Origin of the sequence: Acinetobacter sp. YH16042, from assembly GCF_013417245.1 — a bacterium.
Classification (GTDB): domain Bacteria; phylum Pseudomonadota; class Gammaproteobacteria; order Pseudomonadales; family Moraxellaceae; genus Acinetobacter; species Acinetobacter amyesii.
This window is the reverse complement of sequence record NZ_VPEJ01000005.1, coordinates 172,769-215,262: the sequence shown is the minus strand read 5'-3', so window position 1 is coordinate 215,262 and position 42,494 is coordinate 172,769. Positions and strand designations below refer to the sequence as shown.

Sequence of the window (42,494 nt, the reverse complement as noted above, 5' to 3'; positions counted from 1 at the left end):
AACACTTTTACCTTCGGAAAGCCAGAGAATAGTTTGGGCACGTTGTCTTTCACGCCAATGTTTTGCATGTTTGGCCAGAAAAATGAGTCGTTCTCGCTGTTCTAAACTAAGTGGTACAGAAACAATCCGAGGCATGTGTGAACATCTGTTAACTAAAAAAACCTTTTCGCATGATTAGTTATTTTTGTCAACTTACTAGAAAAAAAGAAAAACTTATTGGGGCGACCTTTAGTTATATCGAAGATCAAAATTTGGCTATCCAAAGTATTCTAGATGAAATTTCGGAATCAGATTTAAAAACTCTTCTCAACTCAGAAATTGAATTGATTAAGCAAACTTTTAACCAAGTAGGTTATAAAAATTTACGGTCTTTTAAACAAGCAATTTTTGATTTTGAAAGATTTTATAAAAAAGAATATTTTGATTTTAAAGACAGTTTTGATTCAGAACTTTTTCAAAAAATTTTAAAAGCTTTTTTAATTCTTGCATTAGAGAATAAAATAGGAAGATTTGACAAAAAAATATTATCAATGATTCTCTAATAAATGATGAGCTATATCAGAGTTATTTTCGTTTAAAAGAAGAGCCGCCTATTTGGTTAAAACTTTGGCACTATTTGGACTTGGAGCAAAAAGAATTTGAAGAACTAGTCAAAGAAGCAAAATTAACTATAGAACATCAAAGTTTAACTAATGTAACAGATATTCTTCATACTGTTAGTATGTTGGTATATTTCAAAGAAAAAAGTCTCATTTTCTTTTCAATTGAAAGTCTATTAGTGTTAGCAATTAGCCAATACAAAAAAATTGTAAATTTACAGGAAAATATTAAAAAATTTGGTTACTTTGATATTAGTGATGAGTCTGGTGGATATGGATTGTATGCTAGAGAACTTCCAATTTTTCAGAAATTTCTAAAAGATATTGCTCAAGCATATGAAGATAAATATATTGAAAAAAATGAAGAAAGAGGAAAACTATTATTAACATTAATGGAAAATGATAGTTATGAGTTTTACCAACAAATTACGAATAAATTTTACGATTATCCGATCTTAAATGCATTAGAACCTAAAGATTTTATAAATCAACTTTGTAAAATTAACTATAGATGTGCTATGTCTGCGATAGATGGATTAAAATCACGCTATACAGCACATTCCCAAGCTAAAATTTATTTACAGGAAGAAAAATGGTTTGAACGAGTTATTGAAGTAACAAATGAAAAACTAGCTCAGCCTATAACTATTTTGGAAAAACATAAGTTACAAGATAAATTTTTGCCTAACTTAACGGAAATTAAGAATACCGCATACAAAGGTTAAATCGTTCTTGCATGGAAAAATTAATAAATTAAAAGCCACAAAAAAGCCTCTACTTTGTAGAGGCTTCTATCATCTTAACTTCTTAAAATTAAGACACTTTATCACCAGCTTTAGCACCAGTTTCAGGTGAAATTACCCAAACACCTTCGCCATTACCCGCAGCTAAAACCATACCGTTAGAAATACCAAAACGCATCTTACGTGGAGCAAGGTTAGCTACCATGACCACCAATTTGCCTTTTAAGTCTTCAGGTTGGTAGAACTCACGGATACCGCTAAATACGTTACGCGGTTCAGCTTCACCAACATTTAAAGTCAATTGAAGCAGTTTGTCAGAACCTTCAACGTGAGCTGCTTCTAAAACTTCAGCCACACGTAGGTCAACTTTCATAAAGTCTTCAATGCCAATAATTTCAGCTTCACCGACTTTAGGTTCAGGCTTTTTCTCAGCAGCTTTCTTCTCTTTTTTCTTTTCAGCTTTTGGTGCTTCAGCAGGAGCAGCTAAAGAATCTTTAGACGCATCGACCATTGCAGCAACCGCTTTCGAGTCTACACGTTGCATCAATGGTTGGAATTGAGCAATTTCATGGTCCACCAAAATGGTTTTGCCTGAAGCAAAGTCGAAAGAGTCTAATTTTAAGAAGCTTTGAACTTCAGCTGCCAATGTAGGAAGTACTGGTGCAAGGTACACAGCCAATTGACGGAACAAGTTAATACCGACAGAACATACGTCATGAACTTGTTGTTCTTCGCCTTCAATTTTCGCAAGTGCCCAAGGCTTTTTCTCGTCGATATATTGATTGGCTTTGTCTGCAAGCGCCATGATTTCACGGATGGCTGCAGAGAATTCACGTGCTTCATATTGAGCAGCGATTGATGCACCTGCATCAATAAAGCTTTGTACCAATTCAGGCTCTGCACACGTTGCAGAAAGTTTGTTATCAAACTTGGTGTTGATGAATTTCGCACAACGGCTAGCGATGTTGACCACTTTACCAACAAGGTCTGAATTCACTTTCTGAACGAAATCATCAAGGTTCAAGTCAGAATCTTCAACTTTGTCAGAAAGCTTAGATGCAAAGTAGTAACGTAAATATTCAGGGTTCAAATGCTCAAGATACGTTTCCGCTTTAATGAACGTACCGCGAGATTTAGACATCTTCTGACCGTTTACAGTCAAGAAACCATTGACGAATAAGCTTGTAGGGGTACGGTAGTTTGCACCTTCAAGCATTGCAGGCCAGAACAACGCATGGAAGTAAACGATGTCTTTGCCAATGAAGTGATAGACTTCATTTTGAGAGTCTTTTTTCCAGTAATCATCAAAGCTTAGGTCAGGACGTTTGGTCTTGATGTAGTTTTCAAAGCTCGACATATAGCCGATCGGTGCATCTACCCAAACGTAGAAGTATTTGTTTGGCGCATCTGGAATTTCAAAACCGAAGTAAGGGGCATCACGTGAGATGTCCCAGTCAGATAAACCTGCTTCAAACCATTCATCCAATTTGTTGGCAATCGACACAGGTAGACGACCTTCATCACGTGTCCATTTTTGTAGGTATTCACCAAAGTTCGGCAGTTTAAAAAAGTAGTGATCTGAAGATTTCTCTACAGGAGTCGCACCACTTAAAGTCGATTTCGGATTCAACAATTCAGTTGCGTTATAGGTTGTACCGCACACTTCACAAGAGTCGCCGTATTGGTCTTCTGCTTTACATTTTGGGCATGTGCCTTTAATGAAACGGTCAGACAAGAACATCGCTTTTTCAGGGTCAAACAATTGCGTAACAGGGCGTACAGCAATGTTGCCTGCTTCACGGTTCTTAATATAAATCTCAGAAGCGCGTGCTTGGTTTTCAGGGCTGTTGGTTGAGTCGTAATGGTCAAAGTCAACTTTAAAGCCAGCAAAGTCACGCTCATGTTCTTTTTGAACATTGGCAATTTGCTGTTCAGGCGAAATACCATTGGCTTCCGCACGGAGCATGATCGCTGTGCCGTGAGCATCATCCGCACATACATAAGTCACGTTATGACCCATTGCACGCATGGCACGAACCCAAATATCAGCTTGGATATAACCGAGTAAATGACCCATATGAATTGGGCCATTCGCGTATGGAAGGGCGTTAGTAACTAAAATATTACGCACGGATATGACTCTCTCATTCGTATTTATGCAATGGGCTGTAATTTTACATGAGATAGCCAGTACTTGCACAAGGGAATAGGTGAAATCTTTGCAAAAGTAAAAAAATCTATATTGCTGACACAATTACAGTGATAATAGGGCATAACTGTGATGCCTAAGAGTAACAAGCCCATGTATGAAGATGACTATGAAGACGATCAGCCAATCACTCGTATTCCTCAAAATGAACAGCGTCATAAATTGGGGCATCACATTATTAAAGATGCGCAGCAATATTTAGAACAGATTTCTGCAGATGAGCATGCCTTACTGATTCAAACCCTGCGTCATTTGGCACAAGATGAGCCTTATTTCGATATTTTGGCCGATGAACTAGATCAGCCTATAGAAATGAAAGTAGCGAATGATGCTTTAAATTTATTGTATTTTTGGCAACTGCTTCATCAACATGAAAATGATGCAGACTTTGATTTTCTGAATGTCATTAATAGCGAGTTTTTCCAAACTGAAATGTTGAAAGCCTTTGATGCTTTGAATATTGGTGAACATAAAGCACAGCGCCGTCAGGTACTTCTAGATGCGTTTAAACTGTATAAATTAGACATCCATGCCGGTTGTATCCCTGTGTTATATGCACAGCTTGAAGGCATCTTGACAGACGTGCTGATTCAAACCGGTTTCTTAAATCAAAACGGCACTAAATTTGTCGATGTCTATAAAATTGTACCGGGGCTTAAAGGCAGTGAAATTAAAAGTCTGTGGCACAAATCTAAAATTGCCAATGAGTTGAATCCGTATTTTGCCGAATTGGCAGCCTACCAAATGGATAGCAGCTCTGCCGTAGCGATGACCCGTCATAATATTTTGCATGGCACCGATGTCACGCATTTTAATCAGGGACGGAGTTTTATTCTGTTTATTTGGCTGTTTTCCGCAGTGAGCTTTATGAGTACGGTCAGCAAATAAGTTTCATTTCAAGAGATCAATGCATCAGAATGGTGTTGGTCTCTTTGCATTACATCACCCTTTAAAATTAAAAGCTTAGAGTAAAATCGACCATGCATATTTGCATCAAACCATTGTAAAAATAGGCAATCACATGGCGTTTTCCTGTGGTTGATTTGTTTCTAAATGCGTCTATTTCAGGTATCTGCTTCAAATCGCGTTATAACTATTGTTAGACAATAACTGAGAACAGGGTGAGCGATATGACAACAGAAAGCACATTAAATGATTTAAAAAATAAAGCATCAGAACTCGGTGATGATTTACAACTCAAAGCCAAAGAGGCGCAACTTGAAGGCGAAAAAGCACTCGATGGTGCAAAGCATAAAGTTGAAGAACTCAAGCTTGAGGGTGAAAAAGCCTTAAATGAGGCCAAACATGAACATGCAGAACAGCATGCAGAACAGCATGCAGAAACCAAAGACCGTCTAGAGCAGTTAAAAGCTGAAGCCAGTCACAAATTAGATGAAGCCAAAGTCAAAGCCTCCGAACTTAAACATGAGGCTGTCGAAAAATTTGATGAACTCAAAGTGCAGGCGACAGAGAAATTTGACGAGTTAAAAAAGAAAGCCACTGACACACTGCATAAGTTTAAAAAAGATGATCAAGCTTAATTGGGGCTGATCAAAAAAGCCGTTCTATCAAGAGCGGCTTTTTTAGGATTCATTGTTTTAATCCATCTAAATTTTCAGTCTTAATATTTTTGACTTGATCATCGACTACGGTAATCACGTAGCGCATATTGGCAATTTCATAGGTGTAATCTACTGCTAGTTTCGCAGGCAGATTTTTCTCTTGCAGCGGATAGGACAGCATTTTCATCGGAGAAGCTTGCATACGCGAGCGCATGAGATCGAGGCTATCACCAATTGCTACAGTTTGTCGGTCAGGTGTTTGAATGGCTTCAGTCGCAATTTCTGCATAGGCTGCTGAAGTCAGGAGCATCAAGGCGCATAAAGTCGTTTTATACACAGACTTCTTATACATAGTCTTCCCCATTTTTAAAATTAAAAGTACAAAATGTGCCTTTAGATTGCACATCCATCGCTATGATTATTCTGTTGAAACGACTGAAATATAAACTGAAATTACGCTGAAAATGTATGGTTGATATGTAATCAATTCAAATTTAAAGGCTTTGGTTTAGCCGCAAAATCAGTTGCAGGTGCATTTTTAAGTGTCACACGTTAGAAAAATTGTTTGAAAGCTGACTAAATTACTCAACTTTATAAGCTTATAGGGATAAGTCATTCATCTCCCTCTTACTCTGGGGCAGATGAACAGGTAAACTATCGCTATTATCTTTTGATGTTCCTGTTTGGAGACAACATAATGTCGTGGCTTTCTTCTCTAAAATCTGTGTTTTCACCCTCCCAAGAGGTGAAAGAAGAGGAAATCCAACAGGTTTTACAAAACTACGTACTTCCCAATTCAAATAATGCTTTAAAAGACCGTATTACACAGGTAAATGTGCAAGGTCAGATCTTGCAGATCACGATTAATACCTTTCCTTCAGAAGCCGATGACTTACAAAAAATCCATGATGATTTGGCCGATGCATTGGAAAAATGTGGCATCACAGAATTAAATATGCACGTGATTCAGCAAAAGACTGGACATACATCGGGTGGTTGCGGTCATCACCATGCAGAAGGTGAAAGCTGTTCAACACAGCCTAAAGCTAATGAACAAACTGAGCAAAAGTCTACTACGAGTAATCTGCCACCTGTTGTGGATGCATCTGCTACTCAAGCCAAGGCTGAAGAAGATCCAAACAATCCACCAATTCAAAAAGCGGCACCTCTGCAACGTGATGTGCCGAAACATCCACGCATTCAAAATGTCATTTTGGTGTCATCTGGTAAAGGTGGTGTGGGTAAATCGACCACCACTGTGAATTTGGCGCTCGCATTACAACAGCTGGGTTTAAAGGTTGGGGTATTAGATGCAGACATCTATGGTCCAAGTATTCCAACGATGCTCGGCAATGCAGGCCGCACGCCGATGATTGAAGCTGAGCAATTTGTTCCTATTGAAGCATATGGTATGGCTGTGCTTTCAATTGGTCACTTAACTGGGGATAACAATACGCCAGTGGCTTGGCGTGGGCCGAAAGCGACAGGGGCGTTAATGCAGCTCTTTAACCAAACTTTATGGCCTGATCTGGATGTATTGGTCATTGATATGCCACCAGGCACAGGTGATATTCAGTTGACGCTTGCACAGCGTATACCGGTGACAGGTGCTGTGATTGTGACGACACCACAAAATGTTGCATTAATGGATGCGACCAAAGGCATTGAGTTGTTTAATCGTGTACATATTCCCGTGATGGGCGTGGTTGAAAATATGTCGACTCACATCTGTTCGAACTGTGGGCATGAAGAGCAAATCTTTGGTACAGGTGGTGGCGACCAACTTTCAGCCCAATACGACATTCCGCTCTTAGGTCGTTTACCGCTGAATGTACAAATTCGTGAAAATGCCGATGCAGGGAAACCATCTGTGATAGCAGGTGATGATGCTGCTGAAAGCTACATGGCGATTGCACAAAAAGTTGCAGATGCATTACCTCAGGCTGAAAAAGATAAAAACCGTATTTTCTAAGGGTGAACTGAAATTTAAGTTGATCGTATTAAAATCTGGCCTCGTGCCAGATTTTTTATAACGTGGTATTGGGAGTGTTTGAAAATTATGAGTACTGAACTTTAGACATTCAACGATGTCTATGAATTACACATCTAAAAAACGATTTGCACAATTTCTTATTTTTCCTGCGATTATAAGCCGTCTGCCAAGGATAAAATTCTTGAGGCATATCAAAGGATGTCGCGTTTGTACTTAGTTTTTACAAAATAGCTTTCACGATATTTCTATTATTTTGGCTAGGATCAATTCTTTGAACGGCAGTAACTGTACAAACGCATTGTGTCTTAGATTTTTTGCCAAATGTCCTCTGTTACAAGGGGCTTAGCATTGAAAAAATATAGAGGAACAAATAATTTTAAATATTATTTGAAGTCATTAAAACCCACCCATCAAATGAGGGTACGCCTTAGTCTAAGAAATTAAAAAGCCCGGTAATTACCGGGCTTTTTAATTGGTTTTTTAGGAGGAAAGAGACGGGTTTGCTTTACGTTTAGCAGTGATAATATTCACCGTAATTGCGATGATGACCATGATAATGCCTACAATATCTGTAATGGTTTCTGGAATAATCATACACAGCGCACCCACACCTAAAAAAATACGCCAGAACCAGTTGAGATAAGTCTTGAAATAACCTTCAACTGCGGAGCCTAAAGCGAGAATTCCTATCACTGAAGTGACAGTAATACTCACTATAGTTGTCCATGCAGGAAAGGCAAATTCTCGAGCATTGACTGCAACATTGGTGGTATCAATCATCAGCATGGCAGGGTTATAAACGAATAAAAATGGAACAATAAAACCAGCAAGAGATAGTTTTAAGGCCTGAAACCCAGTGCGCATTGGATCACCGCCTGCAATTCCTGCGCCCGCAAAGGCGGCAAGGGCAACTGGTGGGGTGATGTTTGCAAATAAACCAAAATAGAACACAAACATATGCGCGACTAATACAGGGATATCAAAGTTTGCGAGTGCTGGTGCTGCCATGGTGGCAGTAATGATATAGGCCGGAATAGATGGAAGCCCCATGCCTAAAATCATCGATGCAATCATGGTTAAAAATAAAGTGAGAAAGAGACTACCTGCACCTAAACTCATAATTGAAGAAGTCATTACTGAACCAAAACTTGTCAGACTTACTACGCCGATAATAATACCAACGACAGCACAAGCAGCCATCACAGATAATGATTGTTTGGCTCCATCAACGAGCGCATCTAAAATATCTTTTACACCCATTCGTGTTGATTTTCTTAAAGCTGCTACAAAGATGGTCAGGACGATGGTGTAGACAGCAGCATAGCTCACAGGAATATTTTGAAATAAGAAAAAGACCAGTGCCAAAATTGGAATAAGTAAATGTCCACGCTCTTTTAGAACTTCTTTTACTTTAGGTAAATCAGCTTTAGGTACGCCTTTCAGATCATCTTTACCCGCACGGAAATGAACTTGAGCCATGACGCCAAGGTAATACAATAAGGCAGGTAATAATGCGGCTAGTGCAATCGTGCCATAACTCACGCCAGTTGTTTCGGCCATAATGAAGGCACTCGCACCCATGACTGGCGGCAAAATTTGTCCACCGACGGATGCACTGGCTTCAACGGCACCAGCAAAATTCTTGTGATAACCAATTTTTTTCATCAATGGAATGGTAAATGAGCCTGTGCCAACAACATTGGCAACAGCAGTTCCATTAATACTGCCCATAAATCCACTTGAAATTACAGCAACTTTGGCAGGACCACCTTGTTTATGACCCGCCAATGCCATGGCAAGATCATTGAACAATTTCCCCATACCTGATTTTGCAAGAAAAGCACCAAAAAGGATAAATAAGAAAATAAAAGTGACGGATGCACCAATTGCCGAAGAATATAAGCCTTCGGTTTTTAAATACATATGTCCGAAAATGTCGCTGATGGTATAAGGGCGAGTAATTAATCGATCTGGCAACCAATCAAAGTGACTGATAAATGTATAGGTCAGGAAAATTAAACTTAAAATGGGCAGCATCCACCCCATGACCCGGCGAGTTGCTTCTATGACTAATACCACACTCATAATTGCAAACGCGATATCTAAGGTATTTGGAATACCACCTCGAGTGGTCATAATAGATTGATATTCTTTCCATAAATATAAAAAACTGAAGATGGAAAGCAAAGCCAAGAACCAATCGAGAAGTGAAATATGCTGTCGGGAGCTTGTTTGACGAGCTGGATAGAGTAAAAAAATGAGTGCTAGGCCAATAGCGACATGGGCTGCACGCTGTATTAACTCAGGTAAAGGATTAAACGTAATAAATAAATGAAATAATGAATAAAAGATCGCTACAAATGCAACAAAGTAGGTAACAGATTTGCTCATATTGATTCGAGTAACAGATTCCCGATCAAATTTTTCTAATATGGCTTGTTGTTGTTTCTCATCGAGTTGTTCTAATACAACTTTATCTTCTTTGGAATTCATAGGCATTCTCCAATCCACCAAGACTTCCATTTGGGTTGATATTGAACCGAGATGTTGACCAAACTATAGTCTGGGTAACTTTGAAAAATAGACCAAATTTTTTGGTCAGCGAGGATCGTGCCTTGCATATTTCTAGAAATCACCCAGTTGATTTCATCTATATTTTGATTGACCCGCATTCTAATCACACCATTTTTTTGAAACTCAATGGGATAATTTGAGGGTGTACCTGCACCAAATGAAATCAAATCGGTGTGGCGCAGTAAAAACTTATTCTTTTGACGCTGATATTGTTCAGACCAAGCCGTCTTTTCTACTGAATGCTTCCACTGTAAATCAAATTGATCAGTTGAAATTTTGCATATATCAGTTTCAACTCTAACCTGCGTATACAGTGTTGGATAGCTAGCATAGATTAAGAAGAACAATATAAAAAATGCAGTATAAACTGCATTTTTTTGAAGCTTATTATTTTTTAGCCACTTCATCATAGTAGCGTTTCGCGCCTGGATGTAGAGGCGCTACAAGGCCTTGTTGAGCACCTTCAAGCGTGATTTCTGTTGCTGCTTGGTGTGAAGTTGCCAATTGAGGCAAACTGTCAAAGAAAGTTTTTGTTAGTTTGTAGACATCATCATCCGATATATCAGTGCGAACAACTAATGCATTTTTAATTGCGGCAGTTTGAATGTCCGCAGTATTGCCATATGTGCCTTTTGGAATAATCATCGGTAAGAAATAACTTTGATCTTTAGCTATTTCTTTGACTTTATCTGCATTGATTGAAACTAACTGTAGATCAAAGCTTTGTTGAAGTTCCATGAGTGATGAGTTTGGAATGCCACTGGTCAGGAATGCTGCATCAAGCTTGCCACCTTTTAAAGCATCAGCGGCTTCAGCATAGCCCAAATAATCAACTTTAATATCTTTATAGGTGATTCCAAAACCATTCAACAGTGTACGTGCATTTACTTCTACACCTGAATTTTGTGCACCTACAGCGATACGTTTACCTTTCAAATCTTCGATATTTTTGATCCCTGATTTTTTAGAGGTTACGATTTGTACGTAGTTGGGATAAAGCGCTGCGACTTGGCTGACATTCTCAACTTTACCATTTGCGAAACTTCCTGTTCTGTTCAGTGCTTCTGTTAAGCTGTCACTCATAACAAATGCCATTTCAACTTTATTCTGTTTGAGAAGGTTTAAGTTTTCGACTGATGCACCTGTAGTCTGAGTCTTAGAATTTACACCAAAAGTTTTGTTATAAATTTCTGCAAGACTCGTCCCAATCACATTGTAAGGTCCTGATGCTCCGCCAGTTGCAATGGTTACGAACTTAGTTTGAAGTTGGTTAGATGTAGCTGTTTCTGTGCTTTTTCCTTCCGTGGTATTTTTTGAAGTAGATTGATCATTTGAGCAAGCAGTAATACATGCCAAAGTGACCGAGAGTAACGTGAGTTTTGTCCATTGGTTCATAGAAACGTCCTTTTACACATAAATTTTGAATATTGATTTGATGAATTTTAGTTTTAATTTCCACTACTCAATTGAACATAACTTAATCAATTATTTTTGAAAAGTATTTTTTTTGATTTTTAGTCTCCAATAAATAATGGCTATGCGTAAGAATGGCATGGGGCGGTATTGTTTATTTTAATAATATTTTGTTACGTGTAATAACTGTAGGGTATGTATGGGGTTTATGTGAATTTTCTATTAATAAATATAAGTTCAAACTATTTCTTTGAATTGTAAAGTGCTCTGAATGACTGTTCAGCTAAGGTTCTGTTTTTTCTATTTAAGTTGCTGAATTCATAAAATTAAATAAGGAGTTCTCTATAAGCGATATCTATTTTTATTATGCTAATACGAAACAACTGAATTAATCTTCGCGGATTAAGTTTGAGGTCAAAGTATGATTTCATGGTTTTTTATTGGTCTAGTTATCAGTATTTTGTTAACGCCAGGACCAACCAATACCTTACTCGCATCTTCGGGTATTCAAGTTGGGCTACGTAAATCATTCCGACTCATTCCAGCGGAAGCCTTTGGTTATCTTATTTCGATTAGCCTATGGGGTTTTCTCATTGGTAAAATTTCCGTACATCTGCCTTTACTGCCGACCATTTTAAAACTGTTTAGTGCTGGCTATATTCTATTTTTGGCTATGCGATTATGGCGTACAGCAACTGTTGCTGAAAATTTTAATCAAAAGGGCATTCGTGCACGCGAACTCTTTGTTGCGACGTTATTAAATCCTAAAGCACTATTATTTGCATCTGCGATTTTTCCTGCATTGGCTTGGCAAAATGCGCAGTATTATGTAGCTCACATGCTGATCTTTTTGTTGTTGATCGTTCCTATTGCATTTTTTTGGACCTTCCTTGGTTCCGTTTTGGCATCGAATAAAATTAGTTGGCTCAATCAAGCCAATTTACAACGAACAGCATCGCTAGTCTTGGTTAGTTTTTCGATACCACTGAGTTATTCTGCGATTTTAAAACTTTAAATTGATTTGAAAATGACTAAATCCGCTTAGTTCGGCAAAGCTTATTTTCATTAAGTCGGATTTCAGTTAAAGTACCACGCAATAATTGATTTAAGTTTTTGGATAGAGATAAATGGCTATTAAGTCTGATCGTTGGATTCGCGAAATGAGCGAAAAACACGGCATGATTGAACCGTATGCAGAAAACCAAGTCCGTTATGATGAAAATGGCGAAAAGCTTATTTCGTATGGCGTGTCGAGCTATGGTTATGACGTGCGCTGTGCTCGTGAATTTAAAGTCTTTACCAATGTTCATTCAGCAATTGTTGACCCTAAAAACTTTGACGATAAAAGCTTTATTGATATCGAATCAGACGTTTGTATCATTCCGCCGAACTCGTTTGCACTGGCACGTACAGTCGAATATTTCCGTATTCCACGTAATGTGTTAACCGTTTGTTTGGGTAAATCAACCTATGCGCGCTGCGGTATTATTGTCAATGTGACACCTCTTGAACCCGAGTGGGAAGGACACGTGACTTTAGAATTTTCAAATACAACCAATTTACCTGCACGTATTTATGCGGGTGAAGGTGTCGCACAAATGTTGTTCTTTGAATCAGATGAAGTGTGTGAAACCTCTTATAAAGACCGTGGTGGTAAATACCAAGGTCAAACCGGTGTGACATTACCAAAAGCTTAATCTTTCGGATTCAGTTTAAAAAAAGCGGGCGATTAAGCCCGCTTTTTTGTTGGGTCATTCATCGGAAAATAGACCATTCGGTGGGGAAGTTTTTGCAATTGAGTAATTATTCAGCATAATAAAAAGTTAAGTGACTGGTCTATCACAAGTCTCTATTTAAGGAATAAATGGACAATAACATCAAAGCCAGTTCTCAGGAATAAATATAAGAGAGATGCAGAGCATCTGATAAAAGGAAGGTCGAGATGACTCAATTCACCCAGGCTAAGTTATTCCGCCAGAGTTGCTTAGCAGCCGCAGTCAGCATGTTTGCTGCACCATCTGTTTATGCGCTTCAAGATTTATCAGATGAAGCACTTTCAGCCACAACAGGTGAAGGTGTTGCACTCACTTTAGAAAATTTCAAAATGGTCTTTCAAGGGCCAAATGACCGTTCTACCGCTTCTAGTTATGCGTCTGGTATGGTTGATCCAGGGAAAAACGATACAGGTTTTATTCGGATTATTCCTACTGGTGAAAACTATGAACAATTAGGGCAGCGTGCTTACGATAAAATCTACAAAGCAGCTTATGTTGATGCTTATCAGCAAGGCCGAGTTACGGGCTATAACGGTGTTTATGACTCCACTTTCTTAAGTTCTAAAAGCACCTATGAGACCAATAATGCTACACGTATTACCAATGAAACCATAGCAACATATTCAACAGAATATCGTGGCCGATTAGTACAGTCTTATCTTGAATCACCAACGATGAAGGCATATTACGATCAGCGTTATGCAGATTATTATAATGGTTCATCGGCTGGCTTATCTTTTGAAAACGATGGTACAACGAAAGAATCAATTACACCGTGGTTAAAAGAAAAGTCTCAAGCTGCCGCTTTAAAAAATACCTATGAGATGATTGAGTTACTATACGGAAATAATAGTACGGGTAACTTACCGACCTCTTCGACTTTTTATAAAAATTATGTCTCAGGAAAAATTACACGTTCAAATATTATTGATACAACAAAAGATGCTCAGTTAAATGCCAAAGCAGTTGAAACACTCAATCAGTTGGCAACAGACTATGCCAAGCTTGAAGCTCAAAAGGCAAGCGATGCAGCATTAGCAACGGTGAAAAAAAATGCTGAGATTACAGCCAAACAAATTGCATCTACTGCAACCGTATCGAGCCTCAGATCGAAAGCAGATGTTTTTATTTATGGTTTAGCATTATCCAATAGCAAAGACAAAAATGGAAAAAGTTCATTAGCAACGCGCTATACAGACCAAGGGTTTAATTGGGGTACAGCAGAAAACCCGTGGCTTTTTCATGCAGGAAATCAAGATGTTGAACAATTTGCGAAAGATAATAAGGGGAATGTTGGTTACTTAGCCATTGAGGCACCATTAAAGAAAATTGCAGCAGATGATGCATCTAACAACATCAAGCTTGGTTTGTGGATGGATGTATTTTCACGGTCTTTAAATTCAAGTAATGTTGTTGATCCTATCACTGGTGCGCCCACCAGCGGCTTAGATAAAGACTATCGTTTACGGACTCAAATTGTTGTCAATGGCCTGAGTTTAAATGGTTCACAAGTTCGCATTTTCCAAACCCTGAAATCAACAAATACCAACTATAACCAAACTTTAGGTTTAGCCAGTTTAATTCGTATTAATACCAATGATCGTGCTGAGTCACTGAGTATCAATGATGGAGATTTGGATGCTCGCGGCATGCGTATCAGTACAGCTGCACGCTCTGAATTGGATGATGGAACAGCAGCGACACCAGCGATGGATCGTTCTGCAGCTCCAATCTTTCATGAAACTGAAGGTCTATATTTATATAGCCCAAATATCAATTTAGTTTTAGGAAATATGTATCAGCCCTTTATTGTGGGTTCAGAAGGTCGAAATATTATTTTGGAAGTGACACGTATTCCAAATGTACCTTCTATTTACAGTAAAATTTATACTTACTATACGGATATCGCTGGTAATACCACAGGTACATCGGGTTTAACTGCTGCAGACTTTAAAGGTTCAACCTGTAATGTCTATAGTTGTGGCACGGAGTTAAAAGCAAACTCTTCAGATGCGACAGCACTATATCAAGGACGTAATGCAACACACAGTAGCATTGCGATCGGTACAGTAGAGCGCTTGCCTGGTAATCTGTTGAATGCAAAAAGTACGGATACTGCGACAGGTGTGGTGTTTAAAGGTGTCAATGGACAAAGCACGAATTTAGGATCTGTTGCCATAGATGGCGTATTGATTCAGCACTTAAAAATAAGAACAACAGGGCTGTAGGAGAAATCACATGTATAAAATTTTATGCGCTGTTGTTTGTGCTGCACTGACACAAACTCATGCAGGTTTAGTGTCTATGGATAATAGGGAACTTACCGCTGCAACCGGTCAAGGCGGTGCAGATCTCAGTTGGACGCTTTCATTAAACCATCAATACGCCAATGATATGTCGAAAAACAACATTTCTATCATGGATGCGAATGGTAAAACTACTCAGGCTTTTTATGGATATCAATGTTCATCCAATGAATTTTGTCGTTTAGCACTTGCGCCCAATAATCATGTGGATGCGAATGGTAATAAGAAATGGTTGGTGTTTAAACAGTTTCAAGGAACGTTACAAATCGATCAATTTTCTTTAGATGGCGTGACGATCATCAATCGTGAAGGTAATCCACAAACGGCTATGCAGCTGACATTTTATGATAATAAACCATTAAAAATTAGAAATTTAGGTTTTGCTACCTTGGCAGTAGAAACAGGTACGACAGGTAAGGAGGGGTATGAAAATACCAGTACTTATACGACCTATACCGAAAAGAAAGCTGATGGAACAACTTCAACTTTAGCTGTGCCTGATTTTGATCGTGGTTCAGAACAAGGATTTATGGGTGTTAATGTGCACGGCAACATGCACATGAGTGGAAAGTTAAACATCTTCAGTTTTAACTGCACTGGAAATGGTGCAGGTCGCTGTTAATCAGCTGTGACTGAATATAAGGATATAGTGATGAAAAAAATAACAACTTTAACGGCACTCGCAACCAGTATTTTACTTGCTCAACATGCATATGCTTTTGAAGCGATGACCGATGAAAGCTTGGGTGCAGTTACTGGCCAAGATGGTATTTCGATTACCTATGAAGTTTCTAGAGTCAAAGTTGATCAGTTAAATTGGGTTGACCCAACTGACCAAAATAAGATGAAAATGGGTTTGCACAATGTACAAATAGATGGCGTTGGACAAAGTACCATTAGATCAAAATTAGATTTTGATGTGGGGACGACGGATGCAGGTGTAGGTATGCGTATTGCAGCCAGTGTCAGCCCATTTACGGCTGTTGCACAAAATATTATGCTGCTGTGTCAAGGTGCAACGTGCCAAACGCCTGCGCAAAACTTAGGTTCGCTTACGATTGCAACAACTTCACCTTTAAAAGTATTACTTGAAACCAGCAATGGTCTATTTAACCGTAATGATGCGGCTTATATGGAATTTCAATTGCAAAATGCCAGTATTAGTCATGGGATGAATGGACATAGCGTAACGTTAAAGGATTTTAACTTTAACTTTGCGGGTTCAGGTTATATGTATGTCGCAGCAGATGAAGGTATTGTCCTCACCACAAAATCAACGGGAAGCAAAGACCATACGATTAACCTTGGACGAGTAAAAGATACATCAGATGTTCATAGTTCACGTAGTGATGCAACAAATCCTGGAGTGAATATTGATCTACGCTATGGTACTGATGGTGGTGCGCAGCGGAATTTAATTCGTATGGGAGCATCGGGTGCTGTCACCAATGCACGAGTGGCCTTAAATGCAAACCAAGAAGGAATCAAAGATTTTGGTCTAGCAACGAAGGCTTCAGGATATGAGTCTGTTGGTTCAGGTGGTTTACATTTAGGAGTGCGCGCGGATTTTACTTCAAAGGATGATCCGAGTCTTGTTGCAGGTCAAGCACCGACAACCTTAGAAATTGGCCATACGGGTATTGGTAGTTATGCCATTGAATTTTCTAATTTAACGTCTTTAGTTGCTGATAAAAATGCCTATATTGATTTTGGCGATATTTATATCAATACCATTCAAGCCAAAAGCCTTGATTTTCTGGTAAATGATAAATTAAAAGCGACATTAGGCTTAACCAATAATGTTTTAACCCAGAATCTGTCAAATCAAACGGCGGGTGGAAATTTTGCACTTGTGGCGATTCGTGGTATGGATTTTCAGTCCATCGCGCGTACCGCACGATTTATTTCTGATAACTCAATTGCTGCAATTGCAAGTAATGACAACAGTTGGGGGATTGGTATTCCAATTTACAATATGAATGCCAATGTTGCATTATCAGAGAAAAAATATAGTTATAAAAATACGACTGAAAAATCAGGTATTGGCTATAACCTCGTGATGAGCACGGATGGTTATGGTGTTGATAAAAAAACAGGAACACCAAGTACGACCTCTATTATCTTGATCGATGGTAAAAAAGGCTTAAATGGCCAAGAAGTCAATTATTATGCAGGCTTGCGAAACATCAATGCGCTGATTCAATCTGATGGTGTGATTGGCTATGAAAATGACGGTATCTATGTACGTGCAGATAATTTATTGATTGCAGCCAATGCCGAGTTAGCGATTGGTCAACTTCCGGGTTCAACCTATAACTGTGCGACTACAGCTTCTGTCAAATGTGGGACAACAGTACCTTTAGATAATTTCTCTAAACGTGATGATGTGTTGACGAATATTGCGTTTAAGCTCGATGGTAAGGGGGAGCTATTTATAGTACCGGGTCTAAATGACAGTGCAGAAAATAATTATTTGTCTTTCCGTGGAAGCTTTGAATTTAAAGCCTTAACAGATGCTGAAAAGAAAGATCAAAAAGTTATGGGAAGCTATTTAAGTTTGATGAATGAAGATGTAAATGCTAGCGGTGTCGTTTCAGCTTCAAGTATCAATATTAATAAAATGCAGGGCGATCTAGGCTTTGATGCTCGGATTAAAATGAAGCAAGATTCGGTAGAGTTTGATAATCAGGTGAAATTTAATCCGACCAATAATATGTCTAAAGCATTTCGTGCAGAAGTTTCGATGTTAACAAATGGCAATATGCAGAAGATGGCGGATATTGCCCTAACAGGTGGAACAATGCGAAGTACGATGGGGATTACTCCGCGCTAGTCAATTTAAATCAATAACAAATAAATAAAATAACGAACAGGGAATTTGTTATGAAAAAGAAGTTAATCAGAGGTTTGATATTCTCGACATTTGCGATGAGTAGCTTATCTCATGCAATGATGGCTTTAGATGATGAAAGCTTATCAAAAGTTGATGGTCAAGCATTACTCTCCATGGAATATACGCAGGGGTATAATTCTGTGGATGAGAGTGGACAAGCCGTAGACCAATCCAATGTCGGCTTTTATAAGCTTGGTTTAGAAGCTGAAATGGAGCTCAATGCCAATATTAAAAAGCTGCAATTGGGTTGTGGTGGTGCAAATGGCTCAGGTGCTTGTGATATTGATATCGATCATATTTCATTGAGTGGATTGCCTGTAAATAGCAATTATACGTCTGATGAACGTGCGGCAACTTCTGCTTTGTTGACCAATCCTTTTATCGAAATTGCAATTAAAGATCCCAAATCAGCTGCAACTCGTGAAGTGATGGGCTTTCGTCTGAGCGCTGAAAAAATTTCTGGGTTAATGACATTAGGTACAGAAAATAGTAATACACCCAATGGTATCAACACCTTTAGTGGGTATATGAAAACCAAAGCGTCTGCGGGTGTTGCAACAACTGCCGAGCGTGTGATGGACTATGCTTCTACGCAGCAATACATTGAAGGGGCAGTTAAGGGGACATTATTTGGTGCTGAAGTTGATCTACCGCTTCACTACAAATCAGATAATTATTCTTTTAATTTAAAATCAACCACAGCACCTTTTACAATTCCAGCCACTGTCGTGAGCGGGAATAGAATTAAGGATAATATTGCGGTATTAAAAGGCACAGGTACAGTTGATCGTCTAGATTTTAGTGGTCCATTAGAAGCTCAGATCTCTCTACTTGGGTTAAATATTAATTTGAATAAAGACGTAACAGGCTATCTTACTGGACTACAAACCGATATTACGGTAAATCAAAGTTTAGGTTTGATCCATGCACTTTATCTAAATAACCCTGCTTCGTTATCCTTACAAGCTCAAAAAATACTATGGCCTGGAGCTGCAGTTGCAGCAGAAAGAGGTTGGTGGTTGGCGATGGAAGATGAGGTCGATTTGGGGAGTATTACACCTTCAGACAAAGTGGCGATTACGGATGAAGTATTGAAACAAACGATCGCCGGAATTAACCATGACCTAAGTACCAATGTTCGTAACTGTGGAGATTTACTTTTTGGTTGTGTTGCAGGTTCGGCTTTGGATGTTAAAGAGATTAAAAACCCGTCATTAATTGATTTCCCATTAAACAATTTAAAACTTTCTGGACAGGAGTTTCGTTCTAACTGCTTCGGCGGGCTGAAATTCTGTTAAGGCTTAAAGTATTTAATATAAAAAAAATCCCGCACTTAGCGGGATTTTTTTATATTTAGCGCAAATTATTTTGCAATTTTCGCTAAAAGGTCTTCTTTACTGAGGTTGCTTGATTCTTCATCACGGCGACCTTTGTACTCAAATGTACCAGCATCCAAACCTTTCTCACCAATAACGATACGGTGTGGAATACCTGTTAACTCGATATCAGAGAATTTAACACCTGGACGTTCATTACGATCATCTAGAAGAACATCATAACCAGCAGCAGTTAATTCTGCATACAGTGCTTCAGCTGCTTCTAACGTGCGCGGTGATTTATGCGCATTCATTGGCACAATAGCAACTTCGAAAGGAGCAATTGCAGACGGCCAAATAATCCCTTTGTCATCGAAGTTTTGTTCAATTGCAGAAGCAACAACACGGGTTACACCAATACCATAGCAACCCATAGTCACAACGAGAGGTTTGCCGTCTTCACCTAAGACTTTACAGCCAAGTGCTTCAGAGTATTTTTGACCCAACTGGAAGATATGACCAACTTCGATACCACGTTTAATCAAGATTGTACCTTGACCGTCTGGAGAAGGGTCACCTTCAACAACATTACGAAGGTCATAAACTTCGGTGTATTGTGCATCACGTTCCCAGTTTACACCTACAGCATGTTTATCGACTTGGTTTGCACCAGCAACAAAGTCTGAAAGTACAGACGCTGCACGGTCAACAATAACTGTAATGCCTTTTTCGGTTAAGCCTTGAGGGCCACAGAAACCAGCCGTTAAACCTAAGTCAGCCAATTGTGCTTCAGTTGCAAAGGCCAATGGAGCAGCAATTAATGGGTGTTTTTCAGCTTTAATTTCATTCAGTTCATGGTCGCCACGTAGGAATAAGGCAACCACTGGCGCAGCTTTACCTTCTTCAGCAACACCTTGAACCAACAATGCTTTTACAGATTGAGCAGGTTTTGATTTAAGGAATTCAGAAACATCAGCTATGGTTTTTTGATTTGGTGTATCAATAATTTCAAGTGCTTTAGTCGGAGCAGCACGTACACCAACTAGTACGGCTTCAGCCATTTCTACGTTAGCAGCATAATCTGACTCTGTAGAGAATGCGATGTCATCTTCACCGCTAGACGCAAGGACGTGGAATTCGTGTGAACCAGAACCACCAATTGAACCTGTATCCGCTTGAACTGGACGGAAATTTAAACCTAAACGAGTGAAAATTTTGCAATAAGCTGCATACATCTTGTCATAGGTTTCTTGTAAAGAAGCTTGGTCAACATGGAAAGAATAAGCATCTTTCATGATGAATTCACGTGAACGCATCACACCGAAACGAGGGCGGATTTCGTCACGGAATTTGGTTTGTACTTGGTAGAAGTTTGCAGGCAATTGCTTATAGCTTTTCAATTCATTGCGAGCAAGATCTGTAATCACTTCTTCATGTGTAGGGCCAAGTACAAAGTCATTGTTATGACGGTCTTTAAAACGTAAAAGTTCTGGACCATATTGTACGAAACGACCTGATTCTTCCCATAAAGATGCAGGTTGAGTGACAGGCATCAGGACTTGAAGTGAACCAGCACGATCCATCTCTTCGCGGATAATCGCTTCAACTTTATTTAATACGCGAACGCCCATCGGCAGCCAAGTGTATAAACCTGAAGCCAATTTACGAATCATCCCGGCACGAAGCATAAGCTGATGTGAAATAACTTCAGCATCGTTTGGGGTTTCTCTTAACGTTGCAAATAAAAAGCGACTCGCGCGCATGGAAACTGTCCTAAAAAATTAAGCGTTAAAGTGGAGAGTATACAATAAAAAATGAGGTGAACATTTTCCAAAGTCACCTCATTTTAGATTTTGTCATTATGACATGATTTTTTTGGCCTGACGTGCAAGGAAGTTTCGGAAATCATCCAAATAGGTAAAAATCACTGGAACAACCACGAGTGTCAGTAAGGTAGAGGTAATCACACCACCAATCACGGCATGTGCCATAGGCGCGCTTTGTTCACCGCCTTCACCCAGACCAAGTGCAAGCGGAACCATACCCATCACCATTGCGCTGGTGGTCATTAAAATGGGGCGTAAACGGGTTTTACCTGCTTCAATAATTGCGTCATAACGATCTACACCATGATCCATAGCTTTTTTAATAAAGTCGATGAGTAGAATTGCGTTCTTTGTCACCAAGCCCATGAGCATAATAATCCCGATAATGGAAAAGAGGTTCATGGTTGAATTAAATAAGAATAGGGCCAAGAACACCCCAATCAATGATAAGGGCAATGAAGCCATAATGGCTGCAGGGTGAATAAAGCTATTAAATTGTGAACCCAAAACAATATAAATAAATACAATGGAGAGGGTAATTGCTGTCATTGCATAACCCGCAGATTCAGCCATATCTTTATTGGCACCTTGCGTGACAAAACTATAACCCGGTGGCAAGTCGAAGTTTTTCTCGATCTCATTGATTTCGGCTCCAATATCACCCGCGGGACGACCTGCCGTGTTGGCTTCAACCATCACTTCACGTGCCAGATCACGACGGTTAATTTGTGAAGCACCGAGTGTTTCTTCAAAGCTAGCCACACTTGCCAATGGAACCAAGATAGGTAAGCCTGTGGCATCGGTTTTTTGCGATGTGATGTACATGCTTTGAATGTCTGTTGGTAGTCGACGCTGATCTTCAGTGAGACGTAAATTTACATCATAGGTTTCGCCTTTATCATCCTTCCACGTTGTTACATTATCCCCCGCAAGAAGAGGGCGTAACACATTGGCGATCTGATTGACGGATAAACCTAAATCACTGGCTAAAACGCGATTGATATGTACACCTAGCGTCGGTTTAGGTTCTTTAAGCGAGCTTTCTAAGTCGACAATACCTTCGACTTTGGCAACTTCAACCAAGAATCGATCTGAAATGCGTTGTAACTCATCTAAGTCAGGGCCTTTAATCGAGATCATGACCGGCTTTTGACCGCCCGAAACTGTTTCATCAGCTGAGGCAATCGAGGTAATAGTAATTCCTGCCACATGTTTTAAACGTGTACGGAATTCATTGTTGAGATCCTTTAAGGTTTGACTACGCTCCGTACGTGGTGAAACGGTGACACGAATGCTGGCATGGTTTTTGCCGCGGTCAGTAGCACTATTAATGGCACCATAAGTGGCTTTGACTTCTGGATGCTGGCGAATGATACGATCGACTTGCTTAAGCTTCGCCTGTGAATATTCAAGGGTTGCATCAACGGGTGTTTCAAATTTGATCCGAATTTCACCTTTGTCTGGTACCGGTACAAATTCGGTTCCGATCAGTTTGGATAAACCCAATGCACCAAATAATGATGCAACGGCGATTAAAAGGGTGATGAGACGGAACTTTAAAGCAAGCTTGAGTAATTTTTCATAATGATGGCTTAAGTTATCGAGCTTGCCCGAAATCCAGTTAAAAAAGCGTTTGATTTTGCCGGGCTTTTTATTTGGATCGTGGCGTTCTGCCCAGTGAGCAGACAACATCGGGTCAAGGGTGAAACTCACAAACATCGAAATCAGTACAGCGGTACTAACGGTTACACCGAATTGATAGAAGAAACGCCCAATAATACCGCCCATAAATGCCACAGGTAAAAATACCGCGACAATGGTCAAGGTCGTGGCCAATACAGCTAAACCAATTTCTTTCGTGCCGTCGAGTGCGGCGGTGACATGGTCTTTGCCCATATCGGCATGGCGGACAATATTTTCACGAACCACAATGGCATCATCAATGAGTAGACCGATACTCAGCGAGAGAGCCAGTAGGGTCATCATGTTGATGGTAAAACCAAAAATCCAAACAAAGGTGAGGGTGCCCAGTAGCGAAATCGGTAGGGTTAAACCTGTAATAGCTGTCGAACGAAATGAACCGAGAAATAGCAAAACAATGAAGACTGCAAGTACAGCACCTTCAATAATGGTACGTGCCACATCTTTAATGCTGCCACGAATACCTTTAGATGAATCAACCACAATTTCTGCCGTCGTGCCTTGTGGTAATTGCTGTTGAATTTTACTTAAAGTTTTACGGGTATTATCAACCACCTCAATCACATTAGAGTCCGAACTTCGCAGAATGTCGACAGCAACGGCTGTTTTACCATTCAGATAGGCACTCGACTCCATTTCGGCTTGGCTATCTTCTATCTCGGCAATTTGTTTGAGATAAATCGGCGCGCCATTTTTATTGGCAACCACTAAATCTCCGAATGAGTTTGGATGAATAACCCGAGATTTAATTTCGACCACCAATTCTGAGTTCTTTTGTTTTAAGGTTCCTCCCGGAACTTCAATATTTTCAGATTTTAGGGTGTTTATAACTTGATCGATCCCAATCCCGAAACTTTGTAATTTTTGTGGATTTACTTGTATTCGAATTTGTCGCTGCGCATCGCCCAATAAATTGACCGTACCGACACCAGGAACTGTTCTAAGTTGTGGCACAATCCGTTGATTCAGATAGGAACTCAAATCACGTAAAGACATGTCCTTCGATTCAAAAACAATCGACATAATCGCACTGGCAGTAGGGTCGTAGCGTTCTACAATCGGGTCATCAATTTCATCACGAAATTGTGCGGTTACTGGTGCAATTTTATCTCGAATATCTTGTGCAGCTACCGAGGATGAGACATCTAGATTAAATTCGACAATGACCGTGGATAAACCTTCACTGGACTGTGAAATGACTTGCTTAAGGCCTGAAATGGTATTGATCTGATCTTCAAGTTTCTTGGTGATCTCAGATTCGACAGACTCAGGAGAAGCACCCGGATAGTTGGTGTAGACCACAACAAAAGGGAAGTCGACATCAGGAAATTCCTCAACGCCCATACGCTGCCAAGAAGCGAGTCCTAGCACCATCAGACAGAACATCATCATGATGGTGAAAACAGGATATTTCACACTAATTCGGGTTAACCACATAACAACTGTCCTGCCTTATTCTTTTAATTTTGGCTGATACTTACATCTTGTTTGATATCTGAATCATTAAATTTAATTCGGCTGATCAGATCACTATTTTGTAAGCCCTGAACAATCGCGGTGTTATTGCTATAACTCTGATTCAAAATTTGTACTGGTACTTTGGCAATTTTATTTTGACGAATGACCCAGACGTAAGGTTTATCTTTTAGATTTTGAATGGTGTCGAGTGGAATTTTTTGGCCTGAAATATTATCCGTGCCTAAGATGTGACCTTCGACAAAAGCACCAATACTTAATGAAGTAATAGTTTCATTTGGGGCTGCAAAAAATTCAATTTGACGACTGGCTTGATCGGCAATCGGTGAAATCCGACTGATTTGTGCTGTGAGTAAATTGCTATTGCCTTGGATGTTATATTCAATCTTTTGTCCAATTTTCAGCGCTGCCTGTTGATCACTTGGTAATTTGGCTTGAATTTCTAATTGGTCTGGATTGACGATTTCAAAAAGGGTTTGTCCGGCAGCAACCGTTTGTCCCGGTTCAACATCACGTTTGGTAATCACGCCTTGGATAGGACTATAAATGGTGCCGTCTTGATTGGCTTTACGTGCAATATCGACATTGGCTTGTTGGGCACGAACATTTTCCATTTGAGCTTGGTAATCGACACGACTTTGTTCAAACTCTACTTTGGAAATAAAGCCTTGATTTAGCAAACGCTGTTTGCGCTCCATCATTAGTTTGGCTTGATTGGCTTGAGCTTGCGTGGATGCGAGGTTCGCTTGAGATTGAGCAAGACGTGCTGCGTTGTCTTGATTATTTAAATGCACCAATACTTGGCCTTTGCTGACACGTTGTCCGACCTCTGCATTAACATTGGTTGCAGTCGCAGTGACTTGGGCTTGAATACTGCTCTGATTGACCGCCCGAATGGTGCCTGTAAATGCAGTTTTGGAAATTGCGTTGCCTTGTTCGATCGTGACCAGATCTTGTTGAATCAATTCAATCTTATTTTCTGGTTTTACACTTTGCTGCGAATCTTCTTTTTGACATGCAGCCAAAGTCAGGCTTATGCAAAGCAGGCTAAGCTTTAAAAATGGGGATGATTGCTGTGCAGATTGCATAATGGTCCTTATATCAGCGGTCTACAAAAGCAATTGAATAACAAGTTTATTCCATCGCTTTTAAACGCGTAATAATTCTGTCGTATTCAGCTTCTGTATTTCGATAGCGAGTTTGTAACGATTGAATGTATTCTTTTTTCGCTACCATATTTTTTTGATTATTATCCAACATTGTTTTTAATTTTGCCGGAACGGTTTCACCTTTTCGAAAATGTTCACGTTCTTGGCGAACAAATAATACACGATCATTTTGTAATTGTTTTAATTGTTCTTGTTCAAACACGATCTGTTTACGTATACCAGTCAGTGCATCACGCTTTTTAATGGCCGCAGTTCGGCTATTGGTATAGGCTTTTTTAAGTTTGATATCTGATGCTTGCTGACGTGCTTGGGCAGCACGCTGAGGAGCTTGTCTAACATCGGCTTCAGCATTGTAGGGGCGGTTACGTTTAATCACTTGCATATTTTGATCAAGTGCTTCATAACCATAGCGGATGTGATTTGGTGTCACATTGGTACTGATGTTTGCTATGCCTTTACTGTCATAGTAACGATACCAAGTCGCCTTTTGTGGTTGCTGCGTATTGGTTGGTGCAGCAAATAAAAGCGGGGTATAAGCCAACAAACAAGCCGTCAGAATGACTTTTTTTGAGAAATGTTTAAGGCCAATCAAGTGAATTTTTTTTGTAAACGGACTCAACCTTGTACTCCCCAGTTTAAAGTTGACTAAATTACTTATTTTAAAGTAATAATCTTGCTATAATATGCTTAATTAAGACAATTAAATACTATTCCAAGTTAAAAAAAAATCATTGGTCATCGGAAAGTGTGAAGCAGTTAATAAAAACAAGAAATCTTGTGTGTTTGCGCAGAAAATGTTCATTGAAAACGCAAGTAAAGATATGTTAAAAATGTTCACAACTTGTAAATAATAATGCTGCTAACTTAATTGTTTGTACATCCTCAATGGGTAGGGTCAATAAATGGACGATAAATTCCAAAATCTAAAAGTCATGGTAATTGATGATTCAAAAACCATTCGTCGTACGGCCGAAACGCTGCTTCAGCGTGAAGGATGTGAAGTAGTCACTGCTGTAGATGGTTTTGAAGCACTTTCAAAAATTGCAGATGCGAATCCAGATATCGTATTTGTCGATATTATGATGCCACGTCTTGATGGCTATCAAACTTGTGCCCTGATTAAAAACTCTCAAAATTATCAAAATATTCCTGTGATTATGCTTTCAAGTAAAGACGGTTTATTTGATCAGGCGAAGGGTCGTGTTGTGGGTTCGGATGAATACTTAACGAAGCCATTCAGTAAAGATGAATTGCTGAATGCAATCCGTAATCACGTTACAGCTTAATTAGATTTTTTATTTTTTGGGGAAAAAGCATGGCACGTATCCTAATCGTTGATGATTCACCAACAGAAACTTTCCGTTTTAAAGAAATTTTAGGTAAACACGGATTTGAAGTGATTGAAGCTTCAAATGGGGCAGATGGGGTGACAATGGCTCAAGCTGAGTTACCAGACTTGGTCTTAATGGATGTGGTAATGCCGGGTGTGAATGGTTTCCAAGCAACACGTCAAATTGCACGTGGTGCGACCACCAAGCATATCCCGATTGTCATTGTAAGTACCAAAGATCAGGCAACTGACCGTGTTTGGGGTAAACGCCAAGGTGCTTCTGATTATCTAACTAAACCTGTAGACGAAAAACAATTAATTGATGTGATTAAGCAACACCTCAATGCAGGATAAAGCTCTATGGCAGCAAATGGATTTATCGAATTACTTCGAATCGCAAAACGAGGAAACAAAAACTACGTTTCCACTGAAAATGAAGTAAACCGATGGTCAGGCATTGCTTTTGAGATGATGGGGCAATATTACGTTGCTCCTTTAGGTGAAGTAGCTGAAGTGATCTACCCACCAAAATATACGCCAGTTCCCAACACCCAACCTTGGGTGATGGGACTAGCCAATATTCGGGGACGCTTACTTTCTTTGTCTGACCTAGCACAATATATAACCGGTCATCGAAGTAGTTTTTCACCCACTCAAAAAGTTTTATGTATTAGTCATAATGACCATTATGTCGGTTTGGTAGTCGATCAAGTTTTGGGTATTCAACACTTTAATAAGAAAAGTTATTTTTCTAAACATAATGAGTTGGATCGAAATTTACAGGAATATTGTCAGGGGTATTTCCACCAGCATAACCAGCAGTGGAATGTATTTCTCTTCAGTCGTTTACTGCAAAATCCCAAATACATGAACGCATCTATAAAATTTATAAATTAATTGTCGCGCACGAACGAAAGAAGGCGTAATCGGGGAGAAGCTGAATGGGCTTTAAACTTAAAAAGAAAAATACGGGTGAAAGCACCAGTGGTCGTAAAGGCGGTAATGCTTTTCTGGCAAAACTGCAATCACAGACAGATCAATTATCTCGAGTTTTTGGTGATAGTGAAAAATCCAAACCATTTATTTATGGTGCGATTGGTTCATTAGTACTGGCAACGATCATTTTATTATACCTATTCTATAGCGTTCCTCGCGGTAACCAATTAACGCAAAGTTTGGGTGAACTCCGTCTTCTTTCGCAAACAATTTCGCGTCAAGCAACTGAGGCAACTGCTTCAGGTACTGAAGATGCAATGAAAAAATTAATTGCCTCTCAAGATTCGTTCAAAGAAAACTTAGAAACAGTAAAAGATATTCATGCGAATACCGATGCGCTGAAATCTGTAGATACGCAGTGGGCTGAAGTTTCAAAAAGTATTGACTTGATTACTTCGCAACAAAAAATCATTAACAAGTTATATGACACGAACATCGCGATTGGTGAAACCATTCCGGGGATTCAGGCGGAATATAACCTGATGGTCGACCAAATGGCGCGTCAAGACATGCCTTCGAACCAGGTGGTTATTGCGAAAAACCAAGTATTCATTGCGGAACGTATTTTACGTTCGATCAGTTCGGTGCTTTCAGGTTCTGATAGCTCACGTGAGTCTGCGGATGACTTCAGTGCCGATACGGAAACCTTCGGTTTGTACTTAAATGCTCAATTGGACGGTAGTGCAGAGCTCGGTGTACAGCGTATTGAAAGCCCTGAATTACGTGAATCACTTGAAGGTATTAAAGCCGAATATGACGACGTATTAAAATCAGCTTCAGCTACGATTTTGAAAAACTCAACGCAAATTGTGAACGTACGTAAAGCATCTTCACAAATTTTTGCTGAGTCAGACAATTTGTTGGGTAATTTAAATCAATTGTCTTCTAACACTGGTCTGAAAACCATTTTACCTGCGGTACTGTTGATTCTTGCATTAACAGCCTTCTTGATCTGTGTATTCAAACTTCTTTCTTTACGTGGTCAATCGGATAAATTCCGTGTAACCCGTCTTCAAGAAGAATATGACCGTAACCAGAACGCGATTTTACGTTTACTCGATGAAATTGCCGATCTTGCAGACGGTGACTTGCGTTCGTATGCGACGGTATCTGAAGACTTTACCGGTGCGATTGCCGACTCGATTAACTTCGCAATCGACCAATTACGTGACCTTGTATCGCGTATTACAGAAACTTCTCAAGAAGTTGCACAATATACGGCGAATACGCAGGGTATTACCAACCAGCTTGCAGAAGCATCTGAGCATCAGGCGCAAGAGATTGCTGGTGCATCTGCCGCGATTAACGAAATGGCAATGTCGATTGACCAAGTATCTTCGAACGCTGAAGAATCAGCTGTCGTAGCAGAACGTTCAGTGCAAATTGCTGCAAACGGTGCAGATGTTGTAAACCGTTCAATTGAAGGTATGGACACGATTCGTGAGCAGATTCAAGAAACTTCAAAACGTATTAAACGTTTGGGTGAGTCTTCTCAAGAGATTGGTAACATTGTCGCACTGATTAACGATATTGCCGACCAAACGAACATCTTGGCATTAAACGCAGCAATTCAGGCGTCGATGGCGGGTGAGGCAGGTCGTGGTTTCGCCGTGGTAGCGGATGAGGTACAGCGTCTTGCGGAACGTTCAGCGTCTGCAACCAAACAGATTGAAGGCTTGGTAAAAACTATTCAAACGGATACCAACGAAGCTGTAATTTCGATGGAACAAACGACCTCGGAAGTTGTACGTGGTGCGAACTTGTCTAAGGATGCCGGGGTAGCACTGGATGAAATTCAGTCTGTATCGGGTAACTTGGCGAAACTGATTGCAAACATTTCGGATGCTGCAAAACTTCAGTCTGCTTCTGCAGGTCATATTGCGACAACGATGAACGTTGTACAAGAAATTACCTCGCAAACCACCAGTGCAACATTTGATACTGCGCGTTCGGTATCTGAATTGGCGAACATGGCTGAATCATTACGTGAATCTGTATCTGACTTTAAACTCCCAGAGTAAGTCAGGCGCAAACCTGCAGTACCTTAGCTACGGCTAGGGTACTGCACCGATTACAGATAACACATCGATAAGGTGAACTTAACGTCACAGTTAAGTCTTAGGTGATGGTTACAATTAAGTTTGAGCAACCTTCTTGGTGGCAAAACATAAGAAGCCTTAGCTATGAAAGAAATATTAAAAAATTTAGTTGAAACAACTACGCTTCCTGAAGATAGTTATCTTGATCAAGATGCAGAAATTTTAGAGATTTTTGTTGAAGAAATAGAAGAAATCTTTGAAGAACTTGCGGGTTTATTTACAACTTGGTTGGAAAATCCACAAGATAAAGACACTTTAACGACGATTCGTCGTCATTTCCATACCCTGAAAGGTTCGGGTCGTATGGTCGGGGCAAAATCGGCGGGTGAAACTGCATGGGCAGTTGAAGATACGCTGAACCGTGTTATTGCGGGTTCGATACAGTTAACACCGACCGTTCAAAAGTTTGCACAAACAGTTTTAAATGTTTATCAATACAAGCTCTATCCACGGTTTAAAAATGTTGCCGAATTGGATGTTGACTTACGTCCATTGGTTTTAATGGGGCAACAATTACAACAAAATATCAGCCTTGAGCCTGCACTCGAAGAATTATTAAAACTGGCAGATCAATTAAAATCTGAAGATGGTGTTACTGGTTTAGAACTGACTGATGTTGAAGCTACAGCGTCTGTAGAAGTGCTTGAAAGCACGATTGATGCGGTCGATGAATCAGAACCTGCTTCTGAACAAGTGGATGCAGATGCATCACTGGTCGAAGAGACAGTGAGCATTTTTATTGAAGAAGCTGAAGAACATCTACAAACGATTGATCAGTTCCTCCAATCTGATGACAGTAAATCACAAGACTATAATGGCTTGATTCGCGCGCTACACACCTTACGTGGTAGTTCGTCGATGGCGCAAATCGAAGAGATTTTTGAAGCCAGTTCAAAAGTTGAAAATTTATTCAAAACCTTATTACAAGACGAAATCGTATCGAGCTCGAAAGAAGCTGCTTTATTGATTCAATATGCTGAATTTGTTCGTGATTATTTACACGTGCTGCGTTCAGGGGATAAGGCAAATCTTGCATCTATTTATGAAACCTTCAAAGCTGCTTGGGATGATTATGGTTTTGCTAGCCAAGATCAATTGGCGCCTGAAGATAATCCACAAGGTTTGGTTTCTAAACTAATCGAATTAAATATTGATCAGTTATTAGATGCTGAATTTGAGTTTGATAAACGTGCACTTGCTGAATTCCCAGACTATATTCAACAGCTTAGTCAGCAAGCTTTAGAGTTGATTAAACATACGGATAATCGTGCGTCTGTTGGTATTCATGATTTCACAACTCAACTGTGTGCAGCGTATCAGTCTTTAGTTGAAAAGCCTGAATTGCTCCATGCTGATTATGGCTATGAGTTATTTGCGCAAGCACATCAAGAGTTCATTCACTTATTTGACACTTTAGCTGCGGGTCAGCGTGTAGTGTTAAGTGAAGAGGTTCAGCGTTTCTTAAATGAGCTGACTGCATTTGTTCAACAAGACATTGAAGCAGTTGCAGCGACGACTACACCAGAAGCTCATGTAGTTGCTGAACCTGTTGCCACAGTAGAAGATAAAGCCGCTGTTGCAAATACAACAGCAGTAGACTTTGCACAATTAAGTCAGCGTATTCAACTTGATCATCAACAGATGCAAGCGGCTGATGCGAATAATGACTTTGATGAAGATCTTTTAGGGATCTTTATTGAAGAGGCAGAAGAATTATTGGTGGGGATTGACCAAGACCTCAGTACTTGGACACGTGATCAGACCAATACTTCAGCTTTGAATAATTTAATGCGCTATTTGCATACCCTAAAAGGTGGTGCAAATATGATTGCCGCGTCTCATGTGGGTTTAATTTCGCATGAATTAGAGTCGATTTATGAGCGCATTATTCGTCAGCAAATTTCGATTACGCCTGCGTTAATTCAAATTATTCGTTTAGTGCAGGATGATATTTCAGATCGTATTCAAACCATTCGTGACCAAGGGATCGACTACCCAGCGAATAATGTGATCGATATTCTCAAGAATATTCAGTCAATTGTGGCAGGAGAGCGTTCAGAAGCTGTTGCATTGGCTTCGGCTCCTATTTCAGCTGAAACTCTACAAGCTACAGTAGAGCCAGATGTGTCGGTGTCAGAGCCGATGAATATTGCTGAAGACACAGCAGACGCAGTGGTTGAAGCTCACACCACTGCTCACACTGAGTCTGCTGTTGAACATCTTGAACATGCGGTTGCTGAACATGTTGAGCAACCAGATGATGATCTACGTTCGGTCATGGAAGAAACCTTCCTTGAAGAGTCTGAGGAAATTCTTGAACAAGCCGTTCAATTATTAAATCAATGGACTGAACAACGTAGTGACCGTAACGTATTGCTTCAATTACAACGTGCTGCCCACAGTATTAAGGGTGGTGCGCGTATGGTTGAAAATGAACCTGTTGCCGCAATTGCGTATCAACTTGAGACGACGTTTGAGCATTTTGCGGTTCATCATTTCAACTCAAATGCATATGACGGCTTACTCAAAACGACGTTGGCATGGTTAAAAGAAGCAATCTTCAACCATGACTATAGTAATTTTGACAGCATCAAATTGAGCTTAGAATCCATTCAGTATGTGGATGTTACGGTTCAATTGCCAAACCGTGTTGCAGAATTAGAACAAGGTATTGTCAGTAAAGGCTTTGAATTTATTCAAGGTGATGGTGTTGAACCTCCATCTATGTTGGGTGAATGGTCTGAAGCTAATTCTTCTGATAACAGTAATGAGATGATTCGTATCTCGGCTGATCTCGTCGAGAAGATGATTGACTTATCAGGCGAAAACTCGATTAACCGTTCACGTATTGAGATGGACTTAGGTCAGCTAGGCAATACCTTGAATGAAATGGAGTTAGCAATTAAGCGACTTGCTGACCAGTTACGTCGAATGGATGGTGAGCTTGAGTCACAAATTATTGCCAAACATGGTTCTGAAAATTCACGCTATGCGGATTTCGACCCATTGGAGATGGACCAATATTCATCGATTAACCAATTGTCAAAATCTCTAGCCGAATCTGCGTCGGATTTGGTTGACTTCAAGAGCACCTTGGCAGAAAAAATCCGTGATGCGGAAGGTCTGTTATTACAACAATCACGTATTCAGTCAGAAATTCAAGAGAGTCTGATGCGTACCCGTTTGGTACCATTTGATCGTTTGTTACCACGTTTACAACGTATTGTGCGTCAAACTTCTTCGACTTTGAACCGTCCTGCGGAATTGATTGTACAAAATACAGAAGGCGAATTGGACCGTACGATCTTAGAGCGTTTGGTGACGCCATTTGAACATATGCTGCGTAATGCGGTCGATCATGGTTTAGAAGATACCGCGGAACGTTTGGCTTTGAAAAAGCCAGAAGTAGGTAGCATCGTCTTGAACATTAGTCGTCAGGGTACCGATGTACTGGTGTCTTTCAGTGATGATGGTAAAGGGATTGATGAAACCAAAATTAAAGACAAAGCCTTAAAACTTGGTTTAATCAAAGCGGATCAGTTCCTCGATAAACAAGAAATCTTGCAGTTGATCTTCCATCCAGGTTTCTCAACGGCACAAGCGGTAACGCAAATTTCAGGTCGTGGTGTTGGTCTGGATGTGGTGCAAAGTGAAATTAAAGCCTTGGGTGGCCATGTTTCCGTTGAGTCTGAGTTAGGTAAAGGGACGACCTTTACGATTCGTGTACCAACGACGGTAGCGGTCAGCGATGCCTTGATGGTGAAAGCGGGCGATCAGCAATATGCGATTTCATTAGCGCAAATTGAACGTATTGTCCGTATTGCACCTACGGCACTCGAAACTTACTTCAATAGTAAGGATGACGTGTTTAAAATTGACAACACCAATTACAAACTACGTTATCTATCAGAGTTTGTGGGTAATCAGCCAATTCCACGTTTAAATAATGTTGGCCATTCATTGCCTGTATTGCTAATAAAAGGCAACAGTGGTCAAACCATTGCTTTATTGGTAGATCAGCTGGTGGGTTCACGTTCTCAAATCGTGGTGAAACCAATTGGTCAACAATTTACCAGTGTGGCCGCGATTGCAGGTGCCACGATTCTAGGTGATGGTCATGTATGTTTGATTTTGGATGGGCAAAATATTGCACGTCAAATTCAAACTACGCAGCGTGTTAAACATTCAGCTGAACAGCGTGATTTGGGCCGTCAATCCAATGCACGTCGTTTAGTGATGATTGTCGATGACTCGGTGACAGTACGTAAGGTGACTTCACGCTTACTTGAACGTCAAGGTTATGACATCGTGACCGCGAAAGATGGTGTAGATGCAATTGAGCAGCTTGAAAATGTCCGTCCAGACTTGATGCTACTCGATATTGAAATGCCACGTATGGATGGTTTCGAAGTGACAAACTTAGTCCGTCACCACGACATTCACCGTGACTTGCCAATCATTATGATTACATCGCGTACAGGTGAAAAACATCGTGAGCGTGCATTTAGCTTAGGTGTGACTCACTATATGGGTAAACCATTCCAAGAAGCTGAATTGCTTGCCAATATTGAAGCTTTAATTGCAGAAAAGCAGGGGTAATCTATGAGCCAAAATACTGTTTCTCAGGTTGTCAGCGATAAAGTTGATCAGCAGGAACTGCAACATCTCATTACGGTTTCTACCGGTTTTATCGATGCTTATATCATTGATTGTCATGGTAAAGAGCCAATGTTGTTACCACAAAATATTGTGCTTTCAGCGCTCGATAGTGCAACCAATGTTCCTTTTGTTGAATGGCATGAATTGAAATTGCCTGTTTTCTCAGTCAATGATCCTGCAAAAAATCAGGGTGTGGCTTTGGTCATTGAAGGGGATGATGTTGGACAGCGTTTTGCACTGATGTGTAATGAGATGCCGAAAACCATTCGTTTGCGTATTTCTGAAGTGGTTGATGAAGAAAAAGCCGTGAAAGACGCCAATATTTTCCAATATGTACGCATGGCCGATCAGGTATTTCATATTCCAAATTTAGCCAATATTCAAAACAGCATTGGGCTTCAAGCGGCTTAGTATTTGTAAAAACGAGATATAAAAAAGGAACTCAATGGAGTTCCTTTTTTTGACTATGTGGGGAATATTTAAGCCAACAGGTTTTCTAAAATCTTTTCGTAAATTTCAGAAAGTGGCTCCAACTCTGCCACATTAACGTGTTCATTGATTTGGTGAATCGTAGCATTTAAAACACCCAGTTCAAGCACCTGTGCTCCTGTAGGCGCAATGAATCGACCATCAGAAGTTCCACCACTGGTCGAAAGTTCTGTTTCAGTCCCTGTAACATCTCGAATGGCATCACGTGCGGCATTCACTAACTCACCTACAGGCGTAAGGAATGGAAGACCAGATAACGTCCAAGAGATGTCATACTCAACGCCATGACGATCTAAAATTTCCAAAGTACGTGCTTTGAGTTCATCTGCTGTTACTTCTGTTGAATAACGGAAGTTAAAGAGTAAATTCATCGTGCCCGGAACAACGTTGGTTGCACCTGTGCCGGCATTGATATTGGAAATTTGGAAAGACGTTGCAGGGAAGTATTCGTTGCCATTGTCCCACACGGTATCGCAAAGCTCAGCCAAGGCTTTTGAAGCAGTATGGATTGGGTTGATCGCAAGATGTGGGTAAGCAACGTGACCTTGTTTACCTTTAACGGTTAAATTGGCATTTAGTGAACCACGACGACCATTTTTAACAATATCGCCAAGTGTGTTGGTGCTAGATGGTTCACCCACCAAACACCAAGTCATTTTTTCATTACGCGCTTCTAAAGTTTCAACAACTTTGACTGTACCGTTGATCGAAGGGCCTTCTTCGTCAGAAGTAATGAGAAAGGCAATCGAACCTTTATGATTTGGATGCTTCGCAACAAAACGTTCTGAAGCAACAACCATAGCTGCCAACGCGGTTTTCATATCTGCGCTGCCACGACCATATAGTTTTCCGTCGCGAATTTCAGGAAGAAATGGGTCAGAACCCCATGCATCCAAGTTACCCGTAGGTACCACATCAGTATGACCTGCAAAGCAAAATACTGGTGCTTCAGTCCCTTTACGTGCCCAAAGATTATCTACATCATCAAAACGCATATTTTCAATGTTAAAGCCAATCTTGGCTAAACGATCCGCCATAATGTTCTGGCAGGTATGGTCAATCGGTGTTACCGACGGTTGGCGAAGTAGTTCTAGGCTGAGATCAAGAGTTGCTGTTGAGGTCATGCTAAATACAGAAGTCAAAAATGTCGCAATATAATAGGCGAATCAACAAGCGAAGGGAAATTTAGAGCTAAAAAAACCCTATTAAAAAATAGGGCTCTTTTATAAATTCTTGGGAAAGAAATTAATTGCGGCGAATTTCTTCCGAAGTTTTCTCAGCAGTATTGGTTACCGCATCTCCAGCTTTAGATACGTCTTTACCAACACCTTTTACTGTATTACAACCTGTCAGTACAAAAGCAACCATAAGTGATGCAGCTAAAATTTTTTTCATTGACTGTATTCTCCATTATGAAAGAATAATTTTTAGAGGGATAAATTATTCTGATGTGAGATTTAGATTAAAAAATAGCCGTATCAAACAGTAGGTGGTTTTTACGGTGGTTGAGTAAATAAATGTAAATTTCTACTAAATGGTGGATTGAGTCTTAAATCGTTTGCGGCAAAATCAAGCGTGGCTGTCTATACATATAATAGCTTTCCTCACTGTCTTTTTTATATAAACCATCTGTCCACCAATGTGCGGTTTTACTTGTCGGTTGCTGCTGCACGCAAATCCATTCATGTCGTTGTAGGCGATAATAGCCTTGACTCGTAGATGGAATGACATGTCCCCATTGACCTATTCTACGTGCAGGATTGACCCAGTTTGGTAATGTGCTGGTACGCTGAATAGGTAAATATAATTGACCCTTTAAAACGCAATAGCGCTGTTGAATCTGCTGCCCAAGTGCTTCATCAAATTGGAATTGTTTTTGGGTGAAATGATTGAGCTTTCGAGCCAAAGTATCACTACGATTTAAGCCATACCAATAAGGTAATTGAAAATCACGCTCGGCTAGATAATATTTTAAAGCCACTTCCCAATGTTCAACTTCACCACTTTCGGTATTTTTTAAAACAAAATCGAGTTCACCTACTGTACGAGGGCCATCAATTTTTTGAATGCTATGTCCGAGTAACTGGTAGGGATGGTATGGGTGATCGAGAAGCCAAAACCATATAAACATTTCGAAACGTAAACCAAGGCGAGTACTTTTTAATTTTTGTAAAAATTCTACTAATGCACTTGGGTGTTGTTCGAGTTGTTTTAAACGGGGAAGGTAGGCTTCAAAATGTTTTTGCCAAAGCTCGCTTGGATGAAAATGAAAGGGATAGCGGATTTCGAGTTCATTGGGAATTTGCTGCAGAATATTTGGGCTAGCAATACAGAAAGCCAATTGGCGAACTAAGGGCTGTTTAAATTGCAACCATGGCTCAAAATAAGACGACGTTGTCGGGGTTACAGCCATATTGAAACCTTTCGAATAATGCAGAATAACAACGGATAATTGTTAAAAACATCTTATACTACCTGAATTGAAAGTTCAGGGTAGCGGTATGAAGACGTTGTTTTGGCGAAGCTTAGTGGTTGTCTTTGTCATTTTAGGCTTTATAGGGGCTTTATTGCCGGGAATGCCCACGACAGTCTTCTTAATATTAGCAGCATGGGCAGCTTCAAAAGGCTGGCCTCAAATGGATGCGTGGTTGTTGAATCATCCTAAATATGGGCCAACCTTGCGTGCTTGGCGCGAAAATGGCACCGTCCCCCGCAAAGCAAAATGGTTCGCATCAATCATGATGTTGGTGAGTGGTCTGATTATGCTTTTTACTTCTGCACCGATTGCCGTCAAGATATTCACTGACTTAACCATGTTGATCGTTGGCATTTGGTTATGGACACGACCTGAGCCAAATCAGATACGGACTATTGAAATATCGCCGCAGACACAACCAGTAGATAAAGATAAGCAGAAAGAGCAAGAGCATGTCTGAATATACCCAAGATCAAGCCGATATCCTGATTAACTTGAAAGATCAAACTTTAACTTTGCCGAAGCTCAATAAGTTTTATCTAATTTCATCGGGTAAAAATGGCATTGGTGAACAAGAAAATAGTGGTAAGACTCCACGTGGTTGGCATCAAATTGCGGAAAAGTTTGGTGGACAACAACCTCAAAATGCAGTTTTTAAAGCACGTCAGTGGACAGGTGAGGTTTACGACGAGCAACTTGCCGCATTACATCCTGAGCGGGATTGGATTTTATCTCGAATATTGTGGCTCAGTGGTTTGGAACCCGGCTTTAATGTGGGTGAGGGCTGTGATACTTATCAGCGTTATATTTATATTCATGGCACACCAGATACTGAACCAATGGGTATACCGATGTCACATGGTTGTATTCGCATGCGAAACAGCGATGTTGTAGAACTTTATCAATTGATTCCATTAAATGCGCTGGTTTACATCACTGAACATTGAACACGTCGTTAAAAGCACAAGCCATGAAAACCGAAGTTCATGGCATCAAAACAAAGATTTGAAAAATTAAAGTGAGTTTGAAAGGCGTTTTTTTGTCAGGACTTTTGTCAGGACTAATGCTCGCAAACCAACAGAAAGTCGTGTTTGAATGTATTTTGTACACTAGGGTATTTTAGAATGCAGTGTGTGTGGTGAATTAATCGTCGGTTCGCTGAACGATTAGCTATGAGTCCACGCGAAAAACTGTTTTTATGTGAATGATGCAGAATATAAGTCATATTTTTAGTAATAAATTTACAGGTTTATAGCTAAAAAATGTTCAAAAATACTGATTTTTCCGCAATATAACTTATTTTTTAATCACTCAAACAGAAAAAGTGGAAAAGAGTTAGAAAAGCGTTTGACAGACCGTGAGGATTCTCTATAATGCACCTCATCAAACGATGAACATGTTTTGAAAAGGGCGCTTAGCTCAGTTGGTAGAGCGTCTGCCTTACAAGCAGAATGTCGGCGGTTCGATCCCGTCAGCGCCCACCAAACCTTTTCAGCGTTAAGATATTTAGAGTGCAGCGGTAGTTCAGTTGGTTAGAATACCGGCCTGTCACGCCGGGGGTCGCGGGTTCGAGTCCCGTCCGCTGCGCCACTTTAAATCTTAATTCGTTTGAACCACAATAGCGACATTGTGTAAGTGCAGCGGTAGTTCAGTTGGTTAGAATACCGGCCTGTCACGCCGGGGGTCGCGGGTTCGAGTCCCGTCCGCTGCGCCATTTACATGATAGATCTTTTGAGGGCGCTTAGCTCAGTTGGTAGAGCGTCTGCCTTACAAGCAGAATGTCGGCGGTTCGATCCCGTCAGCGCCCACCATGTTTTTTGCGATGCAGCGGTAGTTCAGTTGGTTAGAATACCGGCCTGTCACGCCGGGGGTCGCGGGTTCGAGTCCCGTCCGCTGCGCCATTTCAAAGAATATAATTGTTGTACCCTTTAAGGGCGCTTAGCTCAGTTGGTAGAGCGTCTGCCTTACAAGCAGAATGTCGGCGGTTCGATCCCGTCAGCGCCCACCATATCTTTTAAGATATAGGTTGTGTTTCGAAAGAAACTACGTGATGCAGCGGTAGTTCAGTTGGTTAGAATACCGGCCTGTCACGCCGGGGGTCGCGGGTTCGAGTCCCGTCCGCTGCGCCATTTATCTTAAAAATCTCTGTTCAAGAGAATGCCTTTAGAAAAATCTTTGATTTTTCTCTTGCGCTCAGACAAAGCTTCGCTTTGTTACTCTTCGCTCAGGGCGCTTAGCTCAGTTGGTAGAGCGTCTGCCTTACAAGCAGAATGTCGGCGGTTCGATCCCGTCAGCGCCCACCATATTCTTCTATAGAAACTTCTTTCCCCAAAAGCTTGCCTAAATTTTCTGATTTACATAGAATCCGCTCTATAATAATTTTAATATTGTATGTGATCTATGAGAAATCCATATCAGCGCAAGGCAGCGTCTAAAACTCAAACTACAAATTACAATCCTCAAGAAACCTATAAACAATTTATTGAAAATATGGTCGCTCAAGGTGGTGTGATTGCGTTATATCAAGATGGTTGGGCACTTTGTGCGACGCCTACAGGTCAACGTTCCTTCGCTATTTGGCAAAACCGTGGTTTGGCACGTTTATTAATTAAAGACAATTGGTCCAATTATGAAATTCAGGAAATTTCATTAAAAGACTTTATCGAAAAAGTCATTCCGTTTTTACGCAGCGAGAGCACTACAGTATCTTTAGATTTAACCCCAGAAGGGCAAAATATTTTGGTTGCGCCTGAAAAGATGCTGTTAGATATTAAAAATTATTTATATCAAGTCTATCAACAGCGCCCAGAAATTTTTGAAAACCTTAAAATTCCTTTGCCACGTAGTATTCGTTTAAATTAATGGTTTATTTACAGCATAAAAAGTCCTTGTTCATTGGTCGAACAAGGGCTTTTTTAATATTCATTGAGTACAAAACCACTCAAAAAGGCAAAATATTCACGTAACCAAGAGTTGTAGCGGATGTACAGCGGTGTAGGTGCTGCAATGGTATACACTTGTGTATAGCCTAACTTTCGTGCAATTGCTTTTGCACGTGGGAGGTGAAAGTCACTACTGGCAATTGCAATGGGGGCATCAAGAGAAATCTGATGTTGTTTTAAAATCATTTTACTGTTGATCAGGTTGAGTTCTGTACTGGTACTTTTACTTTCTTCATATAGACGTGCCGCTGAAATGTCATAGTGTTGAAGTAAATAGCGTTTCATGACGGAAGATTCGGTCATTTTTTCATTAAAGCCTAAACCACCGGTCATGATCACAATAGTATTGGGTTGTTGCAAGGCATACGGTGCTGCGGCATCGAGACGCGCCTTTAAGGTCGGAGAGGGTTGACCATTTTCAATACCACTACCCAAAACGATGATGGCTTGGACGGAAGTAAATGGCTTGGATTGCTGGCTATTGAAGTGTAAATACGCAAAAAACAGTAAAAGACTCAATAGCCAAAGCCAAAACAACCACCATGTAGCACGCCAGAGCCTTTTGAGTTTAGGGTATTGATCTAAAATATTGTGGATTTGGGTTGAAAATAGTCCGGATAAAATAAAAATACACCCAATGACTAAGGGTAAAAGGATGCCTAAATGAATTTTATCTAATGTAAGTAACCAAATGGCATCTACGCAGAGCAGCAAGCCTACACAAAGCAGTAGTATTCTTTTCATGCAAAAAATTAAAGCAGTATTCGTATTTGGCCTAAGTATAGCGTGAAAAAAACCAGACACGAGGTCTGGTTTTTAGTTGGGACTATTTATGAGTAAACATCTTATTAGTAAACATCACGACGGTAACGCCCAGCTTGACGCAGTTCAGCCACGACATCTTCACCTAGTATATCAATTAATGCGTGGTCAACGTCCGTTGCCATACCGTTGATACTACCGCAAACGTAGATCACGGCACCTTGTTCTACCCATGATTTTAATAAGGTCGCATGGTCACGTAGCTCATGATGCACATAGCGTTTCTCCGCTTGATCACGAGAGAAGGTGAGGTCTATGCGTTGAACTAAGCCTGTGTTTTGCCATGCTTCAATGATGTCTTGATAGAAGAAATCATGTGCGCGTTGACGCTCACCAAAAATCAGCCAGTTTTGCGTATAGTCTTGACGAACGCGTGCATGTAAAAGACTGAGTAAACCTGCAATACCTGTACCGTTACCAATACAAATCACAGGACGATTATCTGCAATCAAATGGAATGATTCATTGGTGCGAATACGCAGTTGTAGTGTGCTATTGATCGCTGCATGTTGTGTTAACCACCCTGAGCCTAAGCCAAGTTCACCCTCTGCATTGGATTGCTGACGTACCACTAAGCGTAATACTTGCTGACTTGGAATACTGGCAATGGAGTATTCACGAGTTGGAAGCGGTGGAAGCTGTTCAAGCAAATGATCAAGATTGGCAAAGGGTTCAATATCTGTATTTAGGTTGCGATCCCATAATGCATCTTCAATACGTTGCTGAGTAGAATCAACCACTTGCTGACTTTGAATCTGGTACTTTTGCATGAAGTTTGCAATACGTTCAGCACTATTCCCCGGCTGAATCTCTGCAATATCACCCGCTTGCCAGTTGGCTTCATGTTGCGGTTTTAACTCAATATTAAATGCAGGTGCACCTAAACTGTTCGGGTTGAGCAGATCACGTTTGGTCAATGTCCATGCATCAAAAGTTTTTTCAATTTGCATGTGCTGAAGTTCAAGTTTAGTCGCTTTGGCTAAAGCGCTATTCCATGCTTGAATGGCTTGGGTGTCGCCATTATTGACTTCAATTGTGTCAAACAGGTGCTTCGCAGCATTACTCTGCATCCAACGATGAATCGCATGACCAAAGCTACAGAAAGTATCCGGATATTCTTCAGAAC

At 40.3% G+C, this 42,494-nt stretch carries 33 protein-coding genes, 8 tRNA genes and 3 pseudogenes (1 of these 44 cut by a window edge); 29 read left to right on the top strand and 15 right to left on the bottom strand.

Features of this window, described 5'->3' with window-relative positions; all coding sequences use genetic code 11:
• A pseudogene (locus tag FTV37_RS06090) lies at positions 1-135 on the bottom strand (helix-turn-helix domain-containing protein); the annotation flags it as partial.
• Positions 136-170: 35 nt separating this feature from the next.
• On the opposite strand from FTV37_RS06090, the gene FTV37_RS06085 reads away from it, so the two are divergent.
• Both FTV37_RS06085 and FTV37_RS06080 read left to right on the top strand, forming a co-directional pair.
• Entirely contained in the window at positions 171-542 is a 372-nt protein-coding gene (locus FTV37_RS06085; protein ID WP_180063272.1) for a hypothetical protein, read from the top strand.
• 80 nt (positions 543-622) lie between these two features.
• Positions 623-1,324 carry a hypothetical protein gene (locus FTV37_RS06080; RefSeq protein ID WP_180063271.1) on the top strand — a complete coding sequence of 234 codons (702 nt, stop codon included), beginning with the start codon at positions 623-625 and terminating at the stop codon, positions 1,322-1,324.
• Between the two features lie 88 nt (positions 1,325-1,412).
• Here FTV37_RS06080 and metG read toward each other — a convergent pair whose 3' ends face one another.
• Positions 1,413-3,473 (bottom strand): methionine--tRNA ligase, encoded by a 2,061-nt coding sequence (gene metG, locus FTV37_RS06075; RefSeq protein WP_180063270.1) that lies wholly within the window; start codon positions 3,471-3,473, stop codon positions 1,413-1,415.
• Positions 3,474-3,644: 171 nt separating this feature from the next.
• Here metG and FTV37_RS06070 point away from each other — a divergent pair, with 171 nt between their 5' ends.
• Both FTV37_RS06070 and FTV37_RS06065 read left to right on the top strand, forming a co-directional pair.
• Positions 3,645-4,439, top strand: coding sequence for a hypothetical protein (locus tag FTV37_RS06070; RefSeq protein WP_180063281.1), 795 nt, complete (start codon positions 3,645-3,647; stop codon positions 4,437-4,439).
• Between the two features lie 242 nt (positions 4,440-4,681).
• Positions 4,682-5,092, top strand: coding sequence for a hypothetical protein (locus FTV37_RS06065; protein ID WP_180063269.1), 411 nt, complete (start codon positions 4,682-4,684; stop codon positions 5,090-5,092).
• 49 nt (positions 5,093-5,141) lie between these two features.
• Here FTV37_RS06065 and FTV37_RS06060 read toward each other — a convergent pair whose 3' ends face one another.
• On the bottom strand, positions 5,142-5,465 hold the full coding sequence (locus tag FTV37_RS06060) for a hypothetical protein (RefSeq protein ID WP_180055530.1): 324 nt from the start codon (positions 5,463-5,465) through the stop codon (positions 5,142-5,144).
• A gap of 345 nt (positions 5,466-5,810) precedes the next feature.
• On the opposite strand from FTV37_RS06060, the gene apbC reads away from it, so the two are divergent.
• On the top strand, positions 5,811-7,085 hold the full coding sequence (gene apbC, locus FTV37_RS06055; protein ID WP_180004976.1) for an iron-sulfur cluster carrier protein ApbC: 1,275 nt from the start codon (positions 5,811-5,813) through the stop codon (positions 7,083-7,085).
• Positions 7,086-7,586: 501 nt separating this feature from the next.
• On the opposite strand, the gene FTV37_RS06050 is transcribed toward apbC, so the two are convergent.
• Genes FTV37_RS06050 through FTV37_RS06040 form a run of 3 tightly spaced genes read right to left on the bottom strand, consistent with a single transcriptional unit; the run spans position 7,587 to position 11,075 of the window.
• Positions 7,587-9,599: a TRAP transporter permease gene (locus FTV37_RS06050; protein ID WP_180063268.1), complete on the bottom strand. Its 2,013-nt coding sequence runs from the start codon at positions 9,597-9,599 to the stop codon at positions 7,587-7,589.
• Complete coding sequence (locus FTV37_RS06045) at positions 9,596-10,090, bottom strand: DUF1850 domain-containing protein (RefSeq protein WP_227591861.1); 495 nt, start codon at positions 10,088-10,090, stop codon at positions 9,596-9,598. The genes FTV37_RS06050 and FTV37_RS06045 overlap by 4 nt, the downstream gene beginning before the upstream one ends.
• Positions 10,068-11,075, bottom strand: coding sequence for a TAXI family TRAP transporter solute-binding subunit (locus FTV37_RS06040; RefSeq protein ID WP_180063267.1), 1,008 nt, complete (start codon positions 11,073-11,075; stop codon positions 10,068-10,070). The genes FTV37_RS06045 and FTV37_RS06040 overlap by 23 nt, the downstream gene beginning before the upstream one ends.
• 439 nt (positions 11,076-11,514) lie before the next feature.
• Here FTV37_RS06040 and FTV37_RS06035 point away from each other — a divergent pair, with 439 nt between their 5' ends.
• The 6 genes from FTV37_RS06035 to FTV37_RS06010 all read left to right on the top strand — a co-directional run bounded on the left by FTV37_RS06035 (position 11,515) and on the right by FTV37_RS06010 (position 19,365).
• Positions 11,515-12,108, top strand: coding sequence for a LysE family translocator (locus FTV37_RS06035; protein ID WP_078192265.1), 594 nt, complete (start codon positions 11,515-11,517; stop codon positions 12,106-12,108).
• 112 nt (positions 12,109-12,220) lie between these two features.
• Positions 12,221-12,790, top strand: coding sequence for a dCTP deaminase (dcd, locus tag FTV37_RS06030; RefSeq protein WP_005008040.1), 570 nt, complete (start codon positions 12,221-12,223; stop codon positions 12,788-12,790).
• Positions 12,791-13,035: 245 nt separating this feature from the next.
• Positions 13,036-15,096, top strand: coding sequence for a hypothetical protein (locus tag FTV37_RS06025; RefSeq protein ID WP_180063266.1), 2,061 nt, complete (start codon positions 13,036-13,038; stop codon positions 15,094-15,096).
• A 10-nt stretch (positions 15,097-15,106) separates the two neighbouring features.
• Positions 15,107-15,796: a hypothetical protein gene (locus tag FTV37_RS06020; RefSeq protein ID WP_180063265.1), complete on the top strand. Its 690-nt coding sequence runs from the start codon at positions 15,107-15,109 to the stop codon at positions 15,794-15,796.
• A 30-nt stretch (positions 15,797-15,826) separates the two neighbouring features.
• A complete protein-coding gene (locus FTV37_RS06015) occupies positions 15,827-18,007 on the top strand; it encodes a DUF6160 family protein (RefSeq protein WP_180063264.1) in 2,181 nt (726 codons plus the stop codon).
• A 50-nt stretch (positions 18,008-18,057) separates the two neighbouring features.
• A complete protein-coding gene (locus tag FTV37_RS06010; RefSeq protein WP_180007524.1) occupies positions 18,058-19,365 on the top strand; it encodes a hypothetical protein in 1,308 nt (435 codons plus the stop codon).
• 65 nt (positions 19,366-19,430) lie between these two features.
• On the opposite strand, the gene FTV37_RS06005 is transcribed toward FTV37_RS06010, so the two are convergent.
• From FTV37_RS06005 to FTV37_RS05990, 4 genes are all read right to left on the bottom strand, one after another.
• Entirely contained in the window at positions 19,431-21,146 is a 1,716-nt protein-coding gene (locus FTV37_RS06005) for a proline--tRNA ligase (RefSeq protein WP_180063263.1), read from the bottom strand.
• Between the two features lie 96 nt (positions 21,147-21,242).
• Positions 21,243-24,347: an efflux RND transporter permease subunit gene (locus FTV37_RS06000; RefSeq protein ID WP_180063262.1), complete on the bottom strand. Its 3,105-nt coding sequence runs from the start codon at positions 24,345-24,347 to the stop codon at positions 21,243-21,245.
• Between the two features lie 23 nt (positions 24,348-24,370).
• A complete protein-coding gene (locus tag FTV37_RS05995; protein ID WP_180063261.1) occupies positions 24,371-25,474 on the bottom strand; it encodes an efflux RND transporter periplasmic adaptor subunit in 1,104 nt (367 codons plus the stop codon).
• A gap of 46 nt (positions 25,475-25,520) precedes the next feature.
• Positions 25,521-26,114: a hypothetical protein gene (locus FTV37_RS05990; RefSeq protein ID WP_373683440.1), complete on the bottom strand. Its 594-nt coding sequence runs from the start codon at positions 26,112-26,114 to the stop codon at positions 25,521-25,523.
• A gap of 343 nt (positions 26,115-26,457) precedes the next feature.
• Here FTV37_RS05990 and pilG point away from each other — a divergent pair, with 343 nt between their 5' ends.
• From pilG to FTV37_RS05960, 7 genes and pseudogenes are all read left to right on the top strand, one after another.
• Entirely contained in the window at positions 26,458-26,841 is a 384-nt protein-coding gene (gene pilG / locus FTV37_RS05985; protein WP_078191060.1) for a twitching motility response regulator PilG, read from the top strand.
• A 29-nt stretch (positions 26,842-26,870) separates the two neighbouring features.
• Positions 26,871-27,239, top strand: a complete 369-nt coding sequence (locus tag FTV37_RS05980; protein WP_078191059.1) for a response regulator — start codon at positions 26,871-26,873, stop codon at positions 27,237-27,239.
• A gap of 6 nt (positions 27,240-27,245) precedes the next feature.
• Complete coding sequence (locus tag FTV37_RS05975; protein WP_078191058.1) at positions 27,246-27,782, top strand: chemotaxis protein CheW; 537 nt, start codon at positions 27,246-27,248, stop codon at positions 27,780-27,782.
• Between the two features lie 44 nt (positions 27,783-27,826).
• Positions 27,827-29,902 carry a methyl-accepting chemotaxis protein gene (locus FTV37_RS05970; RefSeq protein ID WP_180004985.1) on the top strand — a complete coding sequence of 692 codons (2,076 nt, stop codon included), beginning with the start codon at positions 27,827-27,829 and terminating at the stop codon, positions 29,900-29,902.
• Between the two features lie 162 nt (positions 29,903-30,064).
• Positions 30,065-30,313: pseudogene (locus tag FTV37_RS18150) on the top strand (Hpt domain-containing protein); the annotation flags it as partial.
• A gap of 381 nt (positions 30,314-30,694) precedes the next feature.
• Positions 30,695-34,579, top strand: a pseudogene (locus tag FTV37_RS05965) (Hpt domain-containing protein); the annotation flags it as partial.
• A 3-nt stretch (positions 34,580-34,582) separates the two neighbouring features.
• A complete protein-coding gene (locus FTV37_RS05960; RefSeq protein WP_180063259.1) occupies positions 34,583-35,050 on the top strand; it encodes a hypothetical protein in 468 nt (155 codons plus the stop codon).
• 68 nt (positions 35,051-35,118) lie between these two features.
• Here FTV37_RS05960 and dapE read toward each other — a convergent pair whose 3' ends face one another.
• From dapE to FTV37_RS05945, 3 genes are all read right to left on the bottom strand, one after another.
• A complete protein-coding gene (dapE, locus tag FTV37_RS05955) occupies positions 35,119-36,252 on the bottom strand; it encodes a succinyl-diaminopimelate desuccinylase (protein WP_180025835.1) in 1,134 nt (377 codons plus the stop codon).
• A 121-nt stretch (positions 36,253-36,373) separates the two neighbouring features.
• Positions 36,374-36,523 carry an entericidin A/B family lipoprotein gene (locus FTV37_RS05950; protein ID WP_078191053.1) on the bottom strand — a complete coding sequence of 50 codons (150 nt, stop codon included), beginning with the start codon at positions 36,521-36,523 and terminating at the stop codon, positions 36,374-36,376.
• Positions 36,524-36,677: 154 nt separating this feature from the next.
• Complete coding sequence (locus FTV37_RS05945; RefSeq protein ID WP_180063258.1) at positions 36,678-37,541, bottom strand: DUF1853 family protein; 864 nt, start codon at positions 37,539-37,541, stop codon at positions 36,678-36,680.
• A gap of 88 nt (positions 37,542-37,629) precedes the next feature.
• On the opposite strand from FTV37_RS05945, the gene FTV37_RS05940 reads away from it, so the two are divergent.
• The 11 genes from FTV37_RS05940 to FTV37_RS05890 all read left to right on the top strand — a co-directional run bounded on the left by FTV37_RS05940 (position 37,630) and on the right by FTV37_RS05890 (position 40,466).
• Positions 37,630-38,064 (top strand): YbaN family protein, encoded by a 435-nt coding sequence (locus FTV37_RS05940; RefSeq protein WP_180063257.1) that lies wholly within the window; start codon positions 37,630-37,632, stop codon positions 38,062-38,064.
• A complete protein-coding gene (elsL, locus tag FTV37_RS05935) occupies positions 38,057-38,551 on the top strand; it encodes a cell wall-recycling L,D-carboxypeptidase ElsL (protein WP_180007533.1) in 495 nt (164 codons plus the stop codon). Before FTV37_RS05940 ends, elsL begins: the two co-directional genes overlap by 8 nt.
• Before the next feature lie 461 nt (positions 38,552-39,012).
• Positions 39,013-39,088: transfer RNA gene (locus FTV37_RS05930), tRNA-Val, on the top strand.
• A 29-nt stretch (positions 39,089-39,117) separates the two neighbouring features.
• Positions 39,118-39,194: transfer RNA gene (locus FTV37_RS05925), tRNA-Asp, on the top strand.
• Positions 39,195-39,241: 47 nt separating this feature from the next.
• Positions 39,242-39,318, top strand: a tRNA-Asp gene (locus tag FTV37_RS05920).
• Positions 39,319-39,339: 21 nt separating this feature from the next.
• Positions 39,340-39,415, top strand: a tRNA-Val gene (locus FTV37_RS05915).
• Positions 39,416-39,428: 13 nt separating this feature from the next.
• A tRNA-Asp gene (locus tag FTV37_RS05910) sits at positions 39,429-39,505 on the top strand.
• Positions 39,506-39,536: 31 nt separating this feature from the next.
• Positions 39,537-39,612: transfer RNA gene (locus FTV37_RS05905), tRNA-Val, on the top strand.
• A gap of 44 nt (positions 39,613-39,656) precedes the next feature.
• A tRNA-Asp gene (locus FTV37_RS05900) sits at positions 39,657-39,733 on the top strand.
• 98 nt (positions 39,734-39,831) lie between these two features.
• Positions 39,832-39,907, top strand: a tRNA-Val gene (locus tag FTV37_RS05895).
• A gap of 97 nt (positions 39,908-40,004) precedes the next feature.
• Positions 40,005-40,466, top strand: a complete 462-nt coding sequence (locus FTV37_RS05890; protein ID WP_078191441.1) for a DUF2750 domain-containing protein — start codon at positions 40,005-40,007, stop codon at positions 40,464-40,466.
• Positions 40,467-40,519: 53 nt separating this feature from the next.
• Here FTV37_RS05890 and FTV37_RS05885 read toward each other — a convergent pair whose 3' ends face one another.
• Both FTV37_RS05885 and FTV37_RS05880 read right to left on the bottom strand, forming a co-directional pair.
• Positions 40,520-41,290, bottom strand: a complete 771-nt coding sequence (locus tag FTV37_RS05885) for a YdcF family protein (RefSeq protein WP_180063256.1) — start codon at positions 41,288-41,290, stop codon at positions 40,520-40,522.
• 104 nt (positions 41,291-41,394) lie between these two features.
• Positions 41,395-42,494, bottom strand: partial view of a sulfite reductase flavoprotein subunit alpha gene (locus FTV37_RS05880; protein WP_180063255.1) — the 3' portion only. The gene runs 1,603 nt beyond the window's last position; 1,100 of the gene's 2,703 nt are visible here — the last part of the coding sequence; the start codon falls outside the window, past its right edge; it ends in the stop codon at positions 41,395-41,397.

What these genes read in the sequence shown, in the direction of transcription:
- FTV37_RS06015 (WP_180063264.1), top strand. Translation starts at nt 15,827, where the DNA reads ATGAAAAAAATAACAACTTTAACGGCACTCGCAACCAGTATTTTACTT.
- FTV37_RS05960 (WP_180063259.1), top strand. Translation starts at nt 34,583, where the DNA reads ATGAGCCAAAATACTGTTTCTCAGGTTGTCAGCGATAAAGTTGATCAG.
- FTV37_RS06050 (WP_180063268.1), bottom strand. Translation starts at nt 9,599, where the DNA reads ATGAATTCCAAAGAAGATAAAGTTGTATTAGAACAACTCGATGAGAAA.
- elsL (WP_180007533.1), top strand. Translation starts at nt 38,057, where the DNA reads ATGTCTGAATATACCCAAGATCAAGCCGATATCCTGATTAACTTGAAA.
- FTV37_RS05950 (WP_078191053.1), bottom strand. Translation starts at nt 36,523, where the DNA reads ATGAAAAAAATTTTAGCTGCATCACTTATGGTTGCTTTTGTACTGACA.
- FTV37_RS06000 (WP_180063262.1), bottom strand. Translation starts at nt 24,347, where the DNA reads ATGTGGTTAACCCGAATTAGTGTGAAATATCCTGTTTTCACCATCATG.
- FTV37_RS06070 (WP_180063281.1), top strand. Translation starts at nt 3,645, where the DNA reads ATGTATGAAGATGACTATGAAGACGATCAGCCAATCACTCGTATTCCT.
- FTV37_RS06025 (WP_180063266.1), top strand. Translation starts at nt 13,036, where the DNA reads ATGACTCAATTCACCCAGGCTAAGTTATTCCGCCAGAGTTGCTTAGCA.
- FTV37_RS05945 (WP_180063258.1), bottom strand. Translation starts at nt 37,541, where the DNA reads ATGGCTGTAACCCCGACAACGTCGTCTTATTTTGAGCCATGGTTGCAA.
- FTV37_RS06020 (WP_180063265.1), top strand. Translation starts at nt 15,107, where the DNA reads ATGTATAAAATTTTATGCGCTGTTGTTTGTGCTGCACTGACACAAACT.
- FTV37_RS06060 (WP_180055530.1), bottom strand. Translation starts at nt 5,465, where the DNA reads ATGTATAAGAAGTCTGTGTATAAAACGACTTTATGCGCCTTGATGCTC.
- dcd (WP_005008040.1), top strand. Translation starts at nt 12,221, where the DNA reads ATGGCTATTAAGTCTGATCGTTGGATTCGCGAAATGAGCGAAAAACAC.
- FTV37_RS05995 (WP_180063261.1), bottom strand. Translation starts at nt 25,474, where the DNA reads ATGCAATCTGCACAGCAATCATCCCCATTTTTAAAGCTTAGCCTGCTT.
- FTV37_RS06040 (WP_180063267.1), bottom strand. Translation starts at nt 11,075, where the DNA reads ATGAACCAATGGACAAAACTCACGTTACTCTCGGTCACTTTGGCATGT.
- pilG (WP_078191060.1), top strand. Translation starts at nt 26,458, where the DNA reads ATGGACGATAAATTCCAAAATCTAAAAGTCATGGTAATTGATGATTCA.
- apbC (WP_180004976.1), top strand. Translation starts at nt 5,811, where the DNA reads ATGTCGTGGCTTTCTTCTCTAAAATCTGTGTTTTCACCCTCCCAAGAG.
- FTV37_RS06085 (WP_180063272.1), top strand. Translation starts at nt 171, where the DNA reads ATGATTAGTTATTTTTGTCAACTTACTAGAAAAAAAGAAAAACTTATT.
- FTV37_RS05975 (WP_078191058.1), top strand. Translation starts at nt 27,246, where the DNA reads ATGGCAGCAAATGGATTTATCGAATTACTTCGAATCGCAAAACGAGGA.
- FTV37_RS05970 (WP_180004985.1), top strand. Translation starts at nt 27,827, where the DNA reads ATGGGCTTTAAACTTAAAAAGAAAAATACGGGTGAAAGCACCAGTGGT.
- FTV37_RS06005 (WP_180063263.1), bottom strand. Translation starts at nt 21,146, where the DNA reads ATGCGCGCGAGTCGCTTTTTATTTGCAACGTTAAGAGAAACCCCAAAC.
- FTV37_RS05890 (WP_078191441.1), top strand. Translation starts at nt 40,005, where the DNA reads ATGAGAAATCCATATCAGCGCAAGGCAGCGTCTAAAACTCAAACTACA.
- dapE (WP_180025835.1), bottom strand. Translation starts at nt 36,252, where the DNA reads ATGACCTCAACAGCAACTCTTGATCTCAGCCTAGAACTACTTCGCCAA.
- FTV37_RS05980 (WP_078191059.1), top strand. Translation starts at nt 26,871, where the DNA reads ATGGCACGTATCCTAATCGTTGATGATTCACCAACAGAAACTTTCCGT.
- FTV37_RS06010 (WP_180007524.1), top strand. Translation starts at nt 18,058, where the DNA reads ATGAAAAAGAAGTTAATCAGAGGTTTGATATTCTCGACATTTGCGATG.
- FTV37_RS06065 (WP_180063269.1), top strand. Translation starts at nt 4,682, where the DNA reads ATGACAACAGAAAGCACATTAAATGATTTAAAAAATAAAGCATCAGAA.
- FTV37_RS05940 (WP_180063257.1), top strand. Translation starts at nt 37,630, where the DNA reads ATGAAGACGTTGTTTTGGCGAAGCTTAGTGGTTGTCTTTGTCATTTTA.
- FTV37_RS05885 (WP_180063256.1), bottom strand. Translation starts at nt 41,290, where the DNA reads ATGAAAAGAATACTACTGCTTTGTGTAGGCTTGCTGCTCTGCGTAGAT.
- FTV37_RS06035 (WP_078192265.1), top strand. Translation starts at nt 11,515, where the DNA reads ATGATTTCATGGTTTTTTATTGGTCTAGTTATCAGTATTTTGTTAACG.
- FTV37_RS06045 (WP_227591861.1), bottom strand. Translation starts at nt 10,090, where the DNA reads ATGATGAAGTGGCTAAAAAATAATAAGCTTCAAAAAAATGCAGTTTAT.